Annotated in this window: 63 protein-coding genes, 1 tRNA gene and 1 other annotated feature (2 of these 65 cut by a window edge); of the genes, 5 read left to right on the forward strand and 59 right to left on the reverse strand. The window is 41.0% G+C overall.

Translation table 11 applies throughout. The features are described 5' to 3' along the window. From hslU to FD17_RS00345, 18 genes are all read right to left on the reverse strand, one after another. Positions 1-127, reverse strand: the 5' portion of a protein-coding gene (gene hslU / locus FD17_RS00260) for an ATP-dependent protease ATPase subunit HslU (protein ID WP_057822615.1). 1,286 nt of this gene lie to the left of the window's left edge; only the first 127 of its 1,413 coding nucleotides appear in the window; its start codon is at positions 125-127; its stop codon lies off the left edge, out of view. Positions 128-139: 12 nt separating this feature from the next. After that, complete coding sequence (gene hslV / locus FD17_RS00265) at positions 140-682, reverse strand: ATP-dependent protease subunit HslV (RefSeq protein ID WP_057822616.1); 543 nt, start codon at positions 680-682, stop codon at positions 140-142. A 14-nt stretch (positions 683-696) separates the two neighbouring features. Beyond that, on the reverse strand, positions 697-1,641 hold the full coding sequence (gene xerC, locus FD17_RS00270) for a tyrosine recombinase XerC (RefSeq protein WP_057822617.1): 945 nt from the start codon (positions 1,639-1,641) through the stop codon (positions 697-699). Positions 1,642-1,909: 268 nt separating this feature from the next. Then, positions 1,910-2,272, reverse strand: coding sequence for a 50S ribosomal protein L19 (rplS, locus tag FD17_RS00275; RefSeq protein WP_057822618.1), 363 nt, complete (start codon positions 2,270-2,272; stop codon positions 1,910-1,912). Positions 2,273-2,361: 89 nt separating this feature from the next. Then, on the reverse strand, positions 2,362-3,162 hold the full coding sequence (gene trmD / locus FD17_RS00280; protein WP_057822619.1) for a tRNA (guanosine(37)-N1)-methyltransferase TrmD: 801 nt from the start codon (positions 3,160-3,162) through the stop codon (positions 2,362-2,364). Further along, entirely contained in the window at positions 3,159-3,680 is a 522-nt protein-coding gene (gene rimM, locus FD17_RS00285) for a ribosome maturation factor RimM (protein ID WP_057822620.1), read from the reverse strand. The genes trmD and rimM overlap by 4 nt, the downstream gene beginning before the upstream one ends. 85 nt (positions 3,681-3,765) lie before the next feature. Continuing rightward, the gene (locus FD17_RS00290) at positions 3,766-4,014 is read right to left on the reverse strand and encodes a KH domain-containing protein (RefSeq protein ID WP_013727928.1); all 249 of its coding nucleotides are present in this window, start codon (positions 4,012-4,014) and stop codon (positions 3,766-3,768) included. A gap of 17 nt (positions 4,015-4,031) precedes the next feature. Further along, complete coding sequence (rpsP, locus tag FD17_RS00295) at positions 4,032-4,307, reverse strand: 30S ribosomal protein S16 (RefSeq protein ID WP_013727929.1); 276 nt, start codon at positions 4,305-4,307, stop codon at positions 4,032-4,034. A gap of 160 nt (positions 4,308-4,467) precedes the next feature. After that, positions 4,468-5,904: a signal recognition particle protein gene (gene ffh / locus FD17_RS00300; protein ID WP_057822621.1), complete on the reverse strand. Its 1,437-nt coding sequence runs from the start codon at positions 5,902-5,904 to the stop codon at positions 4,468-4,470. Between the two features lie 12 nt (positions 5,905-5,916). Beyond that, a complete protein-coding gene (locus FD17_RS00305) occupies positions 5,917-6,258 on the reverse strand; it encodes a putative DNA-binding protein (protein WP_057822622.1) in 342 nt (113 codons plus the stop codon). 78 nt (positions 6,259-6,336) lie between these two features. Continuing rightward, a complete protein-coding gene (gene ftsY / locus FD17_RS00310) occupies positions 6,337-7,692 on the reverse strand; it encodes a signal recognition particle-docking protein FtsY (protein ID WP_057822623.1) in 1,356 nt (451 codons plus the stop codon). Next, positions 7,693-11,244: a chromosome segregation protein SMC gene (smc, locus tag FD17_RS00315; protein ID WP_057822624.1), complete on the reverse strand. Its 3,552-nt coding sequence runs from the start codon at positions 11,242-11,244 to the stop codon at positions 7,693-7,695. Positions 11,245-11,258: 14 nt separating this feature from the next. Then, positions 11,259-11,969 carry a ribonuclease III gene (gene rnc, locus FD17_RS00320; RefSeq protein ID WP_057822625.1) on the reverse strand — a complete coding sequence of 237 codons (711 nt, stop codon included), beginning with the start codon at positions 11,967-11,969 and terminating at the stop codon, positions 11,259-11,261. Between the two features lie 87 nt (positions 11,970-12,056). Then, entirely contained in the window at positions 12,057-12,299 is a 243-nt protein-coding gene (gene acpP / locus FD17_RS00325) for an acyl carrier protein (RefSeq protein WP_057822626.1), read from the reverse strand. 52 nt (positions 12,300-12,351) lie between these two features. Then, positions 12,352-13,395 (reverse strand): phosphate acyltransferase PlsX, encoded by a 1,044-nt coding sequence (plsX, locus tag FD17_RS00330; RefSeq protein WP_057822627.1) that lies wholly within the window; start codon positions 13,393-13,395, stop codon positions 12,352-12,354. A gap of 13 nt (positions 13,396-13,408) precedes the next feature. After that, on the reverse strand, positions 13,409-15,439 hold the full coding sequence (recG, locus tag FD17_RS13160) for an ATP-dependent DNA helicase RecG (protein WP_057822628.1): 2,031 nt from the start codon (positions 15,437-15,439) through the stop codon (positions 13,409-13,411). 69 nt (positions 15,440-15,508) lie between these two features. Further along, positions 15,509-17,218: a DAK2 domain-containing protein gene (locus FD17_RS13165; RefSeq protein ID WP_057822629.1), complete on the reverse strand. Its 1,710-nt coding sequence runs from the start codon at positions 17,216-17,218 to the stop codon at positions 15,509-15,511. Positions 17,219-17,247: 29 nt separating this feature from the next. After that, positions 17,248-17,610 carry an Asp23/Gls24 family envelope stress response protein gene (locus FD17_RS00345; RefSeq protein WP_057822630.1) on the reverse strand — a complete coding sequence of 121 codons (363 nt, stop codon included), beginning with the start codon at positions 17,608-17,610 and terminating at the stop codon, positions 17,248-17,250. A gap of 220 nt (positions 17,611-17,830) precedes the next feature. Here FD17_RS00345 and rpmB point away from each other — a divergent pair, with 220 nt between their 5' ends. Next, the gene (gene rpmB, locus FD17_RS00350; protein WP_008856832.1) at positions 17,831-18,016 is read left to right on the forward strand and encodes a 50S ribosomal protein L28; all 186 of its coding nucleotides are present in this window, start codon (positions 17,831-17,833) and stop codon (positions 18,014-18,016) included. A gap of 103 nt (positions 18,017-18,119) precedes the next feature. Here the strand turns inward: rpmB and FD17_RS00355 are convergent, their stop codons facing one another. The 11 genes from FD17_RS00355 to gmk form a co-directional block, all read right to left on the reverse strand. Then, positions 18,120-18,782, reverse strand: a complete 663-nt coding sequence (locus FD17_RS00355; RefSeq protein WP_057822631.1) for a thiamine diphosphokinase — start codon at positions 18,780-18,782, stop codon at positions 18,120-18,122. After that, positions 18,783-19,436, reverse strand: a complete 654-nt coding sequence (gene rpe, locus FD17_RS00360) for a ribulose-phosphate 3-epimerase (RefSeq protein ID WP_057822632.1) — start codon at positions 19,434-19,436, stop codon at positions 18,783-18,785. It abuts the gene before it with no gap. 11 nt (positions 19,437-19,447) lie between these two features. Continuing rightward, positions 19,448-20,338 (reverse strand): ribosome small subunit-dependent GTPase A, encoded by an 891-nt coding sequence (rsgA, locus tag FD17_RS00365; RefSeq protein WP_057822633.1) that lies wholly within the window; start codon positions 20,336-20,338, stop codon positions 19,448-19,450. Between the two features lie 69 nt (positions 20,339-20,407). After that, the gene (gene pknB, locus FD17_RS00370) at positions 20,408-22,453 is read right to left on the reverse strand and encodes a Stk1 family PASTA domain-containing Ser/Thr kinase (protein WP_057822634.1); all 2,046 of its coding nucleotides are present in this window, start codon (positions 22,451-22,453) and stop codon (positions 20,408-20,410) included. Beyond that, positions 22,446-23,195 carry a Stp1/IreP family PP2C-type Ser/Thr phosphatase gene (locus FD17_RS00375; RefSeq protein ID WP_057822635.1) on the reverse strand — a complete coding sequence of 250 codons (750 nt, stop codon included), beginning with the start codon at positions 23,193-23,195 and terminating at the stop codon, positions 22,446-22,448. The genes pknB and FD17_RS00375 overlap by 8 nt, the downstream gene beginning before the upstream one ends. Before the next feature lie 14 nt (positions 23,196-23,209). After that, positions 23,210-24,541 (reverse strand): 16S rRNA (cytosine(967)-C(5))-methyltransferase RsmB, encoded by a 1,332-nt coding sequence (gene rsmB / locus FD17_RS00380; RefSeq protein WP_057822636.1) that lies wholly within the window; start codon positions 24,539-24,541, stop codon positions 23,210-23,212. Next, complete coding sequence (gene fmt, locus FD17_RS00385; RefSeq protein ID WP_057822637.1) at positions 24,542-25,486, reverse strand: methionyl-tRNA formyltransferase; 945 nt, start codon at positions 25,484-25,486, stop codon at positions 24,542-24,544. A gap of 28 nt (positions 25,487-25,514) precedes the next feature. Next, the gene (gene priA / locus FD17_RS00390; protein ID WP_057822638.1) at positions 25,515-27,914 is read right to left on the reverse strand and encodes a primosomal protein N'; all 2,400 of its coding nucleotides are present in this window, start codon (positions 27,912-27,914) and stop codon (positions 25,515-25,517) included. A gap of 18 nt (positions 27,915-27,932) precedes the next feature. Then, entirely contained in the window at positions 27,933-29,141 is a 1,209-nt protein-coding gene (coaBC, locus tag FD17_RS00395; RefSeq protein WP_057822639.1) for a bifunctional phosphopantothenoylcysteine decarboxylase/phosphopantothenate--cysteine ligase CoaBC, read from the reverse strand. Between the two features lie 174 nt (positions 29,142-29,315). Further along, entirely contained in the window at positions 29,316-29,528 is a 213-nt protein-coding gene (rpoZ, locus tag FD17_RS00400; protein ID WP_057822640.1) for a DNA-directed RNA polymerase subunit omega, read from the reverse strand. Position 29,529: 1 nt separating this feature from the next. After that, positions 29,530-30,144 carry a guanylate kinase gene (gene gmk, locus FD17_RS00405; protein WP_057822642.1) on the reverse strand — a complete coding sequence of 205 codons (615 nt, stop codon included), beginning with the start codon at positions 30,142-30,144 and terminating at the stop codon, positions 29,530-29,532. Between the two features lie 162 nt (positions 30,145-30,306). Here gmk and FD17_RS00410 point away from each other — a divergent pair, with 162 nt between their 5' ends. Continuing rightward, a complete protein-coding gene (locus FD17_RS00410; RefSeq protein WP_235803149.1) occupies positions 30,307-30,612 on the forward strand; it encodes a hypothetical protein in 306 nt (101 codons plus the stop codon). 52 nt (positions 30,613-30,664) lie between these two features. Here FD17_RS00410 and recN read toward each other — a convergent pair whose 3' ends face one another. The 13 genes from recN to rplU all read right to left on the reverse strand — a co-directional run bounded on the left by recN (position 30,665) and on the right by rplU (position 39,701). Then, entirely contained in the window at positions 30,665-32,365 is a 1,701-nt protein-coding gene (recN, locus tag FD17_RS00415) for a DNA repair protein RecN (RefSeq protein WP_057822646.1), read from the reverse strand. A 22-nt stretch (positions 32,366-32,387) separates the two neighbouring features. Beyond that, entirely contained in the window at positions 32,388-32,846 is a 459-nt protein-coding gene (locus FD17_RS00420; protein ID WP_057822648.1) for an arginine repressor, read from the reverse strand. A gap of 38 nt (positions 32,847-32,884) precedes the next feature. Next, positions 32,885-33,700 carry a TlyA family RNA methyltransferase gene (locus FD17_RS00425; RefSeq protein WP_057822649.1) on the reverse strand — a complete coding sequence of 272 codons (816 nt, stop codon included), beginning with the start codon at positions 33,698-33,700 and terminating at the stop codon, positions 32,885-32,887. A 1-nt stretch (position 33,701) separates the two neighbouring features. Further along, positions 33,702-34,595 (reverse strand): polyprenyl synthetase family protein, encoded by an 894-nt coding sequence (locus FD17_RS00430; RefSeq protein ID WP_082617094.1) that lies wholly within the window; start codon positions 34,593-34,595, stop codon positions 33,702-33,704. Then, entirely contained in the window at positions 34,576-34,842 is a 267-nt protein-coding gene (locus FD17_RS00435; protein ID WP_057822653.1) for an exodeoxyribonuclease VII small subunit, read from the reverse strand. Before FD17_RS00435 ends, FD17_RS00430 begins: the two co-directional genes overlap by 20 nt. 1 nt (position 34,843) lies before the next feature. Further along, complete coding sequence (gene xseA, locus FD17_RS00440) at positions 34,844-36,187, reverse strand: exodeoxyribonuclease VII large subunit (RefSeq protein WP_057822654.1); 1,344 nt, start codon at positions 36,185-36,187, stop codon at positions 34,844-34,846. Then, complete coding sequence (locus FD17_RS00445) at positions 36,177-37,043, reverse strand: bifunctional 5,10-methylenetetrahydrofolate dehydrogenase/5,10-methenyltetrahydrofolate cyclohydrolase (RefSeq protein WP_057822656.1); 867 nt, start codon at positions 37,041-37,043, stop codon at positions 36,177-36,179. Before FD17_RS00445 ends, xseA begins: the two co-directional genes overlap by 11 nt. Before the next feature lie 76 nt (positions 37,044-37,119). Beyond that, positions 37,120-37,533, reverse strand: coding sequence for a transcription antitermination factor NusB (gene nusB, locus FD17_RS00450; RefSeq protein WP_057822658.1), 414 nt, complete (start codon positions 37,531-37,533; stop codon positions 37,120-37,122). Then, positions 37,533-37,970: an Asp23/Gls24 family envelope stress response protein gene (locus tag FD17_RS00455; RefSeq protein ID WP_057822661.1), complete on the reverse strand. Its 438-nt coding sequence runs from the start codon at positions 37,968-37,970 to the stop codon at positions 37,533-37,535. Before FD17_RS00455 ends, nusB begins: the two co-directional genes overlap by 1 nt. Before the next feature lie 31 nt (positions 37,971-38,001). After that, on the reverse strand, positions 38,002-38,562 hold the full coding sequence (gene efp, locus FD17_RS00460) for an elongation factor P (RefSeq protein WP_020280194.1): 561 nt from the start codon (positions 38,560-38,562) through the stop codon (positions 38,002-38,004). Between the two features lie 155 nt (positions 38,563-38,717). Then, entirely contained in the window at positions 38,718-39,011 is a 294-nt protein-coding gene (rpmA, locus tag FD17_RS00465) for a 50S ribosomal protein L27 (RefSeq protein ID WP_014940013.1), read from the reverse strand. A 25-nt stretch (positions 39,012-39,036) separates the two neighbouring features. Beyond that, complete coding sequence (locus FD17_RS00470; RefSeq protein WP_057822663.1) at positions 39,037-39,372, reverse strand: ribosomal-processing cysteine protease Prp; 336 nt, start codon at positions 39,370-39,372, stop codon at positions 39,037-39,039. Between the two features lie 20 nt (positions 39,373-39,392). After that, complete coding sequence (rplU, locus tag FD17_RS00475; protein WP_057822665.1) at positions 39,393-39,701, reverse strand: 50S ribosomal protein L21; 309 nt, start codon at positions 39,699-39,701, stop codon at positions 39,393-39,395. Between the two features lie 19 nt (positions 39,702-39,720). Then, positions 39,721-39,803, reverse strand: a sequence feature (ribosomal protein L21 leader region). Positions 39,804-40,238: 435 nt separating this feature from the next. Between rplU and FD17_RS00480 the strand changes: the two genes are divergently transcribed. Then, positions 40,239-40,312: transfer RNA gene (locus FD17_RS00480), tRNA-Arg, on the forward strand. Between the two features lie 143 nt (positions 40,313-40,455). Here the strand turns inward: FD17_RS00480 and FD17_RS00485 are convergent. The 8 genes from FD17_RS00485 to FD17_RS00520 form a co-directional block, all read right to left on the reverse strand. Beyond that, on the reverse strand, positions 40,456-40,995 hold the full coding sequence (locus FD17_RS00485; RefSeq protein WP_057822668.1) for a dUTPase: 540 nt from the start codon (positions 40,993-40,995) through the stop codon (positions 40,456-40,458). Positions 40,996-41,004: 9 nt separating this feature from the next. Continuing rightward, positions 41,005-41,946: a hypothetical protein gene (locus tag FD17_RS00490; protein ID WP_057822670.1), complete on the reverse strand. Its 942-nt coding sequence runs from the start codon at positions 41,944-41,946 to the stop codon at positions 41,005-41,007. After that, positions 41,939-42,820 (reverse strand): hypothetical protein, encoded by an 882-nt coding sequence (locus tag FD17_RS00495; RefSeq protein ID WP_057822672.1) that lies wholly within the window; start codon positions 42,818-42,820, stop codon positions 41,939-41,941. Before FD17_RS00495 ends, FD17_RS00490 begins: the two co-directional genes overlap by 8 nt. A gap of 196 nt (positions 42,821-43,016) precedes the next feature. Then, on the reverse strand, positions 43,017-44,657 hold the full coding sequence (locus FD17_RS00500; RefSeq protein ID WP_057822674.1) for a peptide ABC transporter substrate-binding protein: 1,641 nt from the start codon (positions 44,655-44,657) through the stop codon (positions 43,017-43,019). A 179-nt stretch (positions 44,658-44,836) separates the two neighbouring features. Further along, a complete protein-coding gene (gene glnA / locus FD17_RS00505) occupies positions 44,837-46,180 on the reverse strand; it encodes a type I glutamate--ammonia ligase (RefSeq protein ID WP_057822676.1) in 1,344 nt (447 codons plus the stop codon). 16 nt (positions 46,181-46,196) lie between these two features. Further along, positions 46,197-46,607 (reverse strand): MerR family transcriptional regulator, encoded by a 411-nt coding sequence (locus FD17_RS00510; protein WP_057822678.1) that lies wholly within the window; start codon positions 46,605-46,607, stop codon positions 46,197-46,199. A gap of 83 nt (positions 46,608-46,690) precedes the next feature. After that, positions 46,691-47,623 carry a tRNA (adenosine(37)-N6)-dimethylallyltransferase MiaA gene (miaA, locus tag FD17_RS00515; RefSeq protein ID WP_057822680.1) on the reverse strand — a complete coding sequence of 311 codons (933 nt, stop codon included), beginning with the start codon at positions 47,621-47,623 and terminating at the stop codon, positions 46,691-46,693. Next, a complete protein-coding gene (locus FD17_RS00520) occupies positions 47,620-48,366 on the reverse strand; it encodes a glycerophosphodiester phosphodiesterase (protein WP_057822682.1) in 747 nt (248 codons plus the stop codon). The genes miaA and FD17_RS00520 overlap by 4 nt, the downstream gene beginning before the upstream one ends. A 100-nt stretch (positions 48,367-48,466) precedes the next feature. Between FD17_RS00520 and FD17_RS12980 the strand changes: the two genes are divergently transcribed. Beyond that, the gene (locus FD17_RS12980) at positions 48,467-48,643 is read left to right on the forward strand and encodes a DUF3042 family protein (protein WP_070367998.1); all 177 of its coding nucleotides are present in this window, start codon (positions 48,467-48,469) and stop codon (positions 48,641-48,643) included. Between the two features lie 83 nt (positions 48,644-48,726). Here the strand turns inward: FD17_RS12980 and FD17_RS00525 are convergent, their stop codons facing one another. The 7 genes from FD17_RS00525 to FD17_RS00550 form a co-directional block, all read right to left on the reverse strand. After that, the gene (locus FD17_RS00525) at positions 48,727-49,107 is read right to left on the reverse strand and encodes a rhodanese-like domain-containing protein (RefSeq protein ID WP_057823155.1); all 381 of its coding nucleotides are present in this window, start codon (positions 49,105-49,107) and stop codon (positions 48,727-48,729) included. Positions 49,108-49,174: 67 nt separating this feature from the next. Continuing rightward, positions 49,175-50,161 (reverse strand): ROK family glucokinase, encoded by a 987-nt coding sequence (locus tag FD17_RS00530; protein ID WP_057822683.1) that lies wholly within the window; start codon positions 50,159-50,161, stop codon positions 49,175-49,177. Further along, positions 50,136-50,375: a YqgQ family protein gene (locus FD17_RS00535; protein ID WP_057822685.1), complete on the reverse strand. Its 240-nt coding sequence runs from the start codon at positions 50,373-50,375 to the stop codon at positions 50,136-50,138. Before FD17_RS00535 ends, FD17_RS00530 begins: the two co-directional genes overlap by 26 nt. 42 nt (positions 50,376-50,417) lie before the next feature. Beyond that, on the reverse strand, positions 50,418-51,080 hold the full coding sequence (locus tag FD17_RS00540; RefSeq protein WP_057822687.1) for a rhomboid family intramembrane serine protease: 663 nt from the start codon (positions 51,078-51,080) through the stop codon (positions 50,418-50,420). Positions 51,081-51,099: 19 nt separating this feature from the next. Then, positions 51,100-51,654, reverse strand: coding sequence for a 5-formyltetrahydrofolate cyclo-ligase (locus FD17_RS00545; protein WP_057822688.1), 555 nt, complete (start codon positions 51,652-51,654; stop codon positions 51,100-51,102). A gap of 78 nt (positions 51,655-51,732) precedes the next feature. After that, positions 51,733-51,882 carry a 50S ribosomal protein L33 gene (rpmG, locus tag FD17_RS12985; protein ID WP_013727979.1) on the reverse strand — a complete coding sequence of 50 codons (150 nt, stop codon included), beginning with the start codon at positions 51,880-51,882 and terminating at the stop codon, positions 51,733-51,735. A gap of 116 nt (positions 51,883-51,998) precedes the next feature. Further along, entirely contained in the window at positions 51,999-54,050 is a 2,052-nt protein-coding gene (locus FD17_RS00550; protein ID WP_057822690.1) for a peptidoglycan D,D-transpeptidase FtsI family protein, read from the reverse strand. A 128-nt stretch (positions 54,051-54,178) separates the two neighbouring features. On the opposite strand from FD17_RS00550, the gene FD17_RS00555 reads away from it, so the two are divergent. Then, positions 54,179-56,857: a YfhO family protein gene (locus FD17_RS00555; protein ID WP_057822692.1), complete on the forward strand. Its 2,679-nt coding sequence runs from the start codon at positions 54,179-54,181 to the stop codon at positions 56,855-56,857. Positions 56,858-56,919: 62 nt separating this feature from the next. Here the strand turns inward: FD17_RS00555 and FD17_RS00560 are convergent, their stop codons facing one another. Together FD17_RS00560 and greA are read right to left on the reverse strand one after the other, a co-directional pair. Further along, positions 56,920-57,237, reverse strand: coding sequence for a HesB/YadR/YfhF family protein (locus FD17_RS00560; RefSeq protein ID WP_057822694.1), 318 nt, complete (start codon positions 57,235-57,237; stop codon positions 56,920-56,922). 231 nt (positions 57,238-57,468) lie between these two features. Further along, a protein-coding gene (gene greA / locus FD17_RS00565; RefSeq protein WP_057822695.1) for a transcription elongation factor GreA crosses the window boundary here: on the reverse strand, positions 57,469-57,671 show its 3' end. The gene runs 271 nt beyond the window's last position; the window shows 203 of its 474 coding nt (coding positions 272-474); its start codon lies beyond the right edge, outside the window; its stop codon occupies positions 57,469-57,471.

Genomic DNA, 57,671 nt, shown 5'->3' on the forward strand with positions numbered 1-57,671 from the left:
AAAGCTGCATCCGGCGGTAACGGTTTCGCAAAGCAACCGCCACAGCTTTTTTCGCTTCGTTTTGACCAACAATATACTGGTCCAAAACTTCAACGATCTCTTTTGGTGTTTGAGTTGACTCAGTCAATTTTAGTTCCTCCTATAATTCTTCAGAAATGACGTTTTGATTTGTGAAAATATCAATGTTACCAGCAATGTGGATCGCTGCTTCGGCAATTTCTCGAGCACTCATCGTTTGGGCATGGTGCTTCATCGCAGTTGCGGCTGCCAGTGCAAAGTTGCCGCCGGAACCGATTGCCAAAATGTCATCATCGGGTTCAATCACTTCACCTTGGCCAGATACTAATAATAAGTCCTTATCATTCATGACAATCAAAAGTGCTTCAAGCTTTTGCAGCTGCTGATCGCCACGCCACTCCTGGGCGAGTTCAACAGCAGATCGTTTAAGATCGCCGTCAAATTGATTCAGTTTCTTTTCAAATCGTTCTTCCAGATTAAATGCATCAGCAACACTGCCGGCAAAACCGACAACCACTTTATTGTCATAGATGCGACGAACTTTGTGGGCGGTTCCTTTCATAATGACTTTTTCACCCATAGTGACTTGGCCGTCCCCAGCCATTGCTAAGTGACCGTTGTGACGAACGGCAACGATGGTAGTTGCTTCAAATTTGATTGGCATAATATACCCCTTTTTTATTTTGATTTTAATGAATCATTGTTTCGTGGAAAGTACTTCTTATAATCATCCATTAAATGTGATTTGGTAACGTGTGTGTAAATTTGAGTTGTCGACAGGCTGCTGTGCCCCAACAACTCCTGAACCGACCGCATATCGGCACCATTATTGAGCATCTCGGTTGCAAAAGTATGTCGCAGCATGTGGGGATGAATCTTAGTGGTCAGACTGCTCTGTTTCACAATCTCATCCATAATGTATTCGATTCCCCGGGCAGTTATCGGCCCACCATAGTGATTCACGAACAAAAACTGATGACTTTGATGATAACGGGCCATGATGGGGGCTCTGGCGTCGCTGAGATAGGTTTCAATTGCATCTTGGGCATATTCCCCAAATGGAACGTATCTTTGCTTGTTGCCCTTCCCAGTCACCAAAATTGTCCGATTATCCAAATCAATGTCATTTAACCTGATTCCGGCACATTCGCTTACCCGGATCCCAGTCGCATACAGTGTTTCCAAAACGGCGGAGTTTCTCAGGCCAAGTGTATGATTTGGATTTTGCTTGGCTCCCTGAAAGAGTGCCCGCATTTCATTTTGGTAAAGAAATCTCGGCAGCCGACGATTATTCGTTTTGAGGTGGACATATTCAAACGGATTATTGGCGATAACCTCGTTTTTGACCAGAAATGCATAGAGTGACTTCAATGCCGAAACCTTTTGAGCAATCGAATTTCTGGCATATTGCTTTTCATACAAATCAGTTAAAAATGATTCAACGTCAAAGGCGTCAACCTTCGTCAGTGGCTTTTTGTCAGCAGGAACCTCATCAATAAAGCCACAAAATTCGGTGATTGCCTGCTGGTATGCCTGAACAGTGTCTTTGGAATAATTTCGGTCACTGCGCAGATATTTTAAGAACCATTGAATATTTTTTTGATCATTATCTGATTCAGTCATCAGCCACCATCCTCAACGATGTAATCGCGTTCAAGTACTAATATCTATGATAGCAAATAAACGCCGGTTGTGCCCGGTTTGAACCTAAATTGTCCAAAACAAAATTCAACCATCTGATTGAATTTAATCGTCATTTTACATACTTAAGTAAAAGTTTGCATGCCATAAGAAGAGACTTAAACTGAACTTAACTTTTATCAAAAACTCGAGATTAAAAATTGGTACAAAAAAACTGAATCGAATTTTCGATTCAGTCAAAATTGCATCATTATGCACGTGAACGAAGTGAAGCTCGAATACGAGCAGCCTTACCTTGTAAGTCACGCAGGTAGTAAAGCTTAGCACGACGTACGTGTCCTTGTCTTACTACTTCGATTTTATCAACTCGTGGTGAATGAAGTGGGAAAATTCGTTCAACACCAACACCGTTACTTACTTTACGAACAGTGTAAGTTGCTTGAATTCCTGAACCCTTGCGTTTGATAACAACACCTTCGAACAACTGGATACGTTCTCTGGTACCTTCAACAACCTTAACGTAAATCTTCACAGTATCTCCGGCACGGAAATCTGGAATATCATTACGTAGTTGTTTTTCGTTGATCTTGTCAATCAATTGATTTTGTCGCATAAACAAATCTTCCTTTCACTAACATTCATTATCTTGTTTGACAGCGGAATGTTGTTTTGCGGCTTGCGCCAAAAATTAGTGTACCACAATCATGACTTGTCTGTAAAGGTGTTTTTCTTGTCAGCATCTTTTGCTGCCTGCTTTTCCTCTTCTTCAATGCGGACATCGGCAAACAGCTTTTTTTGGATACTAGTCAGATTTTGATGGTTAATTAAATCTGGTCGACGCAAATAGGTTCTTCTCAAGGCCTCTTTTTGATTCCAAAGAGCAATCTTTTTGTGATCACCATTCATGAGTACCTCTGGAACTTTCATGCCTCGAAATTCAGCTGGCCGAGTATATTGGGGTTCCTCCAGCAAGCCCGTAGAAAATGATTCTTCAACACTTGATTGATTATTGCCCAATACCCCGGGAATTAATCGGGTAATCGCATCTATCATAACCATTGCCGGCAATTCACCCCCAGTTAAAATAAAGTCACCAAGTGAGTATTCATCGGTCACGATTGATCGGATCCGTTCGTCGTAGCCTTCATAATGTCCACAAATAAACGTCAGATGGTCGTCATGGGAAAGCATCTCGGCATCGTGCTGCTTAAACTGTTTTCCGGCAGGATCCATTAGAATGACTCTGCCTTGAGGGTAACCAGCCGCTTCCGCCGCTTTTTTTGTATGGTCATAAGCATCCAAGATTGGTTGAGCCTGCAGAAGCATGCCTGCGCCGCCACCAAATGGATAGTCATCGACGTGACGGTGTTTATCAGTTGTAAATTCACGGAAATTGGTAACGTCAAGATCGATGATTTTATTCTCGATTGCCTTGCCAATAATTGAATCATGCATTGGCACAGAAAACATTTCCGGAAAGAGACTTAAAACATCAATTCTCATTCGTCCAATCCCTCCGGAACATCTACTGTTATTCGGCCGTGGTCGAGATCGACATTGGTAACAACAGAATCAATTTTAGGCAGTAACAAATCTTTTTGATCAACACGTTCGACTACCCAAACATCGTTGGCCCCAGGAGATAAAATTTCTTTAACTTTACCAATTGGATTACCTTGCGGATCAACTACCTGCAAGCCAATAATCTGATGATAGTAATATTCGCCTGGCTTCAAATCATCGCTGGAGAGGCTTCCTTCATCAATCATGAGCTCAGAAGGCTTTAAGTACTCAACATCGTTGATTGAGGGGTGGTCCTTGAAGTGCAACAGAATAAATCCTTTATGCTTGCGGACACCGTCAATTGTCAATGTGATCAAATCGTGTTTGTTTAAAGGTTTCGCAAAAACCGTATGACCGATTTTAAACCGTTTCTCCGGAAAGTCGGTGATCGAAACCACTCTGACTTCGCCTTTCAAGCCTTGGGTATTGACAATTTTGCCGACATTATAATAATTCATCAAATAATTCCTCCAGCTTAGTTGAATTCAAATTTTGAGTAAGAAAAAAAGGGCTTAAACAAAACAAATGTTTCGCTTAAGAACCCTATTGTTTCCCATCGTCTACGATCAAACGAGCTTTCTTTTGACCCTCAACCGGAACACTATAAACAATTGTCCTGATTGTTTGGATCACATGGCCATGCTTTCCAATGATTCTGCCAATATCTTCCTCGTTTAACTTCAGATGATATTCCATAAATCGATCGGATTCATTATGCGAAATCTCAATATCTTTAGGATAATCTACCAACGGTGAGATAATCTTATTAATTAAACCATCAATACTTGTCATGATGATAATCACTCACTTTACTTTTTTGAGTATTTAGCTTCGTGATATTTCTTCATAATGCCGGCATCTGATAAGATGTTACGAACAGTATCAGATGGTTGGGCACCATTGTTTAACCAGTTCATGATTGATTCTTCTTCAAGAGTAATCTTGGCTGGTTGGGTTAATGGGCTATAAGTACCAACGTTTTCGATGAAACGGCCATCACGAGGACTACGTGAATCGGCAACAACGATACGGTAATATGGACGCTTTTTGGAACCCATGCGCTTTAAACGAATCTTAACTGACATGCTTTTACCTCCTGTAATGTTTTAACGATTAATAATATACCAGTAATTTGAATGGTTGTAAAGGTTTTTTTCTTTACACCATCAAAATGGCTTGTTTATTGACTGAATCCAGTATATTTTCAATAAATAACTGTCTATCCATTAAATGGAATTATCCGATTTAACGACGCTTTTTGTTCTTCTTCATCCGGCGTTTTTTGTTCTTCTTCATCTTCCGGCTAAACTGTTTCATGGCCAACTTGGACATTTTACCGCCCATACCGGTGTTGTTCATCATGTTTTCCATTCCGGACATATTGCCCTTGGAAACCTTATTCATCATGGTCTTCATCTGAGTGAACTGCTTGATCATTCGATTGACTTCTTGGACCGGGCAACCGGATCCGCGGGCAATTCGTCGTCGCCTTGATGGGTTCAAGACATCAGGGTCGGTTCGTTCCTGATCGGTCATTGAATAAACGATCGCTTTTAAGTGATCCATGTCTTTTGGATCCATTTTTGCGTTCTTGAGTTGGGGATTATTGGCCATTCCTGGAATCATCTTCATGATTTCGTCTAATGGACCCATCTTTTGAATCTGATTCAACTGGTCAACAAAATCATTGAAATCAAAGGTGTTCTCTTTGATTTTGTCTGTCAGTTCCTGAGCCTGCTTTTCGTCATATTCCTTTTGAGTCTTTTCAATGAGTGAAAGCATATCACCCATCCCAAGGATTCGAGAGGCCATCCGATCCGGATAGAAGACATCCAGATCAGACATCTTTTCACCTTGTCCAACGAACTTAATCGGCTTTTGAGTGACGGCCCGAATTGAAAGTGCAGCACCACCACGTGTGTCACCATCCAACTTGGTCAGGACAACACCGGTAACATCCAGTGTTTTATTAAATCCTTCAGCGGTCGCCACGGCATTTTGACCAGTCATTGCATCAATAACCAACAGGATTTCATCCGGGTGAACGGCATCTTTGATGTTACTTAACTCACCCATCAGCTTTTCGTCGATTTGAAGACGTCCAGCGGTATCGATAATGACATAATCATTATGATCTTCTTTGGCCTTTTCGAGTCCGCGTTTGGCGATTTCAACAGGATCGACATCGGTTCCGAGTTGGAATACCGGAACATCGATTTGCTGGCCAACGGTCTCTAATTGGTCGATAGCGGCAGGACGGTAAATATCATCGGCAATTAGTAAAGGCCGGGCATTCTGCTCATTCTTTAATTTTAAAGCCAACTTACCGGCAGTTGTCGTTTTACCAGCACCTTGAAGTCCCGACATCATAATGATAGTTGGGATTTTCTCGGATTTATTCAGAGGGACAGCTTCTTCCCCCATCGTCTTGGTCAATTCCTCATCAACAATTTTGACAATTTGTTGAGATGGATTTAAGCCTTCAAGTACCTTGGCACCGTTGGCACGTTCTTCCACCGTCTTGACAAAGTTACGGACGACTTGGAAGTTAACATCGGCTTCTAGTAAAGCAAGCCTGATTTCCCGCATTGTGGCACGGAGGTCCGATTGAGAGACCTTTCCTTTACCACGTAAAGTTTTCATGGCGTTTTGCAAACGTTCTGTTAATCCTTCAAAAGCCAATTAGTTCACCCCTTATTGTTCTTCAGTTGTTTCCAAATTTTTGATCATTTCATTTAGTTTTGCATCGTGTGGATATTTGTCACCGACATACTTTTGAATCTTATCGAGCTTATCATTACGATCGACAAAGCTGTGATATAAATTCAGTTTGTCTTCATATTGCTGCAGAATTTTTTCTGAGCGTCTGATGTTATCATAGACGGCCTGTCGACTAACATTATATTCACCAGCAATTTCACCCAGTGAATAGTCATCGGCATAATACAATTCAATATAATTAGCCTGTTTTTTGGTTAATAACGGTTCATAAAATTCAAACAAAGAATTAATGTAGTTATTTTTTTCCAGTTCCATGCTGAAACTCCTTTGATGACCGATACGTCATACAGACTACCGATTTATGCGGCGTCAGTCAACGGTAAAATGGGGAAGTTATTCTGAAATCAAGCCTTTAAATAATCCATAAACAAAATCATTTGGATCAAATGGCTTCAAATCGGTTACCTTCTCACCTAGTCCAACATATTTGACCGGCAAATGCAATTCACTTCGAATAGCCAAAACAATGCCACCGCGGGCAGTCCCATCCAGTTTCGTTAAAACAATGCCGGTTACATCGGTTGCTTCTTTAAACGTTTTAGCTTGAGTCATGGCGTTTTGACCGGTTGTGGCATCAAGAACCAACAGGACCTCGTGTGGCGCTGCCGGAATTTCTCTGGTAAGGATCTTCTTCATTTTGCTCAATTCGTTCATCAAATTAACTTTGTTTTGAAGACGACCGGCCGTATCAACCATCAACACATCGTAGTTTTCATCCCGGGCTTTTTGGACAGCATCATAAACAACCGAAGCCGGATCACTTTTCGCTTTTCCTTTAACGATGTCAACACCATCCCGCTCAGCCCAGACATTCAATTGTTCGATAGCACCGGCTCGGAAAGTGTCGGCAGCTGCCAATACAACTTTTTTGCCCTGGTCTTTGTACATTTTGGCCATTTTACCGATGGTTGTTGTCTTTCCAACACCGTTAACACCGACAAACAAAATAACGGTTGGGCCGGATGCTGCCATGTTAATTGAAGAATTTTCACCGTTGCCGGCCTTATCGTACATATCAATTAATTTTTTAACGATGACATTTTGAACATCTTTAGGCTTTTTAGCGTTTTGGAGCTTGACTTCATCCCGAAGTTCGTCTGTAATTCGCATAGAAGTTTCAAAACCAACATCAGACTCAATCAGCATATCTTCCAAATCATCAAAGAATGATTCGTCAACATGGCGGAAGTTGGCTAACAGAGCATTTAATTTTTCGCCAAACGATGAACGGGATTTTTCCAAGCCCTTCTCGTATTGTTCGGTTGTAGATTCTGTATCTGGTTCAACTGATTTTTGTGATTCTTCAGTTTTTTCGGCTGGCTGTTCTGCCGGCTCATCCTCAGTTGAAGGCGCTTGGCTGGATTGTGGTGTCTCTTGTTGAACAGTCTGCGAAGAAGTCACGGATTGATCGTTGGAACTTTTTTCAACGTCTTTCTGATCTTCACTTTCAGCTGGCGTGCTTGCTTCATTTGTGCTTTGCTCATGGGTGGACTCGACTGGTTCTTCATGTTTCACATCTGCTTGAGTAGGCTTTGCTGTTGTATCAACATCGTCAGTATGTTTGTTTTCTTTAGTTGACGCATTCTGACTGGTTGTTTTCGCATTATCATCGGTTTGTTCAACCGGCTTTTCTGGTTCCTTTTCATCATTTTTCTTGGAACGACGTTTAAAAATATCAAAAAGACCCAATCAACTCACCTCCGTTTTTAGATTATCCAAATTAACAGTTACAACTTTTGAAACTCCTGATTCCTGCATGGTCACTCCGTATAGCTGATCAGCATAAATCATCGTTTCTTTTCGATGCGTAATAACAACAAATTGGGTTTCATTTCCGAATCGCTTGAGATACTTGGCAAATCTATCCGCATTGAACGGATCAAGCGCGGCCTCTGCTTCATCAAGAATACAGAAGGGAACGGGTCGAACCTTGATAATTGCAAATAGTAATGTGATGGCAGTTAATGCTTTTTCGCCACCAGACAACAAACTCAAGCTACGGTAATTCTTGCCAGGCGGCTTGACAATAATCTCAATTCCGGTATTCAATAAATCATCCGGATCGGTTAGTACCAACTTGGCTTCACCACCGCCGAACATATCCACAAAGACCTTGGCAAATGCTTTGCTGACTTTGTGGAATGCATCAGAAAACCGTGTTGTAATAGTCGAGTCCATTTCACGCATGGTAGATGTCAGGTGGTTCTTAGCATCAATCAAATCCTGTTTTTGCTTGGTAAGAAAGTCAAATCGTTTTGAAACGTCTTTGAATTCTTGGATTGCGCCAATATTAACCGGCCCGATTTCATCAATTCCGGTTCTAAGTATCTTGATCTGACCAGCAACCTCTTTTGCGTCCCAATTCCAATCCGGGTTAGCCAGGTCAGCTTTTTCAATTTGATAGCTCTCACGAAGACCAGCTAAATTGGCATCAACATCATGTCGGTTTTTGGCAGCTTTTTGTTCGACGCTTGTAAGCTCGTATTTGGCATTGTTTAAATTAATCTGCTCGTCTTGAACTGTTTGGTTCAAATTATCCAGATGATCCTGGTCGGTTCCAACAGAAGACTTTAACTTATCCAAACGGTCACTGAGTGAGGACTGCTGCTTGCCAGCCGTCTCAATTTGGTTATTCAGATCGGCAGAATCAATTTGATGAGTGAGTTCCAGCTGTAACTTTTTCTGTTGCTCGATCAAATGAAGTCGGTTTTGTTGGTGGTCGGCAATCTGTTTGTGGATTGCTGATTGATCAACTTTTAATTGATTTAACTTTTGTTGTTCAACCACTATTTCTTCATGTAAAGACTGCTTTTGATCAGCAAACTTTTTGGCTGACTGTTTCACATTAGCCAACTGAATGCGTTTTTCATCCAATTGATGATTGGTAGCTTCCAATTGTTTATCAATTGCCTGCTGCTGATTTGATAAGGATCCATCGTCTGTGCGTTGGTTTGCCTGCGCTGAATTTTTCATCGCCAGCTGAAGTGTCTGTAACTCCCGCTTCTTTTCTTTCAGAGACGTTCCCAATTCCTGACATTCATTGTTCAAGTTCTCAACTTGTTGCTTGAGTTGAAAGACCTGTTGTTGGCCACGCTCATGGGACGCCCCAATCTTGGCAAGGTCCGCTTTGGCGTTCTGCAGTTGAGTTTCGTTTTCTGCCAGCTTTTGATCCATTTGCGCAGTGGACTTGTTTAATGCTTCCAGTTCACTTTTTTGAACCAGCACACCTTGATTGTCATTCCGATTGGCCCCACCGGTCAATGAACCGCCGGCATTAACAACCTGGCCATCCAACGTGACAATGCGGGTTCGGTGGTTAATCTGCTTACTGATAATAATTGCATGATCCAGGGTGTCCGCAATGATCGTCGTTCCTAGGAGAAATGTTTTGATTTTACTCAAGTTATCAGGCATTGTAACGAGTTCAGAGGCAATCCCAACAAATCCATTTAAATGTTCAGCTTCTCGGACGATCGTTTGGTTTAAGTGGCGCTCATTGATTGTGCCAATTGGCAATAAGGTCACCCGCCCAAGCTTTTCATGGGTGAGCAGTCGAATTGCAGCAGATGCTGACTGATTATTTTCAACAATAACGTGTTGCGCTTGTGACCCCAATGCGGTTTGGATGGCCTTGACATATTTGCTGTCAATATCCAAGTAGTCTGAAACCGGGCCCCAAATTCCTTTTAGTTCGTTTTTATGTTTTAACAAGTTGGCAACACCACGATAAAAGCCACGGTAGGAATCATGAAGACTTTTCAATGATTCTGCTTTGGCTTTGGCCTGCTCAGAAATTTTTAAAGCGGCCAGCCAATTAGCCTGTGAACGGTCAACAGCCTGCTTATGGGTGTCCATCACTTTAGATAAATCTGAAAGTTTGCCAGAGACGGTCTTCAGCTGCGTGTTCGTCTGGCTTAAAGCATCGTGTTTGTCTTCAAGTTTTGTTTGGGTGTCATTTACATCATCAGTTGCTTTGGCAATTCGCTTCCGTTGTGATGCCAATCGCTCTTCCAACTGCTGATCATCATGACTCTTCATGGTAATTTGATTTTTAATATCAGTTTTTTGCTGGAGCAAGTCGACATAATGATTCCGAAGTTTATCAATTTCTCCTTCAATGACTGAAACGCTGTTGGCTTTTTCTTGAGCAGCAATTTGGTCAAACTGGGACTGTTTATCGGCAATTTTATCAGCAGATCGTTTGCTTGCATCTGTTGATTGATTCAGTTTTACCTGATAATCATCAATTTGTTTATCAGTTAATTTAATCTGCTCTGAAATCCGATTTAAGTCGGCATTTTTAAAAGATTTCTCTTGAGCAGACAGTTGATGCTTGCTCTTGAGGGATTGAATCTGTTCGCTAATTTCGAGAAGTTGATCATTTAATTGGTCAATCAGCGATCGATCGGAAGTTAACTTGGTCTTTAACTTATCTCTGGAATTTTCATCTTTACGAACCTGCGCATAAATTTTGTTAACCAAATCCGACTTAGCAGTAACCATCTGTTTGATATTATGAGACTCGGAAATAAGCTTTTTTGTGGATAAAATTAATTCCTGCTTTTCAAATTGATCAAGGCGCTTTTTTTGGTCCAGATAATCGGTTGCCAAACTACTCTGTTCTTCAAGTGGTGCCATTCGACTCTGCAATTCAGAAATGATGTCTTCAACCCGATTTAGATTATCGGTGGTTTCATCGATTTCTTTTTGAGCAGTATTTTTATGCTGTTTATATTTATAAACACCGGCAACATTTTCGATGATCGAGCGGCGATCTTCAGGTTTACTATTGAAAATTTGTTCAACATTTCCTTGAGAAATAATTGATAGTGATCCTTGGCCGATTCCGGTGTCCATGAAGAGATCTGTAATATCTTTTAGCCGACACTGCTTTTCGTTCAGATAATAGGAGCTATCGCCATTTCGAAACAATTTTCTTGAAAGCTTAAGTTCATCAAAAGGTGTTTTGATAAAGTGATCAGAGTTGTCCAGAGTTAATGTGACAGAGGCCATGCCTAAAGACCGTCGATCAGCGGATCCTGAAAAAATAACATCAGGCATCCGCGATCCACGGAGATTTTTAGCAGACTGTTCCCCCATCACCCAGCGAATCGATTCGGCAATATTACTTTTACCGCTACCGTTGGGTCCAACAATTCCGGTCATTCCACCGGGAAACTTAATTAGAGTTTTATCTGCAAATGATTTAAAACCGATAATTTCAATGGATTTAAGCTGCACATTCATTCTCCAATCTAAACGAGATTGTCTCCCTCGGTATCAAAGTGTTCAAGTGCCTGTTGAGCCGCTTTTTGTTCGGCACCTTTTTTTGAATGGCCGATGCCAACCCCGTAAACTTTTCCATCAATTGAAACATTAACTTTAAATGAACGATCATTGTCTGGCCCATATTCATCAACCAGTTCGTAATCGATAGCGACTGGGCCGTCAGCTTGGGCGAGCTCTTGGAGTTCGGTTTTATGATCAAAGAACTCGGCAAACATTCCTTCATCGAGTTTAGGAAAAATGACTTTGGTAACGAATCGAGTTACTTCAGCCTGACCCTGGTCCAAGTACAAACAACCGACAAACGATTCAAAAATATCACAAAGTAGTGAATCGCGGTCACGAGCGCCAGCCTTTTCTTCACCTTTGCCCAACCGAATATATTCATTAAAATGACATTCTCTGGCAAATGTGCTAAAGCTTTGTTCATTAACCATGGCTGCCCGCAAGCGGGTCAATCGCCCTTGAGGCATCTTAGGATAACGTTTAAAAATATAGTCGGAAACAATCAGCTGTAAAACTGCATCACCCAAAAATTCCAGCCGTTCGTAGAACTTCAATCCTTCGCCACGGTGTTCATTGACATATGAAGCTTGCGTAAATGCTTCATCCAATAAATCCTGATCATTAATGTGAATGTTAAAGTCCTGCTTTAACATCTCATTTAAGCCCTTTATCAATCTTTTACCTCCAAATAAGTTCCAGATAACAGTAAAAAATTGAAATTATATCAACGTTGAAATAATTTCAATTAATAATGACCGTTATTATTTTTGATGAGCCATGATGTAATCGACAGCTTCGTTAATTGTATTCAGCTTTTCAGCATCCTCATCGGAAATTTCAGCATTAAAAGTATCTTCCATGTCCAGTACAAATTCAACAAAATCAATAGAATCTGCATCAAGGTCATTTTTAAAATTCAGGTCCCCGGTAATTTTACTTCGGTCGACATCAAACTGATCAGCCACTAGATCGGCAATCTTTTTGAACACTTCGTTTTTATCCATTTTGATAAACACCTATTTCATAAAATTAATTTGCTAATTACTATTATATCAACTATTTACTGCTTTTGATACTATCTTTTATCTGTTGCATTTCATCAGCATGTTCGGTGATGTATTTATCCAAATCAGGGATCATGTTTGAAGAAATGATCTGCCGGATCTGGCCGATCGTATTTTTAACTGTGTCAGCTTTGCTGCTACCATGGGTCTTTACGACTGGCGCCTTAACACCCAGCAAAACCGCGCCACCGTATTGAGAATAATCCATGGAGCTGCCAATCTTATGGAAGGTGTCCTTCAACATCAATGCGCCAAATTTAGCCTTGGTACCATTGTCCATGATTGACGTTTTAATCAGCTTCATCATTGATAGCGCTGTCCCTTCAATACTCTTCAAAACAGCATTACCGGTAAATCCGTCAGTCACAACAACATCGGCAGCACCATTCAAGAGTTCTCGGGATTCAACGTTGCCGACAAAGTTAATGTCCTTATCCGCTGCCAGGAGGTCATGAACCTTACGGTGATTCATATCACCCTTATCAGCTTCGGTCCCATTATTCAACAGACCAATCCGAGGATTTTGAATTTGGTTGACGTTTTGAGCATAATACTTACCCATCAACGCATATTGATAAATATTTACAACCTTGGTATCTGCATTGGCACCGACATCAATCATCACAAACTTGTTCTGGCCTTTCCCAGCGATAACTGGCAAAGTTGTTGTTAATCCTGGTCGTTCAATCCCTTTAATCCGGCCAACGATGAACAAGCCGGCAGCCAAAATTGCACCAGTATTGCCAGCGGAGAAGAATGCATCGGCATTGCCCTCTTTAACTGCAGTTGCAGCCAGGACAATACTGGATTGCTTTTTGGTGCGAACTGCTTTAACGGGTTCGTCACCCATTTCAATGACTTCATCAGCTTGAACAATTTGAATTCGATCATCATTCTTTAAGTATTTTTGAATCTGGTCGGTTTTGCCAAATAATTGAAATTCTACGTCAGAATAAGCATCCCTTGCCAGTTCAATTCCTTCAACAACTTCTTTAGGGGCGTAATCGCCACCCATTGCGTCAACTGCAATTTTCATATTTAACTCCTATTTAGTCAGTTTTAATTGTTTCATTATATTTCAAATACTGTGATAATTGTACATTTTCTGGATTTTTTTGCCAATCCTTATGAACGGTTATACTTTGAGCTTCCTGATTGGCAACTTGAAGAATATTGAGGTCACCAACCGGATCGGCAACTTTAAAATCAGGCATTCCCGACTGCTTATTGCCGGTAATATCACCTTGGCCACGTAATTCCAAATCTTTTTGTGAAAGGAAAAATCCATCTGTGCTGCTGGCCACAGCCTGCATCCTTTTTTTGCCGATTTCATTTTTGGGGTCGGCAATTAAGATGCAGTAAGATTGGGTATCACCACGCCCAACTCGTCCTCTTAATTGATGCAACTGAGCTAATCCAAAATGGTCAGCGTCAAAAATCAGCATGGTATTAGCATTTGCAACATCTACGCCAACTTCGATGACCGTGGTGGCAACCAAAACCTGGAATTGATTATTTTTGAAATCTTGCATGGCGGCATCCTTTTCCTGATCGGACATGCGACCATGCAGGAGGCCAACGGTATATTGTGGTTCAAAAATGGCCTTGAACCGTTCAAAGATTGCCAAGGCATTCTTCATATCAACGGCTTCGGATTCTTCAATCAGCGGTGTGACCACATAAATCTGATTCCCCGAATCAAGCTGCTTTTTGACAAAACGGATAGCTGAATCAGTTTTGGCTGACGTTATCCATGTCGTTTTAATCGGTTTTCGACCTTTTGGAAGTTCATCGATTACGGAAACGTCCATATCCCCATACATGGTAATCGCCAAAGTCCGTGGGATCGGTGTCGCAGTCATTGCCAGCATATTGGTACTATGCCCCTTTAAACGCAAGGCTTGTCTTTGATTCACACCAAAGCGATGTTGTTCATCGATAACGGCTAAGCCTAAATCATGATAATCAACCTGGTCTTGAAACAATGCATGGGTTCCAACAATTAAATTGACTTCCCCATCTGCAATTCTTGGCAGCATGGCTTTTCGTGCTAATCCGGTTGTCGCACCGGTTAACAGTGCAATATTGACGTTGAAGCCGTCAAACATCTTGGCAAATGTATTGGCATGCTGTTCTGCAAGAATTTCAGTAGGCGCCATAATGGCAGCCTGCTTGTGCGCACTGATGGCTGCTAAGATTGCCATTGCTGCAACAACTGTCTTACCACTACCAACATCCCCTTGAAGGAGACGATTCATTTCCAATGGTTGCTTAAGGTCAGTCAGAATTTCATCGACCACTTTTTGCTGTGAATTGGTTAGTTTGAATTTTAAATGGTTAGTGAACTGCTGAATCAGTTCTGGATCATAGCCAATTTTTGCTGCAGGGTCGGGCTTTCGATGGCTTGCTTTTAGAATTTGAACTTTCATGGAAAACAAGAAAAATTCCATGAACTTTGCCGTTCGAAAGGCTTTTTGGGCTGCAACCGGCGATTCAGGAAAGTGAATGTTTTTGATGGTATCGTGAAAAGATTCCAGTCGATATTTTGAGCGGATTGACTCCGGTATGACATCAGTCAGTTGCTTTTCATATTCATCAAACCCAAGCTTTACCAGCTGTTTAATCGTATTTTGTTTAACTTCTTTGTTACTTGGATAAATGGAATCGTAGGTATCACTTTTATCACCGTTCAGGATTTTCATGCCCTGGATTTGATTGCGATTGCGATCAAATGTTCCAAAAATGATGACTGGTGCTTCCAATTCCAGCTGCTTTTTCAGCCAAGGCTGATTGAAAAACGTAACGTTATAAATTTCGTCATTGATTTTGAGATGAAACGATAGCCGACTCCTTCTTCTGCCAAAGAAATTGACAGTCGGCTCACTAATGACCGTCCCCTTAACAGTAACCTTTTGGCCGTCAACGGCCGTTCTCAAATCCTTTAAGGATAAATCATCATATCTGCGGGGATAATAAGTCAGAAGATCATTGATCGTATTGATGCCAAGCTTGTTCAAAGCAGTTAACCGTTTATCGCCAACACCTTTGAGCACACTTACCGAATCGCTTAAACTGGGCATATTATCCCTCCTTTGGTCATGATATAAATAAAAGTTTGGCCAACTGTGACCAAACTTTTACGAAGTAACTTATTCGACAGAAATCAAAAATGGATAAACGGGTTGATCACCTTCATGAACTTCAACCTCTAGCTCATCATCTAATTTCAAAATTCCATCTTGAACTTTGTCAGCTAATGCTTTATCAGCACCTTCGCCATAGATAATGGTAATCGCCTCGCTGTCTTCATCCAACATCTTAGCGACCATTTTAACAGAAGTATCTACCAGATCATCACCAACGGTGGCAATATCGCCGTCAACAATTCCCATAAATTGGTCTTTCTTGATATCCAAATCATCAATCTTAGTGTCACGGATAGCAGTTGTTACCTGACCGGATTTGACCGTTGGCAGATTATCCTCCATGGCTTTTTGATTGTCTTCAAGTGAATTTTCAGGGTTGAACCCAAGCATTGCCGTGATCCCTTGAGAAATTGTCTTCGAATGAACGATGACCGTTGGGATGTCGACCACTTTAGCTGCCTGCTCGGCGGCTAAAAAGATGTTCTTGTTATTAGGAAGCACAATTGCCTTTTTAGCTTTGGTATTATTAATGGCATTCACAATATCTTCAGTACTTGGATTCATTGTTTGACCGCCACTCACGATGTAATTCACACCGAGGCTTTCAAACAACTGGTTAAGACCTTTCCCTGATGAAACTGAAATGATTGCAGTATCGGAAACCGGTTGCTGTGTATTAATACTTTCAGCCTTTTGAATTGGGGATGCATCCTCAGAGTTGTCTTCATCTTCTTCAATAATTGTTTCCTGTTGAAGACGCATATTATCAACTTTAACGGTTGCCAAATCACCAAACTCCTGGCCCCAGGCAAGTACTTTCCCCGGATGCTCAGTATGAACGTGAACTTTGACAATATCGTCATCATTGATGACTAACAGTGAATCCCCCAGCTTTGCAAGGTAATCATAAAAGGTTTGGTAGTCGAATTTATGATCAACTTCACGGCCCTTTCCGATGCGGACCATAATTTGAGTACAGTATCCATAGACAATGTCTTCAGGATTTAATTTACTTTGGACACTTTGATCGGCCACTTTTATCATCTGATTCATTTCAGCGTCATTTGGCTGGTACTCACCGGATTCGGATTCGTTCCTGCCATTTAAAACATCGTCAAAAGCTTCAAGGACAAAAACCAATCCCTGACCGCCTGAATCAACTACGCCGACCTGTTTTAAAACCGGCAGCAGATCAGGTGTTTTTTCCAACGCTTTTTCGGAACCTTCGTAGATTGCATCCATCACGGCCACAACGTCGTTAGTCGTAGAAGCAGCCTTTTTACCTGCTGAAGCGGCCATTCTAACAACTGTCAGAATTGTGCCTTCAGTTGGCTTCATAACTGACTTATAAGCAATTTCTGTTCCAGCAATAAAAGCATCGGCAATATCTTGGGCACTTAATGTCTCTTTGCCCTCAGTAGATTTTGAGAATCCTCTGAAAATCTGCGATAAAATAACCCCTGAGTTACCGCGGGCACCCATTAAAAGGCCCTTTGCTAAAGCAGCGGTTAAATCGCCAACGTTAGTCTTAACGTCTTTATTCACATATTTGTATCCCGAAGCCATTGAAAGACTCATGTTGGTCCCGGTGTCACCATCAGGAACTGGAAATACATTTAATGAATTAATAAAATCGGAATTATTATTTAATTTAGTTGCGGCTGCTTGAACCATTGCCGTAAATTCGGTGTTGGTAATTTCTGTAACTTTCAACTACTTGTCCTCCTTGGTCACTTGCGTAATCAGTCGTTCATTACCTGAACGCCTTGAATGATTACATTGACCGAATTTGCAGATACCCCAAGCATGCTTTGCAGGTTATATTTAACCTTTGCTTGAACGTTTTTGGAAATTTCTGATATTTTATTGCCGTAAGCAACGATGATATAAACATTAATTTCAATTTCATTGTCGTGTTGTTTAACGACAACCCCTTTGAAGTAATTTTCACGATTCAGAATGGTGTTCACATTATCTCTTAGCTGGTTGCGACTTGCCATACCAACTACACCGTAATTGTCAGTAGCAGCACCGCCAACAACATTTGCGATAACATTGTTGTCGATGTCCACTGTTCCAAATCTTGTTTTGATTTTGACGGCCATGTGCAGCAGCCTCCTTAATTTTCTATTTACCTATTAACGATAGTTAATATTACCACAATAACGCTAAAAACCAAAGTAAACATCATGCTTTTCAAAGGACTGTCAAGTATAATTACTTGAAAGAAAAGTATTGCAATATCAATGTATCTATGATAAATTATTCTAGTGTAATGAAACAGACTTTAACACTAAAATCAAAGAGAAGGGAGATTTGTTACCCATGGCAAAGGATTTTATTAACGGTAAGCGTACCCACTTTGGTAACAAACGTTCACACGCTTTAAACTCAAGCCGTCGCAGCTGGAAGCCAAATTTGCAAAAAGTTCGGATTCTTGTTGATGGCAAACCTAAGAAGGTTTGGATTTCTGCTCGAACACTTAAATCAGGCAAAGTTACCCGTGTATAGTAATAACTTGGATCGATGATAGTCGATCTTTTTTATTACAATGAAACAGAGGCAATTACCAGTCATCGGACTGGTGGTTGCCTCTGTTTTTTGTATTTTGTTATTAATTGAAACGGTCAATATCCTTGCTCTGAATGACGCACATGACACCACTGCCGAATTTAAACTTGGCAGTGTTCCCAACAAACTCATTACTTGCCAATGACATTGGGTACTTAACATGATAATCATCAAGTTTGTACTTTTCGTCGTACAAGGTTAGATGTTCCATCGGAGTTAATGCGACAAATGCCAAATACTTTTTATCAGGTTCCTTGGTAATTTGATACTCACCGGGCAAAAAGAATGTGATAGTATTTTGTTTGTCAATCATTCTAATCTTCGGCGCAAATGGCGTAAAGCGCGGCTCTAAGACCATCCACAGATTTGCAAGGAAATGATCAAGCCGACCACCAGTTGCACCGTATATGTCCAAGCGGTCTGCATGGTGTTCCTGTAAGGCGACTTTCAGTCCAAGCTGGGTGTCAGTGTCATCTTTTTCTGGGATCGACTGGCGGATGTCTTTAATATGGCTGCGAACCAACTGCAGTTCTTCGGGCTTGAGTGAATCAAAATCACCGATGGCAACCAAAGGATCAATTCCTTTATCAATCAAATGGAGATTTCCTCTATCGATGCCGATCCAGTCACCCTTAACCTGCCCATTTTTCAATTTGTCAGGCCAGAGGTCGATCGGACCGCCAACCAATAGATTTAATATCTTCATTTATTTAGTAGCATCCTTTATAGCTTTGATTCGGCTGACTGGATCATCTGCGTCAAAAACGTATGATCCGGCCACAGCAACGGTAGCTCCGGCTTGATAGGCACCAACAACAGTGTGTTCGTTGACCCCACCGTCAATTTCGATATCGAAGTCCAATCCTTCAGACTTTTTGATTTCATTTAATTCAGCAATCTTCTTGACCGTTTCCGGCAGGAACTTTTGACCGCCAAATCCAGGATTAACGGTCATGACCAATACTTGGTCAACCATGTAAAGGACTGGTTGGATTGCGGAAACCGGGGTACCTGGGTTAATAACAACTTCAGCTTTGACACCCTTGTTTTTGATCATTTGAAGGGCTCTGTGAATATGTGGGGTTGCTTCGACGTGGACGCCAATAATATCGGCACCGGCATCGGCAAATTGGTCAACAAAACGCTCTGGCGAAGTCACCATCATATGAACATCAAGGGTCATATCGGTAATTGGGCGAATTGCTTTCACCCAGCCGGGACCATAGGATAATGCGGGTACAAATTGGCCATCCATGATATCAATATGAAGGACTTCTGCTCCACCCTTATCAACTTTTTCAATATCCTTTTGTAAATTAACATAATCGGCACTTAAAATTGAAGGCGCAACTTTAATCATAACTAACTTCCTCACTTTTTATAATTAGGTTTTCTGTTTTTGATATCGGTGTACAGCTGCAGATAATTTTCGTATCTGCTCTGCATAATTTCACCGTCGGCAACTTCTTTTTTAACTTCGCAATCCGGTTCGTTCACGTGAGCACATCCTCGAAAACGGCACTTAACAGATGCCCGTTTGAATTCAGGAAAGTAGGAACCAAGTTCCCGGTAATCGATCTCCAAGGTGTCATAAGACGAAAATCCCGGCGTATCGGCAATATACCCGTCATCAATCCGCAGCAGTGCGACTTTTCGAGTCGTATGTTTCCCACGATTCAATGCGGTGGAAATTTCCCCGGTTGCTAGTTTTAAATCAGGAGCCAAATGATTAAGCAGTGTCGACTTTCCAGCACCGGTCTGTCCCATTATCACATTTTCTTTACCTGAAAACAATTGGCGCAAATGATCCAACGAATTTTCATCAAACGCCTTTTCAGGGAGAATCACGTCATAGGGAATCTTTTGATAATCTGCTGCCAGTTTCTTGAAATAATCGGTTTGTTTATCGTTTAGTAAATCTGTTTTGGTAAAATAAATAATCGGTTTAATGCCACTGATTTCAAGCGCAATGAGTTGTCGATCAAGTAAATTGCTGGAAAACTCCGGCTGGGTTGTCGCGGTTGCGACGATCGCCTGATCAATATTGGCAATCGGCGGTCTGACCAACGAATTCTTCCTTGGCAGCATTTTCAGTATGTAACCTTTGTCCTCATCTTCGACTTGGAATTCAACATCATCCCCAACCAATGGCGTAATTTGGCGCTTGCGGAAATTCCCTCTGGCCCGTGTTCGATAAACTTTGCCGTCAGAATGCACATCGTAGAAACCGCTCAAAGATTGGAAAATCTTTCCTTTTTTCAATTGATCACCTCGATAAAAAAGTCACTTCCCTTTTATTATAAGAGAAGTGACTTTAATTTGCAGTAATTATTAATGCGAATCGTAAGTAACGTTATTGTCACGCATAATTGTTTTACCGTCACGGACAACTTTGTACTTACCGACCTCATTGTTAGAGAGCTTAAATGGCAGAAGAACCTGTGTATCTTGTGTGATCACCATCTGCTTATAAACAGTAGACAAATTATGATCATGATCCTTCAAATAAATCAAGACAACATTTTCGTTGGATCCACCGGAATTGGTATCTGATGACTCTTCCCCGGATTCATCGCTTTCATTCAGTGATGAACTGGATGCTGCCGTGGAAGTATCTTGCAGGTAAGGAATGGTAATCCGCATGTTGAAGCTCTTCAGCTCGTCAGAATTGTCCTTCTTGGTTCCACGCGAAATCCAGACAGCGACGTTTCCACCCTGTTGAATTGATTCATTCGCGTTTGGAGATTGACGAACAACTCGACCTTTCGGCTGGTCACTTGAATACGTGTAATCAAATGTTGGATTGATTTCAACCTTATTGGAATAAGCAACCACTTGTGATTTGGTCATCCCCGTTAAATCTTTGAGGGTAATTCTCTTTACCCCGGTGGAAACCACAAAGGTTAAGGTTTTAGTGCTTGGATTGAAACGTTTATCTGCCTGAAAATCTTGTTGGAGAATTCGACCGGATCTAAATGTTCCTGATGGCGCATTTCGTTTATGAACCGTGAAGCCCTCATCTTCAAGCTTTTGCTTAACGACATCATATTCCTGACCAACGTAATTGCCGACTCGAACCATACGAGGTCCTGAACTGACTATCAGATTGATCTTGGTCCCCTTTTTGACCTTTTTATCTTCTTTAGGGCTGGAACTGATGACCCGATGACGATCAATTTTATCACTGCTTTGATACTTGACTTTTCCAACGGTTAAATCCGCGTCTTGGATTTTTGTCTCCGCTTCAGTTTCCAAAGTTCCGGAAACGATTGGGACGGTTGTCTTGCCACTGGCAGAAGCAATCATAATAAACGCCAGAATAATCAATAGGATTCCCGCGATGCCGCCAATGATCAGCCATCGTCTGCGACGTTTCTTTTTCGGCGTTTTCTTCTTGTTGTTATTTTCTTGAGAAGTGGATTCCGGTTCCCGTGAAGCGGGCTTGGCATCCGCAGAAGGCGTCGTATCACCCAATGGCGCAAAAGGCATGACCCTCGTTGCTTCATTAGCAGTGTCTTCAGGTGGCTCAACCGCAAATCGCGGTTCGTTTGCCCGAGATTTATCCAAAGATGTATTCAAATCAGCAGCCATATCGTTAACTGTCTGATATCGATCATCGGGATTTTTTGCGGTTGCTTTCAAAACAACGTTTTCCATTGCCTGTGGAATCCGAGGATCAAAGTCCCTAACCGATGGCATTGGTGTTTGTGAATGCTTGATCGCAATTGAAACCGCCGTGTCGCCGTTAAATGGCACCTTACCGGTTAAAATTTCATATAAAATAATTCCCAACGAATAGATATCTGAACGGGCGGTCGCCATTTGACCTTTGATTTGCTCCGGTGACAAGTAGTGGATTGAGCCGATAATCGATCTGGTCTGAGTCATCGTATCCTCACTGCCCGCTCGAGAAATTCCAAAATCAGTAATTTTAATATAACCATTTTTGTCGACTAAAATATTTTGTGGCTTTAAATCGCGGTGAATAATATTGTGCCGGTGAGCTTCACTGACAGCAGAGCAAATCTGCTCCATAATGTTGACGACTTCGGCGTAAGGAATTGGAAAGTTATCTTTGATGTATTTCTTCAGGTCCTCGCCGTCAACGAATTCCATGACCAGATACTGCATCCCTTCAACCTCATCAACATCGTAGATGCCGACAATGTGGGGATTATCAAGTTGGGTAGCCGCCATGGCTTCATGTTGGAATCGTTTCTTAGCCTTGGGGTTGTCACGAAAATCAAGACGTAGCAGCTTGACTGCGACCTTGCGCTTCAAAATCAGATCTTCGGCTAAATAGACATCGGCCATTCCGCCTTCGCCTAAACGCCCAATAATTTCGTATCTGCCGTTTAATACATAGCCCTTATTCATCGGCGGTCACCTCCGAATTGTACTGGGCAAGTAGGACAGTAATATTGTCTAGGCCACCATTTTCGTTAGCGGTGGTAATCAGCATGTCGCACTTTGACTGTAATTCATCATCCATTGACAGAATCTTTTCAATATCTGAATCATCAACCATATTTGTCAATCCATCCGTGCAGAGCATGATTTGGTCGCCTGGCTGGGCTGTATATGGCTTAAAATCCGCAGCCGAATCACTGTTGATTCCCAAACTCTTGGTAATGATATTTTTATATGGATTGGTTTTTGCCTGATCAGGGGTAATATCCCCGTGCTTAACCAGCTCATTGACGTAGGAATGATCTTCAGTGATCTGAGTGAATTGACCATTCGAGTACACATAACCGCGGCTATCGCCGATATTGGCAATTAAGCTCCGTTTGCCATCAATCAGGGCTGCCACAATTGTCGTCCCCATACCATGGAGGCGACTATCGGTATTTGACTCGTCAATAATGGCCGTATTTTCTTTGGTAAGCTGATTTTCAAACCAGGTTTCAATTTTGTCCAAGCTTGAAATCGTGGTTGCTTCAAAAGCCTCGCCCATGTGAGTCACCACCATCTGAGAGGCAACCTCACCTGCATTATTGCCGCCGATCCCGTCCGTTATAAGTGCCAGAACCAAGCCGCTTTTATTTTTAAATGCTCCGACTGCGTCTTCGTTCTTATCACGAACTTTACCAGTCGAGGATTGATATGCAATTTGCAAATTAATCAACTCCGTTATGATTTCCGAATAAGGGAACAAACAAAGAATCCATCTGAGTCATAATCGTCGGGATAGATTTGAACCATATCACTATCGGGATTCAGATTCATATCGGTCTTCGTTTTGGCAATCTCAAAGTTTGGGTTCTCTTCAATAAATTTTGAGACCACTTCTTGGTTCTCCTGTTTAACGATTGTGCACGTACTATATGTAATAGTACCACCAGTTTTAACTTTGGAGGAAATAGCGTTTAAAATCTGTAATTGAATTTCACTCAACCGATTAACATCGGCAATGGTTTTGTCATAACGAATTTCCGGTTTCCTGCGTAGCAGTCCCAAACCAGAACATGGTGCATCAACCAAGATCGAGTCAAACATCCCATCTTCAAATTTTGAATCAACTTTTCTGGCATCCAACTCGAAAGTTTCAACCTTTTTATAGACACCTAAACGAGTTGCATTGCGTTGAACCGTCTTTAACTTGTTCTTATGAATATCGAGGGCAAAAACTTTTCCGTCGTCCAAGCGGCTGGCAATTTGAGTCGTTTTGCCACCGGGCGCACTGCAGGCATCCAAAACATTGTCTGAAGGTGAAGTTTTCATTGATTCGACTGGCAGCATCGCACTTTCATCTTGGATTGTCAGCAAGCCGTCGCTGAAGAAATCACTGTGAATGATTTGACCGTCATTAATGATAATTCCTTCACTGGAAACTTTGCTGGGTTCAGCGTCAAAGCCGTCTTTTTCAAGATCATTCAGTAAATCGGCCCGTGAAATCTTTGCAAGGTTGGCTCGAACTGACTGTTTGGGCGCTTTATTGAGGGATGCCAGAATTGATGCAGCCTTTGACTTGCCCAACTGTTCTTCAAGGGTACTGACCAACCAAGTCGGAACACTGTATTCAATTGATAACCGGGTTTTCTCATCTTGGATATCATCCAAATTGGGAGTTCCCTTACGGTCCATTTGATGCAAAATACCGGTCACAAACCGTCTTGTGCCATCATGGCCCATCACTTTGGCAATCTTGATTGTTTCATCAAAGATAGCCCGCTTTGGCACCCGGTCAAGGTATTCAAGCTGATACATTGCTGTGTAGAGTAATTCTTTGACCCAGGTTTCCGTTTTTTCCGGCTCCCGTAAAAATGGCTTTAATTTGTATTCCAAAGTCAAACGGTGTTGGATAACGCCGTAAACAATATTGGTGAACAGTGCTTTATCGGCATTGCCCATTGATGTAGATTGAATGACGGCGTTGATTTGAAGATTTGAATATGAGCCATTACTGGTTCTGACCAATGTCATGACGGCAAGTTGGCGTGGATTGTTTGTTGTATATTTCATTTATTTAATCACCTGTTGGCCAATTTTAAGTGATTGACCAATCCCATTTAAGTAGTCTGTTATTTGTTGCTTTGGTTTGCCGGCGGGTTGAATTTCCAGAATTGAAAGGACCGTTCCTTTTCCCGCAGACAATAATAATTGGTGCTTTGTTTTGTCGACAACCGATCCTGGCTGTAAATCAGTATGCTGATCAACAACGGCAGCCTTCCAGATTTTGGTCCGCTTATCATTGATGACTGTATAGGCTACCGGATCCGGACGCAGTGCCCGGATTTTCGCATTAACCATAAAGGCAGTTTTGTTGAAATCAAGTTCCTCTTCTTCCGGTTTGATATTTGGTGAGAAGACAACCTGATCTTCCTCTTGGGGAATTGGGGATACATCCCCGGAAATCACCTTGGGTAATGTATCGAGTAACAGGTCTCTGCCGACAAGGCTTAATTTGTCAAACATTGATTCAGTATCGTCATCGTCTTCAATTTTAACCGCTTTTTGTGCTAAAATATCGCCGGCGTCCATCTTTTTAACCATGTAGATCAGACTAATGCCGGTTTCCTTGTCCCCATTCATAATTGAATATTGAACGGGGGCCCCACCACGATATTTAGGTAAAAGTGAACCGTGAACATTAACCGCAGCCACTTTAACGGCATTCAACATTTTAGAAGGTAAAAACTGTCCATATGCCGCAGTGACAATCAAATCTGGGTGAAAGTCAATCACCCGCTGCATTTCCGGGCTGCCACTCAGCTTCTCAGGTTGAAATACCGGAATATTGTTTTTTTCTGCAGCCTGTTTCACCGGGCTTTGAGAGATTTTATGTTTACGGCCAACCGGACGGTCCGGCTGGGTAACAACGCACAAAATATCATATTTGTTATCAACTAATCCTTGTAGAATTGGGACGGCAAACTGCGGCGTTCCCATAAATGCAACTGTTGTCAATTTAATCGTTTCCTTTCGTGATTCAAAACTACATAAAGTCCAATGGTTCATTATCAATCGCAATCTGAAGGCCCTGCCGCTGCTTTTTTTGAGACTGAATTAAGATGTCATCGAGAGTTGGCTTGAGTTTGGGCTCTCTGCGATATTTAATAATGATTTGGTAGTAATAATGATTGTTAATTCTGGTAATGGTTTTTGGAGTGGGACCCAGAATAATTGCTTCTGGTGAAAGATTTTTCTTTAAGAAGTTCATAATCCCAAACATTTCGGAAGCCGTTTGATTCTCATTAGGCGAATTACCGGTCAGCTTAACTGTATAGTAGTATGGCGGATATTTACCTTCATGTCTAACCCGCATCTCAGTGGCATAAAATTTTTCATAATCTTGTGTTTGTGCCAATTTGATTGCATAGTGATCCGGATTAAAAGTTTGGATGATTACCTCACCAGTTTTATCTGCCCGACCCGATCTGCCAGAAACCTGGGTTAACAATTCAAATGTCCGCTCACTGGATCTGAAATCGGGGAACTGGAGCGCAGAATCGGCATTTAATACACCCACCAGGGTCACTTCGGGAAAATCAAGCCCCTTTGCGATCATTTGGGTTCCCAGCAAAATGTCTGCTTTGTGAGCACCAAACTTGTCAATGATCGCCTCGTGAGACCCTTTTTTTCGCGTGGTGTCCACATCCATTCTGAGAACTCGGGCAGTCGGAAACATGTTCCTAACCTGTTCTTCTAATTGCTGACTTCCGGTTCCATACCCCCGAATCCGCTTGCTGTGACACTTCGGGCAAACTCTTGGGATGGGCTCTGTATGACCGCAATAATGGCAATTCAGTGAATGGGTGTCTTTATGCATCGTTAATGAAATATCACAATTTGGGCATCGTGGAACGTAGCCACAATCACGACACATCAAAAATGACGAATAACCGCGTCGATTAAGCAACAAAATGATTTGTTCGTGTTTGTCCAAACGCACCTGAATTGCGTCTGCAAGTTTGTTGGACATCACACTTTGATGCTTTGTCATTTCCGTTTTCATATCAATAATGGAAACGTGTGGCAGTGCATGTCGGTTAATTCGATGTGGCAGGCTCAAAAGCGTATAAACACCCTTCATTGCCCGTGCACGGGATTCCAACGATGGGGTGGCACTTCCCAGAACAACCGGGCAATGATTGTATGCTGCCCGCCATTTGGCGACGTCTCTGGTTTGATAGCGGGGATTGTCAGCTTGCTTATAACTGCTGTCATGCTCCTCGTCCATAATAATTAATCCGATATTCTTCAATGGCGCAAATACTGCGGAACGAACACCCACGACGACTTTGGCTTTGCCGGTGTTAATCCGTTGCCACTCATCGTACCGTTCTCCATTCGACATAGCGCTGTGCAGCATCGCTACCTGGTCACCAAACCGACTGCGGATTCTACCGACAATTTGTGGGGTTAACGTAATCTCTGGAACCAGCATCAAAGCACTCCGCCCCATTTCAAGAGCGTGAGCAATCGATTGGAGGTAAACTTCAGTTTTACCGGATCCAGTAACGCCTTCGAGTAGAAAGACCTGATCTTTTTGAGTCGAAATGGCTTGATTAATTGAATCAACGGCATTTTTTTGATCAGGATGTAATTTGAAAGGTTTACTTGGATCAACCGGCCTTAAGAATGGGTTTCTAACATGTCGTTTTGACGTGGCGGAAACCCAGCCCTTCTTCTCCGCGTTTTTAAGCGTTGAGGCGGTGACTCCCATGGACTCCCATTTTGACAGCAAAAGATTATCAGTCGGTTGACCCTTTAAAATATTCAAAAGTTTGATTTGTCCAATTGCGTTTTTTCTGACTGATTTAAGGGCTTCATCAATTTGTTCAGAATTCAATACACCTTTATAAGCCCTCAACATGATGGGACGAGCATGATTGGTTAGGTCATATTCAACCTGAATCTCACCTGCTTTTTGCAGGTTAAGGATTTGGGCTAACGTTTTATTGTCAAAATTTCCGCGGTCGTATTCAATTTCATTTTGGCCATGAAAAATTGTTGGGTGTTGCTCGATCACATCTTGATTCTTAGCGATTAACTTTTTCTTGTTCTTAGTTCTCATGCCACCTGGGAGCATGGTTTGCAGACAGCTGATTTTAAACGAATAAGTTTGGTCAGCCAACCAATCAGCGAGGTTCAGTAGTTCTGGGTTAATGACTGGATATAAATCAATTAAATCACTGATCGGCTTGAGCTTGCCATCAAAGTTTGAGTTATCGCAAATATCCACAACAAAACCGGTAATTTTGCGATTACCAAACGGAACCTGAACTCGCATGCCAGGCTCGATCTGATTAGCTAAATTATCCGGGATAGAATAACTGAACGGATTATTTGTTTGGCGTGCCGGCACGTCAACAATCACTTGAGCAACCTGCAAGACAGATTCTCCTTTCGTTTATTTTTGAATTTCCTTTGAAATGATTTCAACCAGCTTGGCGGCCACCTGTTTCTTGCTTTCAACCGGTGTTTTATCTTTTCTGCCGTCAGCAAACAAAAATGTCACTTGGTTATCATCTGCGTTAAATCCGATGCCAGCCTGGGAAACGTCATTCGCCACGATCAAATCCAAGTTCTTGGATTTAATCTTTTTTTGCGCGTTGGAAATGAGATCATTAGTTTCCGCAGCAAAGCCCACGACCACCTGTCCTGGCTTCTTTATGGAAGAAATTTCCTTTAGAATATCAGGATTTCGAACTAATTTTAAAGTCATGGTTTCATTATCAGTTGTTTTCTTGATTTTTTTATCTGACACGGTTGCTGGTCGATAATCTGCTACTGCAGCCGCCATCACCAAAATATCAGCATGGACGAACTGTGCCTCAACGGCTTTAAGTAATTCATTTGCAGTTTCGATATTGATGACATGGACGCCATTTGGAGCCGAAATAAATGGATTAGCTGCAATTAAGGTCACATCGGCGCCGGCTTGTTTGGCGGCGGCCGCCACAGCAAATCCCATTTTTCCTGATGAATGATTGGTCAAATATCGAACCGGATCCAATGGTTCCCGTGTTCCACCGGCAGTCACGATAACTTTTTTGCCTGATAAGGATCCATGAATGGGCTCAAGACTCTGATCAACCCAGTTCAGAATATCTTCAGGTTCGGGCATTCTGCCCTTCCCTGAATAACCCTCTGCAAGAAAGCCCTCTGCTGAGTCCATCACATGAACACCGGCGTTTTTTAACTGATTAATATTTCGTTGGGTTGCAAAATTGCTCAGCATATGGGTATTCATTGCCGGGATGACAAAAACTGGTACTGCCATTGTGAGCAGCGTTGAACTCACAACGTTGTCCGCAATCCCGTTGGCCATCTTGGCAATCGTGTTTGCGGATGCCGGTGCGACAATTGCTAAATCGGCAGAATCAGCAGTGTGAACGTGGGGAATAACTGATGGATCACTGCTGGAAAAATCGTTAGTCAAAACATGATTCTTGCTGACAGTTTGAAATGTCAGTGGCGTGACGAACTTTTGAGCCGCTTCACTCATGATCACATGAACCTGATTATGGTTTTTAACAAGCTGCCGGACCAATGTTAGTGATTTGTAAACAGCAATACTACCAGTTACAAAAACGGCAACGTTTTTATTTTGAAACATTTTTCCACCCCGTTTCAGATTTCATCTTTTATTGTACCAAATCTTGCAAGGATAAAAATAAGAAGGGCCCTAAAAATTGATCTGGCACATCGGTAATCGGACAAATATGACCAACGTGAAAAAAGGACTGAAGACAAAACGCTTGTTTTGCCCCAGTCCTTTCAAATTCAACTATTATTCAAAATCTTTTGCTTTGGGATCAATCTTTAAAACACCGGCAGCAACTTCTTCTAAAGCTTTGCCGACAGACTTTTCAGATTTGTAGCTATCCAATAATGGCTTGGCACCTGCGTCCAATTCGTGGGCACGTTTGCTTGCCAATGCAATTAATGAATAACGGGAATCAATTTTATCTAACAGTTTATCAACGGATGGGTATAGTAACATTTTATTTATCTCCTAACATTGATTCATAATCGGGCATCACCCGAGCAACTTTTAATCGTTCGCTTCTAATAATTGACTTGATTCGGTCAACAGCCAAAGGAACCTTGTCGTTCAACACAGCGTAATCATAATTCCGCATCATGCTGATTTCGCCGACCGCTTTCTTAATGCGTTTGTTAATGACATCCATTTTATCGGTTCCCCGACCAACCAATCGGTGTTTAAGTTCCATGAGATCTGGTGGAGTCAGGAAAACAAAAACAGCATCCGGAACGTTTGCACGAACCTGCATTGCACCATTAACTTCAATTTCAAGAAAAACGTCTTTGCCGGATTCCAATGTTTCATTAACATATTTTAAGGGCGTTCCATAGTAATTGTCAACATACTTGGCGTATTCAAGCATTTCGCCATTTTGAATATTTTCTTCGAACTGCTCTTTAGAAACAAAATAATAATCGACACCATTTTTTTCACCAGGGCGCGGCTTTCTAGTCGTCATTGAAGTGGAATATTCAAAATCAACATCCGGTTCCTCAAATAACGCTTTACGCACCGTTCCTTTACCAACTCCGGACGGTCCTGACAAAACAATCAACATTCCTCTTTTAGCCATCGAAAAAATCCCTTCAATTATTTGTAGTTCCCATTATTATCGCCCTTTTTGGACGATTTGACAAGCTTTAGCTGTCCAATTAAGAAAAATGATATTTAGGGTTGCACTTTAGAACGAATGTTCGTATAATAAAAGCACAAACAAATGTTCGGGGTGAACAAAATGCAAAACAAACAATCTTACTTATCAGAAATTACAAGAACCTTCAAAGACAACTATGACCGTTTCTTTGAAATCGTTCGGAATACTCGACAAATCAAGCAGATGCCTACTTTCCAAATCAACTATTTCATTAAACAAACTTTGGAGAACAACTTTCCAATTACAATCGAATTTATTGATCAGGATGAAGAACAATCCGGTTATTTGTCCAAAATTTCGGCTGATCGATACCTACTCACTTCCGATGACAATCGGTTCAGCAGAATCATTAATCTACCCGAAATTAAAGCAATTAAAAAATATTAATATTTCCATCGAATTAAGGGAACCAGCACGTTTTAGTGTTGATTCCCTTTTATTATGCTCTAATCTTTTGCTTTTCTTCATCAGCCAGTTTTATTAACTCACTGGCATGCTCCTTGGTTAACTTGGTAATGGTTGTCCCTGAAAGCATTCTGGATATTTCTGCGACGCTTTGAGGAGCCGTCAATTCAATAATGGTGGTTGTTGTTCGATTATCCGCGATTTGTTTTTCAATAAAGTAATGATGATCACTCATTGCAGCAACTTGAGGCAAGTGAGTAATACACAACACTTGTGATTTTTGTGAAATGGTATAGATTTTATTTCCAATTGCTTGTGCCACTCTGCCGGAAACACCAGTATCTACTTCATCAAAAATAATGGAAGTAACCCCTGCCGCTTTGGCAAACATTGTTTTTAGCGCCAACATGATCCGGGAAAGTTCACCACCTGAAGCTGACTTGACCAATGGCAGCATTTTTTCGCCGGGATTGGTCTGGATGTAGAATTCAACCCGATCAGCTCCAAGACGGTTCAGTGCCCGATTTTGCTGGATGTTAACTTCAAATACGGCCTTGTCCATATATAAATCCGACAACTGCTGATGAACGGCTTTCTGAAGTTTGTGCGCCCAATTCTTGCGAATGCCGGTAATTTTTGTCGCAGCTTTTATCAAGTCGGATTTAATCCCGGCAAGCTGATTATCGAGGTCATCATTTGCTTCTGCATCCCCCGACATTTGCTTGAGTTCTTTCTTAATTTTTGCAAGATATTCCAAAATCTGAGCGACAGAATCACCATATTTGTGTTTCAACTGATAAATTGTATTCAGCCGTTGCTCCACTTGATCCAAACGGTCTTGATCAAACTCCAAATTACTTAGTTGATCGGAAATTTGACTCGCAACATCCTGGAGTGCAAAAAATGCGCCTGAAAGGTTATCAGAAATTTGTTTATATTCCGGGTCAAGGTCTTCGATGTCCTGCATTGAGCTCATTGCCGATCCAATTGAGTCAATTGAACCTGTCGCATCCTCATCACCATTGATTCCTTCATAGCTTGCTAATAATGCATCGTGAATTTTCTGAAAGTTATTGAGCCGTTCTCTTTCGGCAACTAAGTCAGTATCTTCATTTGCGTGAAGATCAGCCGCCTCAATTTCCTTAATCTGAAACTTGAGCATATCGACTCTTTGCGCCCACTCTTTCTCATTTTGATGCTTTTTTTCATTGAGATTTCGCAGCCTGATGAACTGATCGTACTGTTGTTGATACGATTTTAAAATTGGTGTCAGTTCATCCTCGGCAAAATCATCAAGTAATTGAATGTGACGTTCCGGCCGCATCAATTCCTGATGGTCGTTTTGTCCTTGAATGTCGACAATTGTTTCACCAATCCGCTTCAATGTTGCGATGTTGACCATAATGCCATTGACCCGGCAGCTATTTCTGCCATTTGCAAAGATTACCCGTTCAATAATGACATTACTATCGCTGTGATCAATTCCAAGATCGTCCAAAACACTATATGTAGGATTATCTTCATGAAGAATAAAGCTTCCTTGAATCACGGCTTTTGAAGCACCGGTACGAATGAGGTCATGAGAGCCCCTTCCACCAACGAGCAGTCCTACTGCGTCAATGATAATAGATTTCCCGGCGCCGGTTTCACCGGTTAAAACGGTCATTCCTGCCTGAAAATCAATATCCAAATGTTCAATTATTGCAAAATCGGTAATTGATAATTCAAGTAACATAAATTAAACCTCTCAATGATCTTTAATCAGTTCCCAACATGCTGTTAATCTGATTGCGAACGTTTATCGCATCTTCATCGGTTTTTCCAATAATTAAGACGGTATTGTCATCACCAAGGGTGCCAAAAATGCCACTGTAATTCATCTGGTACAGTAAGCTGGAAATCACCGGCCCGCTTCCTGGCAGAACTTTCATAAACACTAATTTGTCTTGCGAATCAACGGACACAAAAGAATCTCGAATGGTTTGAACAAGTTTCTTTTCGGTATCAATATTTTTCTGAGTTGGCAGACTGTAACGGTAGCCACCTGTAACTGATGGTACTTTAACAAGCTGCATATCTTTGATATCTCTGGAAACCGTTGCCTGAGTAACTTTGATTCCCTGCTTATCCAGAAGTGAGACGAAATCTTCCTGTCTTTGAATATTATTACTCGTAAGCAACTGTTTAATTAGTCTTTGGCGTTCTTTTTTGCGCATGAATACACCCCCAACAGTATATTGAATAAAAATACAGATTATGATCCTTTTAATTCAGAATAAGCGTTCTCAATGACTTTTTCAATCGAAACATTTGGTGACATCACCGGTTCGTCGACTGATTCGAGTTCAACCAGGAATTCAATATTTCCTGCACCGCCCTTAATCGGTGAAAAATCAAGGTTTTGAACCGAATAACCATTAGCAACTGCGAAGTTCAGAATCTTTTCAAGAACCATTTTATGCACTGCAGGATCTTTAACAATCCCATGCTTGCCAACATTTGATTTTCCGGCCTCAAACTGAGGCTTGATCAATGCAACAACATGACCGTTCTTCTTAATGATATTTTTTAATGGCGGTAAAATTAATTCCAATGAAATAAATGAAACATCAATTGAGGCAAACTCTGGTTGTCCATGAGTAAAATCTGCAAGTTTACTATATCTGAAATTAGTATGCTCCATTACAACGACTCGAGGATCCTCGCGAAGCTTCCAAACCAGCTGGTTGCTGCCGACATCGAGTGCATAACTTAATTTGGCACCACTTTGGAGCATCACGTCTGTAAATCCACCAGTTGAAGAGCCAATATCTAAAACTGTTAAGCCTGTAACATCCAAGTTAAACACTTTTAATGCCTTTTCGAGTTTCAAACCGCCACGACTCACATAAGGCATTGGTTTGCCCTTCAAGTGAAGATCGGTATCAACCGGGATTTTAGTCCCTGGCTTATCCAAACGTTCCTCGTTATCACCCAGAATTTCACCGGCCATCACTGCCCGTTTGGCTTTTTCTCGAGTATCAAACAATCCCTGGGTGACCAATAACACATCAACTCGTTGCTTTTCCATATTACTTTTCGTCCTTATTTTTAAAATAACTAGTAAAATCATTTAGCAGACTGGTGTCAATCATCAAATCCTGTCCAGCTTGGGCCAGTGCTTTTTGAGCATCCTTGACTGTCTGATGAAGCATTCCATACGACTTATCCAAGCCTAATAAATTTGGATAAGTGTTTTTACCGGCATCCTGATGAACCGGCTTGCCAATCTCTGCTTCAGTTCCGACAACGTCAAGGATGTCATCATAAATTTGGTAAGCTTCGCCAAATTTTTCAGCAAATGTTAACAACGACCCGCGTTTTTCGGGAATAATCCTGCCAAGGATCAGCCCAGCTTCAACCGCATACCGGATTAATGCACCCGTCTTGTTCCGATCCAATTTTTTTAAACCATCAAGTGATAGACGAGTCCCTTCAAACTCAATATCGTCGGCTTGGCCTGAAACCATCCCATGTGGGCCAGCTGCTTTGGCAAGCGCTAAAGTTAATTCAGCCTGCGTTTCACTGTCTAAATCATTATCAACCAGCCATTGGAAAGCAAGTGGTTGCAGTCCGTCACCGGCCAAAGTTGCCATACCTGCTCCAAACTTAACATGATTGGTAGGTTTGCCCCGGCGGAGGTCATCATTGTCCATCGCTGGTAAGTCATCGTGAACCAAGGAATAAGAGTGCATTAATTCAAGTGCACAACTGGCCTTCAACAGGGTGTGATCAATTTTGTCACCCAGACTTGAGAGTACGGCCAAGGTTAAAAGCGGCCGCAACCGTTTTCCGCCTGCGTTGACTGAATAAGTCATTGCCTCGGTTAAAGTCTTTTGGTCAGTATCTTTGCCAATTTCAGTCTCCAAAATATGATTGATTTTTGGGATCCATAGGCTTTCAAATTCAGTCAGCTTTGTTGGCATCATGATCATCCTTTTCGTCTTTTGACGCTTCAAATTCAACCTCGTTACCATCTTTATCCATCATCTTAGCCATCGTATGTTCGGCCTTGGTCAAAGTATCCTGAAGCTGTTCACTCAATTGAATACCGGTTTTGAATTTGTCCATTGATTCTTCCAGCGAAACATTTCCCTGTTCGAGTTGATTAACGATTGTTTCCAACTCGTTCATCTTTTGTTCGAACGTTTTGTTTTCTTGCTTGTCAGCCATCTTATTTCTCCTTCTTTGGGTTGATTTTATTGACAGAAGCATTCACCGTGCCATCACTAAAATGTACGTCAATTGTCTTCGATTCAATGTCTGCAACCCGCTTTACAAATTTCCCCTGCTCATCGGTTGTATACGTGTAGCCTCGGCTGAGAATCTTCAATGGGCTCAAATGATCCAAAGACCCAACCAGCATTTGATAATGCTGTTTTACATTCTTTAAATTTTGAACTGTCGCGCGGTCAAGCCGCCCCTGAAGCGTGGTTAATTTTTGCTGTTGTCCTTTGATCGTGTATGTTGGTGCAACTAACCGGAGCCGCATTTTCAGATCACTAAACCGTTCCTTGCGTTTACCGGTAATCTTGTCAGACTGGTTGTACAATCGTTGAGCCAACAAATCCAGTCGCTGGGAAAACGTCTCATATATCCGTTGAGGTGAGGTGAAAACAGTTGACTGCTGCAATCGTTTCAATCGTAGCTTGTCTTCTTGGATAACTTGATAAGCTGCATTGATAATTCGGTTTTGGGTAGTCTTTAAATCTACCAGGACCTGATCCAAACGTGGAACTGCCAATTCAGCCGCAGCTGTTGGGGTCGCAGCACGTACATCAGCGACCAGATCAGCAATTGTCGTATCGGTTTCGTGGCCAACAGAAGAGATAACCGGAATCTTGCTGGCCACAATCGCTCTGGCAACGTTTTCTTCGTTGAACGGCCACAAATCTTCAATTGAACCTCCGCCACGGCCAACAATTAATGTATCAAAACTGCCATTTTGATTAACCTGTTCAATTTGTCTGACAATATCCGCGCTGGCTTCGGTTCCTTGAACCAGTGCCGGAAACAGAACAATTTGAGCAATTGGATATCTTCTTCTAACCGTTGTGATAATATCCCTAATCACGGCCCCGCTTGGCGAAGTGACCACGGCAATTCGTTTAGGAAACTGTTTTAAAGGCTTCTTCGGCAAGTTAAATAAACCTTCCTCGGAAAGCTTTTTCTTAAGTTGTTCGTATGCCTGATAAAGTTGGCCAACACCGTCTGGTTCCATTTGTTCAACGTAAATCTGATAACTTCCGCTAGGCTCATAGACTGATATGTGGCCAACAACTAAGACTTTCATTCCTTCCTCGGGAGTGAATTTGATCCGATTAAACGCTGATTTAAACATGATTGCACTGATTTTAGCATTGTCATCTTTAAGACTAAAGTACTGATGGGCATTGGGGCGCAATCTGAAGTTGGAAATCTCCCCAGTGAGGTATACCTTAGTTAAATACGGATCAACGTCGAATTTTCTTTTTATATATTTTGTTAAGGCGCTAACGGTTAAATAATCATTCGCCACGTTCAAGGCTCCATTCCGCTAAATCGACTGTCTGCTGCATCAAGGTAGCGATTGTCATTGGACCAACACCACCTGGCACAGGCGTAATATATGATACTTTATCAAATAGATCTGCATAATCGGTATCACCCACCAAATGGCCGTCTTCATTGATATTTTGACCAACATCAATGACCACAGCACCGGGTTTGACATCGTTTTTCGTAACTGTGTGGAGGCTACCGGTCGCTGATACGATGACGTCGGCATTCTTTGTATATTCGGTAATGTCCTTGGTGAGTAAATGTAAAATCGAAACGCTGGCGCCGGCATTCAGCATCAAAGCTGCCATTGGCTTACCAACAATTGCACTGCGACCAATCATGACTGCATTCTTACCTTTAAGTTGAATCCCGTATTCCTTAAACATTGTCATGACACCCTTAGGCGTGCACGCCACCGGATAGTTTGTCGAATCATCCAAATAAAGCTTACCGACGTTGACAGGATGAAAACCATCAACATCTTTTTCAGGCAGAATTGAACGGGTGATTTCTTTTTCATTAATTTGCTTTGGTAATGGGTCTTGGACTAAAATACCGGTTACTTTTGGATTTTGATTATACTCTTCCACAACCTTAAGCAATTCGGCTTGTGAAATTGTATCCGGAAGTTCTCTAACGATTGAGTAAATTCCCAGTCTCTTAGCTGTCCGGTGCTTATTTCTAACATATCGTTGACTTGCCGGGTCTGTGCCAACAATGATAACGACTAAACCAGGAGTGATTCCCTTATCTTTTTGAAGCTGCTTAACCCGCTGACTTGTTTGCGCATTCAGCTTTTTTGCCAGTGCTTTACCATCAATAATCGTTGCCATTCTAGAAACCGCTCCTTCGTATTTTCATTTTCAAGAAAACATATGTACAAAAAAATAGATTTACACATGTGTAAATCTATTTTACCAGTTCTTCTAAAGCATGTGACAAAATCCCGTTAACAAATTTTCGTGAACGGTCATCACTAAACTTTTTTGCAAGCTCAATTGCTTCATTAATTGATACTTTGGCAGGCATGTCATCTACATAAACCATTTCATAGATGGCAATCTCCAAGATAATCAAATCAGTTCTGGCAATTCGCTCCAATGACCAACTGGAAGCTAAATACTTTTCAATTGTTTTATCGATTTCAGACTTGTGTTCCAAAACACCTGAAATTAGTTGATGCAGATATTCAGGGTAATCATCGCCGTACTTACCGCTTGTCAAAACCTGGAAGAAATCCTTCCAGTCGGTTTGATCGTTGGTATTTAAAGCGAAAAGTGTTTGAAACGCAATTTCTCTTATTTGGTGTCGTGTTAATTCCACTAGTCCTCACCATTTTCCTGTTCATCGGCAAACGGGTTATTCGGATCAACTGTACTGGTGGTTTTTTCCGGAATAACTCCTTGAACGTGCACATTAACTTCCGTGACCTTCAGTCCGGTCATGAAAAGCAACTGCTGTTCAACTTGACTTTGAATTTCAAGCGCAACTTTGGGTACAGAAACGCCATAATTCAGATATACATAGACGTCAACGGTTAATTCTTCGTTGGCATACGTCAAATTAACGCCTTTGCCATGCTCTTTTCTTCGTCCCAACAGTTCATTAACGCTAGTGGAAAACGAACCGCGCATCCGATTAACGCCGTCAATTTGTGAGGTTGCAACACCCGCAATAATTTCGAGAACGTTGGGCGCAATTTCAATTTTGCCAAGTTTCGGATCATTTGAATGAAGAATGATATTAGTGTCTTCAGCCATATTAAAGCCTCCGTTTCAAATCAATCGGATACTATGCTCGTGAAATGTAAGTTCCATCAGTCGTGTTGATAGTCAACTTATCGCCTTGGTTAACAAAGAATGGTACCTGCAATGTTAAACCGGTCGTCATAGTTGCTGGCTTTGAACCGCCAGAAGCAGTATCACCTTTGATACCTGGTTCAGTTGATGCAACTTCCAGTGTAACGGTATTTGGCAATTCAATTCCCAAAGTTTCATTACCATACTGAATAACTTGGACCTCCATGTTTTCTTGGAGGTAATTCAATTCGCTCTTAATCTGTTCAGCAGGAATTGAAATCTGGTCATAGGTGTCCATGTCCATGAAGACGTGTTGATCACCATCAGCATAAAGATATTGCATCTTACGGGTATCAATTTGTGCTTGTTCCATCTTGGCACCTGAACGGAATGTCTTTTCTTGAACGGCACCGGTACGAAGATTCTTTAACTTAGAACGGACAAATGCGCCACCCTTACCAGGCTTAACATGTTGGAAACTCAAAATTCTCCAGATTGCGTGATCAACCTCGATGGTTAATCCATTTTTAAAATCAGCAGTTGAAATTGCCATTATTGTTCCTCCTAAATGTAATGTAACATACATTGATTATATAATACTTTAAGCCAAAATAGCCAGTTTAAATGGTATCCTGGTCTCAGACAATTAAAAAGCTGGGATGCAAAACACGAGTTTTGTCCCAGCCTCTATAATTCAAATATTGTGCCTTATTTGGCAGCTTCAGCAACTGGATAAACTGAAACCTGACGCTTGTCGCGTCCTTTTCTTTCGAAACGAACAACTCCATCAACGACTGCAAACAATGTATCATCGTTACCACGCTTAACATTGTTTCCTGGGTAAATATGAGTTCCACGTTGACGATAGATGATTGAGCCACTGTGAACAGATGATCCGTCGGCAGCCTTCGTACCTAAACGACGACCAGCTGAGTTACGACCGTTGGCAGTTGATCCACCACCTTTATGGTGAGAGAAGAATTGTAAATTCATTGCTAACATAGGTTTACACCTCCAGATTAATTGATTATTTTACTGTATTTAACTTAATATACTTACTATAACTATTTGCTATATCAGCCATTCCGTTTGCAAAGGTATTCAAAACTGCATCAGCTTGAATACTTTTCTTTGAATCGGTAACAACTGGCACATCGACTGACAGATAACCGCCATTGTCATCATCACTATCAACATCAACATCCAGCCCAACAACCTCTTGAAGGCCATTGACTGTTGTGATGCTTAACACTGAAACGGCTGAACAGACAATATCTTGTCCATACTCACCGGCATCGGCATGTCCGGTAATGGTAAACCCGCTAACATGACCGCGATAACGCTTAATGGAAGCTTTAATCATATCAGTCACCTCAAAGTAAATTATGCCTTGATTGAATCAATAACAACCTTGGTATATGGTTGACGATGGCCCTTCTTTGAACGTGAGCCCTTCTTTGGTTTGTAACGGAAGATTGTAATCTTCTTTTGACGACCCTGCTTTTCAACAGTTCCAGTTACTGATGCGCCATCAACTAATGGTGTACCAACTTTAACTGAATCGCCACCAACCATAACAACTTGATCAAAAGTAACTTTTGAGCCTTCGTCTGCGCTTAACTTTTCAACGTAGATTGCGTCGCCTTCAGAAACTTTGTATTGCTTACCGCCTGTAGTAATAACTGCGTACATATCTTGTGCACCTCCTTATAAATTTGCTTAGACTCGCCGAAAGCAAGCGCTCTGACCTGTATCAGAGACTTATCAGCTTGAATCGAGCGGTTGTAGCTGTGGAAGCCACAATTACAACGTTACTAGTATACATAATCGCCAACCGTTCGTCAATAGAAACCTGTAAGCCGTAAAAAAACAACCGCTACCCACGGCTGTTCTTTTATTTTCGTTGAGCTAAATGCTTGCCATTCTCGCGCATGGTCGTTGAAGAATTGGTAAAATACTGGATAATTCCACAGACAATGAAAATAAATACAATAAAGATTACAAATCCCACAACTTCCACCTCCTATTGACGTGGCAGCTTTTCACTGCACAATTTTATTATCATGCTTTCTGTGGATTGCTTCAAATTATTAGTTTAAAATGGGTGAATATTTAATAAAAATGCAACATATTTAAGGAAATCATAATGTTTTTGACTGATTGAGCCAATTATGCTGAATAAACATTGACTACCATGTGAATATTTCATATAATTGTTATTGTTGATTTGTCGCAATAGCTCAGCTGGATAGAGCAACGGTCTTCTAAACCGTAGGTCGAGAGTCCGAATCTCTCTTGCGACATAACATCGGGATCAGTCCCGTTAGCCTTGGAACTAAAGGCTAACGGGACTTTTTTTGCATTATAAATACAAACTCTTCATCATCTAGTGACAATGCAGGAGAGTCAATCGGTTAGGATTTAACGCTCCTGCATTGTTTAATCATTAATAATTTTCATCTTGGCGATCTTCGTTAATTTGGTTCTTTTCATTAAATGCATTTTCGATCTCTTCTTCAGTATAGCCAAAGTCAACTAACCCAAACTTTAGAAAAAGTCGCCAAGAATGGTTGAAACTGTCACCACTATGGTTGAAATAAGCGTCAAACAGCATTCTCTTCAATACCAAATACTGTTTATCCAGGTTGTCTTCTTTTTTGAACTTCTTGATTTTAGCTAAATCATCCTGAGAATTCAAAACAAAGTGGTTCCAATTTTTTAGGTTCGAAATCAATAAGTAAAAGTCCATTGCATCAACATACTCATAAAGCAGTGTCTGGCGTGGCGTTTTGTCGGGATCACTCTTGCCCCGATGCACTTTCCAAACTTTAAACCACTCAGACGTGTTGGCCATCTCGGCAAGTTCGACATCCAGTGCAACAAAAGCGTTCTTAACACGACCGTCGTTTGACCAGTGAAGCTGCTTTTTAGATTCAATTTGGCGGTTCAGATAAACTGATGAAGCAATCAAAGCTTGTAAATCCATGAATAACTCCTATCCAAAAATAATCTTGTTTGAGAGAATTTCCAACTGCTTTTTATTATCCAAATACCAATCTTTGATGAATGGGTAGTCTAATAACAGGTTCAGCCAACTTTCTTTTTGATCGTTATCATGGATATCAGCACCCCACTTTGGTCGATCTTCATTACCAGCGTTGAACACTGTCAACTTAGTATCGTTGTCCAAGGTTAAAGCAGCCCCACCATTTTCACCAGACATTAAAATATATTGATTGTCAGCTGATTTGACGAATAGTTCATCTAAAATTGGTTCTGGAATCTTGCCGGCAGCAAATTCATAAAATTCACCATTAACACCATCAAGAACATTGAAGTCAATCTTGAAGCCAAAGTTTTCTTTCAGGACTTCAGCAGCTTGAATCATGACTTGCAATGCCTGCTTAATTGCAGAAACTTCCAGCCCTTCCAAATCGACAACGAAATAGTCAATCAAAGAAGAACCGTGGAACATTAGTTCCTTATTCTTAAGGTTGAGATAGAACAAGGGCCGGTTGTGGGCAGTTGGTCCAAAGAAGAAACCAGCCGGATTTTTGGTCGACTTGGTGAAGGTAAATGTATTATCACCCAGTGATCCAAATTTGCACAGGAGTTTTTGAACATGCTCAGCATTTGAAATACCAAATCCGTTGGCGTTATTTGACAACTTCAATAAACGTTCAAAGAAAACCAACTGAACATCTTCATCTGAAAACTGATGTGGAAATTCTACAAAGTCAGTGTTGAGTTGATAATTGGTCAGCTGAACGGCCGCAGTCAATAAATCTGGCAATTCCGTGGTCTGATTCAAGCTCTCAAATGCCTTGACATACTTGGTACCATTATCCAGTCCAGCTTGGATTGAGCCAGTGTAATTGTTCAAAAGCTCCGTTGTAGTTAAAACTTTCTTTTCTGTTTCATTATTTTCATTACTCACCGTCAGTCACCTGCGTTTCTTTGCTCAAGCTCTGCAAGTATTTGGCGTACAAGTTGTTATTGTTATCAATAAATGCTTCAAAACTGCCAAACGAAGCCCGAATATTTTGTTTTTCCAAATTATAAATTGTCTCTTCTTTTGATAAAGCCAAAATTTGATTTTCGTTTTTCTTGATTTCTGCTCGGCCATCAGAAGCTTGTTCATCAATGTTGGTCAATTCCAATAAAGCGTTTTGAAGTTGCTGATGCTCTTCCTTCACTTTTCCTGCTTCCCAAGGCATTGGTGATTTCTCTTCATTTTCTTTGATCTGTTTTCGAATTTCTTCTTTGCGCTGATCACGTTTATTTTGATCTTCAATTAGTTGGGTTAATTTTTCGTTCTTTTGACCCAATTCACGCATCTGGTCGTCATTGACCCGTTTGTTTTGAGCTTCGAGTTCAAATGATTTTGATAGCGTATTATATTCGTCTTCGGCAAAATTGAACTGGACGTTAATGGCGTCCAATTCACCGAACATTCGATGATCCCACCAATTACCGAAGTAGATATTAAACTTACCCAAATCATATTCGTGGTAGTAGAAGAATGGATATGTAGTGCCTAAATAGTCAATGAGTTTATTACTCAAATGATGACTCAACTGAGTCTTTAGATCGGCAGCCAAGCCAAAAAAGTTAGCTTTTGGCTGGTCAGGCTGTTCACCCTTCACTTCAGTTGCAAAACGGTTTGGATCCATTAATTCATAGACTTTTAAATCATTGCCATCTTTGATCGAATCATTCAGGTCGGACAAATATTTCACTTTTTCGCTAAGGGCGGAAGATAAAATAGTGTCATTTTGGCTGAATGGATCGTTTTCAATTTTGTTATCCATAATATTGCCTCGTATTCCCCTTATTTATACATTTAATGTTATCTGAAAAACGTACATAAATAAAGGGTTAATCGCATTATTTATGAAAGATTTTCAAAAAACATTAGAAACTTATCCGTTATGTCCAAATAAACAACAAAATCATATCAAAAAAGATCGGACAATAGAATTATCCGATCTTTGAGAACTGAGAAAATTATTTGACGACGTAAACATTCTTGTAGTTATAAGTGGCACCAGCTGTGTTATAAATGATTCCCTTTACCTTACTGCTGAGTAAGTTTTTACTTGCTGATTGATAAAGCGGTGTAACACCCTGATTTTCTAGCAGAATATTTTGAGCTTTGGTGAGGTCGTCAAATCGCTTGTCAGGATTTCCGGCGTCAGTTGTTGATGATGCCTTGATTAATTTGTCATACTGTTTGTTGGACCACTGTGGGACATTGCTTGGGTTTCCTGATGTCAGGATGTTCAGGAAAGTAATTGGATCGGCAAAGTCGGCATACCAGTCGCCCATAGTGACTTCGTAATTATGGGATTTTTGTCGTGAAAGCAATGTTTGGAACGGAATATTACTCAAACTCACTTTAAGACCAGGCAAATTCTTTTCAAGTTGTGACTGAAGATATTCGCTGACCTGTTTTTGTGCGAATTCGTCTGAACTTAACAATGTGAAACTCATTTTTGTAATGCCAAGTTCTTTAAGCCCTTCCTGCCAAAGTGCCTTTGCCTTGGTTGGATTATATTTTAACGAATCTGGTTTGGCAGTTGTAGCAGTGAAATCTTTACCAGTTTTGGGGTTAATTGAAAGGCCTTTTGAAACAAAACTTTGAGAATTAAATGAGCCATCACCCAAAATTTTCTTAGTCAACTGGCCGCGATCAATTGCCATTGAAATTGCTTCTCTGATCTTGAGATTCTTAAACAATTTCTTTTTTTGGTTAAAGGCCAGATAGTAACAACTTGATGTTTCTCTTGTTACCATATCTTTATTATTTTTCAGATTCTTTGCCAATACCCCGGACAAGCCAACATACTGCAGCTTATCCGTCTTGAATTGATTGTAGCCCGTCGATGGATCCTTTGTAACTTGATAATGAAGCTTGTCGAGCTTAACCTTCTTGCTGTCCCAATACTTTTCATTCTTAGCCAGCGTCCAAGTCATCCCAGTCCCATTCCACTTGGTTAACTTGAACGGACCGTTGTAAACCATATCGGAACTCTTGGTACCATAATTCTCACCATATTTCTCAACGACCTTTTGGTTTTGTGGGAAAAACAGTGGGAATCCCATTAACAGCTTGAAGTAAGGAATTTTCTTTTCCAGCGTTACAACCAGCTTATACTTACCATCTGCCTTAATTCCTAAGGTTTTGTAAGATTTTTTGTTAGCCTGAATTGCGTCAGCGTTCTTAATCCCAGAGAATAAATAACCATATTGTGATGCTGTTTTTGGATTAACGGTCCTTTGCCATGAATAGACAAAATCGGCTGCAGTGACCGGATCACCGTTACTCCATTTTGTTCCCTTTCGAAGATTAAATGTGTATTGCAAGCCATCTTTCGAGATCTTTGTTTTGGTTGCCAATGCATTTTCGATCTTACTGTTTTTTCCCAATCGATAAAGCCCTTCATCAACATTATTCAACACTTCAAACGTTTGGACCGAAGTAGTTTTGGAAAGATCCACCGTGGAAAGTTCCGAACTGACAGCTGTCGTAAATTCCTGCTTGGCGGCCAGCTTTCCCGAACCGCTTTTTTGAGACGAACAACCGCCTAATAACAGTGCAAATGAAATAACCAGCCCAACTTTTAAACTTTGGTAATTGCTTGACATAAAATAACACCCCTTAATAGGAAATTAGAAGCCAACAAATATTGTTACATCTTAATTATATTTCAATGAGAGAACCTTTGTATACAAAAAGCTCACAACAGTACACTTATCGTGCACCACTGTGAGCTTTCAAAAAACAGTTACGCTCTTAATCAAGTGCGGGTAATTTAATTTTCAGCTTAATACTTTTCGAGATATTGATCACGTTCCCAGCCTGAAACTTGAGTGCGGTATGAATCGTATTCAAGATTCTTAGCTTCGATAAAGCTGTTGTACAAATGCTCACCCAGTGCCTTCTTCATTGTCTCGTCTGCTGACAAGTCTTTCAAAGCATTGTGAAGCGTATCAGGTAAGTTGGTAATATGACTCTTTTGACGTTCCTCAGCATCCATACGATAGATGTTACGATCAATGCTGTGTTCAGGTTCAATCTTGTTGCGTAAACCATCGAGACCCGCTTCCAAAACACATGCAATTGCAAGATATGGGTTAGCAGTAGGGTCTACAGAACGTAATTCCAAACGAGTTGAATTGCCACGGGCACTTGGTATACGAATTAATGGTGAACGGTTTGAGCCGGACCATGCAACATAAACAGGGGCTTCGTAACCTGGAACAAGACGTTTGTATGAGTTAACGATTGGGTTACATACAGCAGTAAATGAACGAGCATGCTTCAGCAAACCACCAAGGAAGTAATAAGCTTCTTGAGAAATTTGAAGTTCACCATTTTCATCATAGAATGTATTGCCTTTGTCGTTGAATAATGACATGTTCAAATGCATTCCTGAACCGTTGATCCCACTGAGTGGTTTTGGCATGAAGGTTGCGTACAAACCATACTTGCGGGCAACAGTCTTAACAACCAGCTTGAATGTTTGGATATTATCAGCAGCTGCCAAAGCATCAGCATATTTGAAGTCAATTTCATGTTGGCCTGGAGCAACTTCATGATGGGCAGCTTCAACATCAAAGCCCATTTCTTCAAGTGTCAAGACAATTTCACGACGACAATTTTCACCTAAATCCATTGGTGCCATGTCGAAGTAACTTCCCTTATCATTCAAATGTAAGGTTGGTTCACCGTTTTCATTCATCTTGAACAGGAAGAATTCTGGTTCAGGACCGATGTTAAATGAGGTAAAGCCGGCCTTCTTCATATCACCAAGGACACGGATGAGGTTGTTACGAGGATCAGCTGCATATGGTTCACCGTTTGGACGATATACCTGACAAATAACTCGGGCGATCTTGCCGCGGTCAGTACTCCATGGGAAGATCATCCATGTCGATAAATCAGGGTACAAGTACATATCACTTTCTTCAATTCGAACAAAACCTTCGATTGAGGAACCGTCAAACATCAATTTATTGTCAAGTAATTTATCAAGCTGAGTTATTGGAACTTCAACGTTTTTGATTGTTCCAAATAAATCAGTAAACATTAAACGTAAGAACTTAACATCCTCGTCCTTTACCATGCTGCGAATATCATCTTTTGAATAATTATGCTTTGTAGCCATCTGTCCATCGCTCCTATCAGTGATTTAATTTATTTAAATTGTTCAAATTATTCGGATCTTCAAATGACGAAGAAGGCGGCTTCAGTCCGCCAATGTTGAGAAACTCATCTTGAAGAATTTTCCTGACATCACTATCAGTGAGACCCTTCTCGAGGTTGTGCTTCCGTTCATTTTCCAACTGAGATTGCTTTTTGTACACCTCACGAATTCCGGAAATATTGAGACCATCATCTAAATAATCTTTAATTTCCAAAAGCCGATCGACATCATTCAACGAATACATTCGTCGGTTTCCTTCGTTTCGAAGGGGCTTGATCAATTCCTGCTGTTCATAATATCTGATTTGTCGTGCAGTCAAGTCAGTCAGCTTCATAACGGTTCCGATCGGCAAAACTGACATTGAACGCCGTAATTCCTTCTCTCGCATTGTTCACCTCCTAAATTCTTGTATTCATAATACCATTCACAAAATCAAAGTCAAGGGCAAATGTTACATTTTATGACATGTGCTTATTTTTTCGCGCTGGCTAGCCATTCAGTGACATCGTTTTTGATATTTTCCAACGTATTTGGGTACTCAACCAGGTTATACCAATTCGGTTTGGGCTGAGTTTTGTTTCTAAACCAGGTTAACTGTCGTTTTGCGTAGTGTCTGGAGTCTTTTTTGATGAGATCTACAGCATCATCCAGGGCCATCCGCTGTTCAAAATAAGGAAACAGCTCTCGGTAGCCGATTCCCTTTCCAGATTGGAATTCCTGCCCACCCTCATCATACAAGTGTTGGGCTTCATTCAATAAACCAGCCTTTACCATTTGATCGACACGTTCATTGATTCGTTGATAAAGCAGGGAACGATCAGTCGTCAGCCCAATTACAAATGCATCGTATTGATTCTTGGCATTTTGCTGGTCAGAGAATCGATGACCGGTTTTTATGTAAACTTCCAGTGCCCGAATGACGCGCCGAACGTTGTTAACAGGAATCCCTGCAGCAGCATCCGGATCGACTCTATTCAATCTTTGATGGAGGATTTCATTCCCATCCGTCTGGGCTTCATTTAGCAGCTGCTTTCTAAGATGATCGTCTTGGTATTCATCGCCGCCAAGTTCCAGTCCTGACAATAATGCTTGGAGATAAAATCCGGTACCGCCGACAATGATTGGCAATCGACCTTCTGCTGTGATTGTCTGGATGAGTTTTGAGGCTGCATCGACAAAATCAGCAACTGAAAATCGTTCATCAATCTGTCGAATATCAATCAGATGGTGTTTGACCCCATCCATCTCAGTCTTTGTAACCTTCGCAGTCCCAATATCAAGTCCCTGATACACCTGCATTGAATCTCCTGAGATAATTTCACCATTAAATTCGTGAGCAAGTTTGATTGACAGAGCTGTCTTACCTACAGCTGTGGGTCCAACAATTGCTAATACTTTTATCATTCGATCCCCTCCCTCATTTCTGTGCGGACTTGAACCGCCCTTGCAGGAAAGTCCGTAATGATTGCCGCCATGTTGCGTTCAAAACAGTACTGCATATCTTCGGTGGAATTGACAGTCCACGGACGGAGGTTTTGAGCGGGAGCAAAAAATGGATGGCGTTTGATCCAGCGAATATCAGGATGGAAGTCACTGATTAGATGATCTTTTTTCAATGATTTAGCTTCCTTTGCAGCAGTTTTGAACAGTTTTGCCCCAGCAGCTTGTGGATCAAGTCGGTTAAGGATTTCCAAAGAATGGGCATTGAAACTCGAATAGATTAACTGAAATGGGTAATTAATTGAAGCAAAGTAATCAAAAACGGCCTTTTCAATTCCCGGATATTGAATCTTGTTTGTTTTTAATTCCAGATTAAAGATTCCGGAAAAATGATCACGAATGAGTAATTCAACAACTTCTTGAAGCGTTGGCACAGTTGTTCCCTTGAACTCTGGACTAAAACGAATGCCGGCATCAAGATGTTTAATTTCCGCGAGATTTTTATCGACAATTAGCCCTGATCCGTTTGTAGTTCGATCAACGGTTTCGTCATGCATGATGATGAGATGGTTGTCTTTGGAAAAATGCACATCGGTTTCAATCCCATCGGCACCATCATCCAGTGCAGTTTGAAATGAAATCAATGTGTTTTCAGGCCGAGTGCCTTTACTGCCTCTGTGAGCAATAATTTTTGTGTCTATTTTCACGATAAACTCCTTTAAATACGATTATTTAGTCAATTAACTAGATATTCAGAAAAAAATAAAGCATAATGAATGTATAAACGAGTATTGGAGGGTTTAGAATATGAAACATTTTACTAATGGACTCATCGTTGGTGTTCTTGGAACTGTTGCCGCCGGAGTTGGTGCCCTTCTGACATTCAAAAAGTCAGTTGTTGACCCAATCGAAGATGAAGAGCAAAAGTTTGAAGATAACCGTAGAAAGGCAATGCGTAAAAGTCGTGCTGCCCACCATGGATAATCAGGTATCCATCTAATTAATTGAAATTTAATTTAAAAATAGGACTATGAACAAAACATCGTTTTGTTCATAGTCCTATTTTATCAATAATTGCTCTTTTTTTCTTTACCATTCCAGCCTTGATAACCACTTTTTAAGATATAAAGGTCTTTATAGCCTTGTTTACTTAAGAAAAGGGCTGCTCGCTTGCTGATCGTTTTGCCTTGATCATACATGTAAACTGGCAAATCCGGCCGGAGCTGAGTGTAAAAGTTCTTAATGGTTGAATAAGGCATGCTTCGGGCACCTAAAATATGGCCGTCTTTAAAATTCTTTTGTTCACGTAAGTCAATGACTTGGGCTTTTCTCATTCCCTGTTGAAATTCGTCATTCTTCAAATATTTTGCGGCTTGTTTAACCCGCATATTTTGAAAGATCGTATAACATCCCCACGCGATCAGAATCAGAACCAAAATGACGGTCATGACCGTATTTGCGTTTATTGCGCCAATTATCAACTAAAACATCCTTCTTTCTCTCTCTTAATACGAATTAATTTGTTGCAAATGGTTGGTTATTTCTAAATTGGAGTGCCAGCGATGCAGCCCCGATGACACCGGCATCATTTCCAAGCTGAGCCAACTTCAGTCGAGTAGAGTCACGAACTGATGGAAAGGCATTTTCTTGGAAGTATCTGGTTGTTGGTTGGAGTAACGTATTGCCGGCATTTGAAACACCACCACCGATAATAATATTTTCCGGATTAAGAGTATTCCCAATGTGTGAAAGCGCCAAACCAAGATATGAACAAACCCGATCAACAATCTGGTTTGCCAAAATATCACCATTATCAGCTAAGAAGAAGACCATCTTTGATGACAAGTCCTCATCTCCATCGATTAATTCTTTGATCCGAGAATGACCTGTAAAGGTTTTAGCCATATCTTTAGCAATATGGACAACTCCGGTGGCAGAAGCATATTGCTCTAAGCAACCTCGCTTACCGCAAGTACACTGATAGCCGTTTGGAACAACGGTAATATGGCCAACTTCACCAGCCCCGCCATTAATTCCATGAACAAGTTTTCCGTTGGCAATAACACCTCCACCAACACCGGTTCCCAAGGTAATAAAGACAACATCTTTAGCTTTGTCGCCAGCACCTTTCCAGTATTCGCCAAGTGCAGCACTGTTCGCATCGTTATCAATAATAATTGGTAGATTAAGGTTGGCAGAAATCGTTGCACCAACCGGTTGCACGATATCCCATCCAAGATTATACGCACCAACGACTGTCCCTTTTTCACGATCAACTGCGCCTGGAGTTCCCATCCCAATACCATAGAAATCTTGGGCGTTGTAATCTTCTTTTCTCATTTGGTCACTAATTGATTTGATCATATTTGGAACGATGTGGCTACCGTGTTCACTAATATCGGTTGGGATCCGCCATTTAGCGAGAATGTTTCCCTTTGTATCAATAAATGCAAACTTGGTCGTGGTTCCACCCAGATCAATTCCGATTAATTTCTTTGCCAATGTAATTCCCCCTACCTTCTTGTTTTTCTTCAATCCGATGTTCTCGGGTCAAAATTAATTTTGCATGAATAAATTCGTCATGACTGATCAGCTTGGCTTCATGGAGATGGTCCAACTCCAACGCCATGACTTCAATGTCCCAAAGTCGTTTACCGACATATACATAAATATCGAATTTTTTCAGCAGTTGTTGAACGTCATACAGCGTTTTCATTATCTCACATCCTTAATCAAATTTGTAACGAATTTACAAAATTTAGAATTTTGCCTGCATACCTATTGTAAACAAAACGAAAGCGATTACAACCAGCATGATTGCAGAGATTATTCGTTTTGTTAAGCTGGTCTTCGAAAAACCGACCCCGGTAACATACGCAATAAGGAATCCGCCCACCAAGCCACCGAGATGTCCGGCAATATCAATTCCTGAAACAAATATGTCCGTTGCAATATTCAACACAATAAACAATAAGAAAGTTTTAGCCATCGAAACAATTGCTGGATTCTTGGAAAAACTTTCCCCAAGCATCATAAATGCGCCAAATAGGCCAAAAATTGCGGTACTGGCACCGGCTGATAAACTGGGTGTAAAAGCAAAACTACCCAGATTTCCCAGGATCCCGGACACAAAGAAAATAACTGCAAAACGCCAGTGACCAAACAATTCTTCCACATACTGACCAATGAAATACAATGTAATCCCGTTCATTAATATGTGAGTGAACCCAATGTGAATGAACATTGGGGTGATTAAACGCCAATATTGACCAGCCCGAATGAGTGGATTATACTTCGCTCCAAATTCTACCAGTGTCACTGGATTTTCTGTGCCGCCCATCAAAGACATGACTGCAAAAACCAGCACCATGACTCCAAGGAGTAGGTATGTGATATAAGGCTTATCCCGTAAACTACTCATAACCCCTCCTGATTATTTATTAATAGATTATTTTATTCACTTTAACATCAAAATCTTCGACATTCCAGATAGGCTCATCAAAGATTTGAACAGATGTTGCCAGGGCGATGCTCGCACCTGTGAACCCCTTCAAAAAGCGATCGTAAAATCCGCCACCGTATCCAATTCGATAATGATCCTTGGAAAAGGCCAAACCAGGCACAAGCAAAGTGTCCAGTTGATTCTTAGCTAACACATTTCCACCAACCGGTTCAATCGTTCCAAACTTTGTCTGTGACAATTTGGTATCATCGGTTAGCTGCACAAACTCCATCTGTCGATGAGGCAATGTTCGGGGAACAGCCACCTGGATATGATGGGTCAATGCCCACTGAATGATTGGCTGGGTATCCAACTCATCATCCATACTCAACGTAATTCCCAACGTCTTACTTCTTGCAAACTGAGGATTGGTAAACAGACTCTCATACAAGCGAGTTATCTCTACTTGGTTATCCGGATCCTCCAAAAAATCATGGAGCCGGGCAATTTGCTGTTGGCGAATTACGGATTTTGTCTTATTGATTTCAGTCATTCATATCACCTGATTAATGAACCCCATGAGTAAAGAGCTCTTTTGTATATAAAAAAGGTTTGGGTAATTACCCAAGCCTTATTTGGTTTCTCGATGTAATGTTACTTTACGCTCGCGTGGGCAATACTTTTTAAGCTCCAAACGGTCGGGATTGTTTCGACGGTTCTTGCTAGATAAGTAAGTACGTTCGTGGCATTCAGTACATTCCATTGTAATGTGTACTCGCATGGAATACTACCTCCAAACTTTTTTATAAAATAGCTAGTCTAATAGCCTCAACTTAAAATATTTTATCATCAATTCTGCCAAATTACTAGGAGAAATTGGATAAATGTTAAGTGTTTTTACTTAACAGTTGAAGTGGATTCGACAGTCTTCCAATATGCAGAATAAATTTGTTTAGCAAGCTGCATGTTGTTGCTTTCGGCATTTACGCCCAAATTAGGCATTGCCAACGCAACAACGACTTGCGGATGACTCGAAGGAGCATATGAAGCCAAACTCAAGGTAACTGTCTCATTGCCATTATAGAAAGTCTGAGCAGTACCGGTTTTAGCAGAAATCTCGGGCTTGATCGTATCCAACTCGCCACCGGTTTTATAAGTGTTAGTCCCGTGAACAACCCGGTACAATCCAGTTTTAACAACATTCCGTTCGGCTTTTGTCATATCAATATGGTTAAGGACTGTTGGCATGACAGTTGCTTTAACTGTTCCCAACTTACCGTCCTTACTGGTTCCCCGAATGGCCTGAACAACGTGTGGCTCAATTCGATAACCACCATTGGCAATTGTAGACATGTACTGGGCGACCTGCATAGTTGTATAGGCATCATAGTTTCCAAATGAAAGATCCAGTGCACTACCGATGTGACTATATCCACTCTTTCCTTGAAGACCGGTTGACTCACCAGGAATATCAATGCCGGTCTTCACACCCAATCCAAACTGATTAAAGTAGCCACGCATTGTATTAAAGACGCCCGGTTTCATTGTTAAGGCGCCACCTTCAACATAGTTAAAGTGGCCTTCTTTCATCGCCAACTGCATCATGTATGAGTTTGATGAAACTTGAAGTGCATCACTGGCATCAACTGAAATATTTGCATGACCATTATGGTTAAACCAGGATGACTTCTTAACCCCACCAGTGGTAATTGGCTGATCAGTTAAAGTACTGTTTGTTGGTGTAATAACATGATCCATCAAGGCTCCGGAAACCATCGCACCTTTAACAACAGATCCCATAACAATTGAACTATTGATAGTCCCTAAAATGTTGTCGGTAATTTTAGAGGTCTTAGGATTTCGGTCAACCCCGGCCATTCCGATAATTGCACCATTGTTTGGGTTCATGACGACAGCATAAGTTCCTGTCGAATTACCACCCGCACCAGATTCAGCTGAGTGGACCAATGACTGCAGCTGTTTCTGGAATTTGGCATTAATCGTCAATTGGAGATTATCCCCTTTTTGACCACCATACTTTTTAATTTCTTTCTTGATTTGATTATCACTATTTAAAACAATTTGCGTTTGAGATTTTGTTCCACGAAGCACAGGTTCATATTGGCGTTCCAAATAACTTTGACCAACGCTGTCATTTCGAGAATAACCTTCTGCCAGTAATTCATTCACGCGATCGCTTGGAAGCCCAGTCTTTTCATTAGAAACGGTCCCGGTAATTCCTTGAATTGCCCGACCGTTTGGATAGTTTCGACTCCAACTGGTTCCAACGTTAACCCCAGGCATGTCAGCCAAGTGTTCACCAACCATGGCAACTTCCTTGGTTGAAACATGGTCATCTTTTATGTTGACTGTTGAGAGTTGATAAGCGCCGCTCATTTTGGCAAAAATTGTAGCAGCATTCTTAGTTGCAGCCGAAAATGAAGAAGCAGGATATTTTTCGACTTTGTCCACGGCTTTATTGTACTTTGCATCTAATGAATAATTGCTGATACCAGGAATGGATTTTTCAACTTTGGCCAGATTACTCTGATCTGATAAATAATAATCGGCGAGCTGTCGATGAGTCAGACTGCCGGTGGAAACCGTCACGTATTGTGCCAGCTTATTGGCTGTTTTGTACATATCAGACGTTAAAACATTGACACCTTTGGTATAAATAATTGCTTGATGCGCAGAATTTCCAACCAATACATGTCCGGTGGAATCAAAAAGCATTCCTCGCTGAACGTTTCCGTTTACAACTGATGTATCTGACCGATTAACTTCAGCTTTGAATTTCGATCCATACATGACCTGTAAATATGCTAATTGAGTCAGAAGTGCAACAAATAAAATTCCGACAACGATGAAGATGATGTTGATTCGAAAAGGTAATGAGGCAGCCTTTCCTTTGTTCGTTTTCTTGTTTCGTTTTTTAAAAATTTTCACAATATTAACTCCTTGCCATGGAACTTATTCTATCAAATTTTTCAAACAAAAACTAGAACCGGTAGTCAATCTTTAACTTATTATGATATTCTATAGGTTGTTAATCACTATTAAAAAGGATGTAGATTATGAAATCAAAGAAGATTACCAAAATTTCCATATTAGTTCTGTGCTTCTTAGTACCAGTCCTAATTTCTACAAGTTACTTTATTTTCCGTCACTTCGCACCATTTGGAAACTCGTCGGTAATGACCGTGGATCTCGGCCAGCAATACATTGATTTCTATACGAGCTTCCATGACACCTTATTACATAGTCCAAGCGGCTTCTTGTTTTCGTTCTCCAAGGCGCTTGGTGGTGACATGATGGGAACTTGGGCATATTATTTAATGAGCCCGCTTAACCTGATAATGTTGCTGTTCCCGCTTTCCAAACTTCCAAGTATTTTGGGAATCATCACGATTCTGAAGTATGGTTTGGCTGGATTAAGCTTCGGTTACTTCCTTATGAAGGTCACCAAGCATGCCAGCTGGGCAGTCATCGGCTTTGCTGCTTCATATTCCATGATGGGCTGGATGGTTGCCAATCAGTTCAATATGCTCTGGACCGATGTCCTGTTCGTTCTGCCGTTAATTTTCCTTGGCTTGTTCAAAATATTAAAAAACCAATCAAGTGCCCTATATATTGTGAGTTTAACTGCAATGTTGATCATGAATTACTATATGTCATACATGGTCGCAATTTTCCTCACCCTGTTCATGTTTATTTATTGGGCGGCTAAGGCACTTCCCGTAGAAAATCAAACATCGGCAAAAGCTGTTTTAAAATGGCTTAAGGCATCAATTCTGAGTGGTATTTTGGCTGCCTGGTTGTTGGTTCCAACTTTCTTCTCGCTTCTTGGAAGCAAAACCCAATATTCCAAGGGCCAATACAAAATCAAATTTGAATATAATCCTCTGGATATGTTGGGTAAGTTCTTCAATGGTTCGGTAAACTTCAACGAACTACCGGCCGGAACAGCCAACGTATTTGTTGCCAGTGTTGTTCTGATATTGTTTGTCTATTACTTCTTTATACCAACGATTAAAAGAAACGTGAAAATAGCCAATTTATCACTGACAGCATTCATGATTCTCTCCATGTGTTTCCAGCCGTTGGACTTGTTCTGGCATGGGATGCAGTTGCCAGTCTGGTATACTTTCCGGTTCTCTTATCTATTCTCATTCTGGATGATTCTCACTGCTTTTCAAGCCTTCCTCCACATTTTGGATGAAGGGATCAACTGGAAAGGATATCTGATAACCGCCGGAATTATGGCACTGGGCGTTCTCTACGTGGAACTTAGATGGAAACATCTTGAATACATGCGTCATTTTGACTTCCTTTGGGGATGTGTTTATCTGGTTGTTTCACTTGGAATTATTGTTTTTCTCGGACTTTATCGAAAGAACATCGTCTTGGCAATGACTCTGGCTGTGTTGATGAGTGGCGAAATGGCGCTGAATATGGTTACGTCGCTTAATCATTTGGATTATTTGAAAACAAGTAACTACACCGCCTTTGAACGGGTCCTCAGAAACCATGTCGACAAAATTAAACAAAAAGACAAAGGATTCTATCGGATTGGATCTACCTTCTCCCGTACCAAAAACGATGCATTTACCGGTAACTACAACGGCGGCTCAATCTTCTCGTCAACACTTGAATCAGATACTTCACAATTCTTCAAAAATATTGGTCAGCCAAATGGTGATTCATTTGTACTTTATTCAAACGGAACAATGTTCACCGACTCACTGCTGAACATGAAATACTATATGAGTCATCAAATTCCTGAAACCAATCCAAATAAGAAGCCTAAGAAACAGTTGTTGACAACGATGACCAGAAAACCCGATTACAACAACTATAATCTATTATCACAGGATGCATTGATTGGAACTTATCGTAACCCTTATGCAGTGCCAATTGGCTTCTTGACACCAGAGGCAGGAATGAAGCAAAATTCAATTTCTAAGAGCCCAATCACTTACCAGAACAAGATTGCCCATCGATTAGATCCAAGTATCCACAATCTGTTTGAACCGGCTAAATATACTGATATTCGATACAACAATATCCAACCAATTTCTCAACTGAATAATGCAGTATTAAAAAAGAAAAATCTGCTTGAAATGTCTTATATTATCTTCACGGTTCCAATTGAAAAGAACACTTCTTATTACATGACTTTAGGAACTGAAATCAACAAAGGCAATATCTCTATTTCCGTTGATGGTCAGTCACAAACGCAATTTACGCCATCTGAAAAGACGATTATCGCTAACATTGCAACTGGAACAACCATTAACACGACTGCCAATGTTCAGATTTTTGTTAACAAGAATAATGCGCTCCTCCAGGATGTTAAGCTCTATAAAGTTCATAACTCTAAGATCGCCAAGTTCTCGAAAGACTTGAACTCACGACCATATAAAGTTACAAAATGGAATAACCATCAGTTGACCGGTACGGTTGATGTAAAGGCCAACAATCAATCATTAACAACCACCATTCCATTTGAAAATGGCTGGACTGCCAAGGTTGACGGCAAGTCAGTTCAGCCTAAACGATGGGCTAAGATGTTCACGTATATTCCAATCAGCAAAGGTCATCACAAGGTTGTATTTACCTACTGGCCTGAAGGAATTAAGACTGGTATTTTAATTACCGTCTTTGGCTTGGCATTCATTGGAACAGAATTTGTCCTAAAACGTCGAAAAAAGCATCAATCGTCAAAGTCAGATAATGTCTCTAACGATAAATAACTCGTTACATTAAAGGACTGGAAATCAAATTGATTTCCAGCCCTTTTTTCTAATGATCTGATTTATTTATCAAGTTCACCATTTGGTGTATACGTGTAAACGACATTCTCCGGATCTTTATCAGGCACAAAGTCCACTGTTAAGTCAAACCCGATAAAGAACCAACGGTCATCCTCATCAACGAAATAAGTAATGCCGTCTTTTTCAGTTTTGGTATAAGTTTCACCGGGAGTATCGTCACGTGTTAGCGCTAAAGAAAATCCCTCATGCACAGGAGTCTTTCCATAAACTTTTCCGTAGAATCGAACACCATTTCCTTCACCCAATCCCATTTCTGATTGGAACCATTTGCTTGCAGAATCAGTAACTTCAATTTTCATTATTATGCCACACTCCTAAAGTCTGTGTTTGTATTCGCTTACAATCGATTATAACATCATTGTTGTATTTCACAAACAATATGGTAAGCCCCGAAAAACCTGTCCCTGACAGAAAGCTCTCAAATGGGAATATAGCCACGTTATCGGTAATTTACTTCACAAAAAAGCAGCCACCAAAATAATTTTGATGGCTGCTTTTCACATATTGCTGATAATTAAATTTAGTGCGTGCTATTCAACTTTTGTTATTTTAACTTTCATCGTTCCTGCTGGAATTGGAATATTAACTTCTTCATTCAAGCGGTGACCAATGAGCCCTTTAGCAATTGGTGAATCATTGGAAATTTTACCAGACAATGGATCTGCTTCTGCAGCCCCAACAATTTGATAAGTTTCCGGATCTTCATCAGGCAATTCTTTAAAGGTTACTTTCT

Source organism: Lentilactobacillus sunkii DSM 19904 (assembly GCF_001435575.1).
GTDB classification, from domain to species: domain Bacteria; phylum Bacillota; class Bacilli; order Lactobacillales; family Lactobacillaceae; genus Lentilactobacillus; species Lentilactobacillus sunkii.

What these genes read in the sequence shown, in the direction of transcription:
- miaA (WP_057822680.1), bottom strand. Translation starts at nt 47,623, where the DNA reads ATGATAAAAGTATTAGCAATTGTTGGACCCACAGCTGTAGGTAAGACA.
- FD17_RS00290 (WP_013727928.1), bottom strand. Translation starts at nt 4,014, where the DNA reads ATGACAAGTATTGATGGTTTAATTAATAAGATTATCTCACCGTTGGTA.
- FD17_RS00485 (WP_057822668.1), bottom strand. Translation starts at nt 40,995, where the DNA reads ATGGATTTACAAGCTTTGATTGCTTCATCAGTTTATCTGAACCGCCAA.
- glnA (WP_057822676.1), bottom strand. Translation starts at nt 46,180, where the DNA reads ATGGCTACAAAGCATAATTATTCAAAAGATGATATTCGCAGCATGGTA.
- rimM (WP_057822620.1), bottom strand. Translation starts at nt 3,680, where the DNA reads ATGAATTATTATAATGTCGGCAAAATTGTCAATACCCAAGGCTTGAAA.
- FD17_RS00410 (WP_235803149.1), top strand. Translation starts at nt 30,307, where the DNA reads ATGCAAAACAAACAATCTTACTTATCAGAAATTACAAGAACCTTCAAA.
- rsmB (WP_057822636.1), bottom strand. Translation starts at nt 24,541, where the DNA reads ATGAAATATACAACAAACAATCCACGCCAACTTGCCGTCATGACATTG.
- FD17_RS00525 (WP_057823155.1), bottom strand. Translation starts at nt 49,107, where the DNA reads ATGACCGTCATTTTGGTTCTGATTCTGATCGCGTGGGGATGTTATACG.
- acpP (WP_057822626.1), bottom strand. Translation starts at nt 12,299, where the DNA reads ATGGATAAAAACGAAGTGTTCAAAAAGATTGCCGATCTAGTGGCTGAT.
- coaBC (WP_057822639.1), bottom strand. Translation starts at nt 29,141, where the DNA reads ATGTTTCAAAATAAAAACGTTGCCGTTTTTGTAACTGGTAGTATTGCT.
- FD17_RS00430 (WP_082617094.1), bottom strand. Translation starts at nt 34,595, where the DNA reads ATGCCAACAAAGCTGACTGAATTTGAAAGCCTATGGATCCCAAAAATC.
- FD17_RS00470 (WP_057822663.1), bottom strand. Translation starts at nt 39,372, where the DNA reads ATGATTAAAGCTTCCATTAAGCGTTATCGCGGTCATGTTAGCGGGTTT.
- rpe (WP_057822632.1), bottom strand. Translation starts at nt 19,436, where the DNA reads ATGATTAAAGTTGCGCCTTCAATTTTAAGTGCCGATTATGTTAATTTA.
- rplS (WP_057822618.1), bottom strand. Translation starts at nt 2,272, where the DNA reads ATGCGACAAAATCAATTGATTGACAAGATCAACGAAAAACAACTACGT.
- gmk (WP_057822642.1), bottom strand. Translation starts at nt 30,144, where the DNA reads ATGGCTAAAAGAGGAATGTTGATTGTTTTGTCAGGACCGTCCGGAGTT.
- FD17_RS00495 (WP_057822672.1), bottom strand. Translation starts at nt 42,820, where the DNA reads ATGGATAACAAAATTGAAAACGATCCATTCAGCCAAAATGACACTATT.
- FD17_RS00555 (WP_057822692.1), top strand. Translation starts at nt 54,179, where the DNA reads ATGAAATCAAAGAAGATTACCAAAATTTCCATATTAGTTCTGTGCTTC.
- FD17_RS00455 (WP_057822661.1), bottom strand. Translation starts at nt 37,970, where the DNA reads ATGGCTGAAGACACTAATATCATTCTTCATTCAAATGATCCGAAACTT.
- rpsP (WP_013727929.1), bottom strand. Translation starts at nt 4,307, where the DNA reads ATGTCAGTTAAGATTCGTTTAAAGCGCATGGGTTCCAAAAAGCGTCCA.
- FD17_RS00305 (WP_057822622.1), bottom strand. Translation starts at nt 6,258, where the DNA reads ATGGAACTGGAAAAAAATAACTACATTAATTCTTTGTTTGAATTTTAT.
- rpoZ (WP_057822640.1), bottom strand. Translation starts at nt 29,528, where the DNA reads ATGTTACTATACCCATCCGTTGATAAACTGTTAGATAAAATTGATTCC.
- FD17_RS12980 (WP_070367998.1), top strand. Translation starts at nt 48,467, where the DNA reads ATGAAACATTTTACTAATGGACTCATCGTTGGTGTTCTTGGAACTGTT.
- rplU (WP_057822665.1), bottom strand. Translation starts at nt 39,701, where the DNA reads ATGTACGCAGTTATTACTACAGGCGGTAAGCAATACAAAGTTTCTGAA.
- FD17_RS00435 (WP_057822653.1), bottom strand. Translation starts at nt 34,842, where the DNA reads ATGGCTGACAAGCAAGAAAACAAAACGTTCGAACAAAAGATGAACGAG.
- FD17_RS00540 (WP_057822687.1), bottom strand. Translation starts at nt 51,080, where the DNA reads ATGAGTAGTTTACGGGATAAGCCTTATATCACATACCTACTCCTTGGA.
- FD17_RS00500 (WP_057822674.1), bottom strand. Translation starts at nt 44,657, where the DNA reads ATGTCAAGCAATTACCAAAGTTTAAAAGTTGGGCTGGTTATTTCATTT.
- FD17_RS00355 (WP_057822631.1), bottom strand. Translation starts at nt 18,782, where the DNA reads ATGAAGATATTAAATCTATTGGTTGGCGGTCCGATCGACCTCTGGCCT.
- hslV (WP_057822616.1), bottom strand. Translation starts at nt 682, where the DNA reads ATGCCAATCAAATTTGAAGCAACTACCATCGTTGCCGTTCGTCACAAC.
- plsX (WP_057822627.1), bottom strand. Translation starts at nt 13,395, where the DNA reads ATGAAAATTGCAGTTGACGCAATGGGTGGCGATTACGCCCCTAAAGAA.
- rpmB (WP_008856832.1), top strand. Translation starts at nt 17,831, where the DNA reads ATGGCAAAGGATTTTATTAACGGTAAGCGTACCCACTTTGGTAACAAA.
- FD17_RS00535 (WP_057822685.1), bottom strand. Translation starts at nt 50,375, where the DNA reads ATGAAAACGCTGTATGACGTTCAACAACTGCTGAAAAAATTCGATATT.
- FD17_RS00445 (WP_057822656.1), bottom strand. Translation starts at nt 37,043, where the DNA reads ATGGCAACGATTATTGATGGTAAAGCACTGGCAAAAAAGCTGAATGCG.
- rpmG (WP_013727979.1), bottom strand. Translation starts at nt 51,882, where the DNA reads ATGCGAGTACACATTACAATGGAATGTACTGAATGCCACGAACGTACT.
- xerC (WP_057822617.1), bottom strand. Translation starts at nt 1,641, where the DNA reads ATGACTGAATCAGATAATGATCAAAAAAATATTCAATGGTTCTTAAAA.
- FD17_RS00510 (WP_057822678.1), bottom strand. Translation starts at nt 46,607, where the DNA reads ATGCGAGAGAAGGAATTACGGCGTTCAATGTCAGTTTTGCCGATCGGA.
- efp (WP_020280194.1), bottom strand. Translation starts at nt 38,562, where the DNA reads ATGGCAATTTCAACTGCTGATTTTAAAAATGGATTAACCATCGAGGTT.
- FD17_RS00425 (WP_057822649.1), bottom strand. Translation starts at nt 33,700, where the DNA reads ATGGAAAAGCAACGAGTTGATGTGTTATTGGTCACCCAGGGATTGTTT.
- pknB (WP_057822634.1), bottom strand. Translation starts at nt 22,453, where the DNA reads ATGAATAAGGGCTATGTATTAAACGGCAGATACGAAATTATTGGGCGT.
- FD17_RS00420 (WP_057822648.1), bottom strand. Translation starts at nt 32,846, where the DNA reads ATGCGCAAAAAAGAACGCCAAAGACTAATTAAACAGTTGCTTACGAGT.
- FD17_RS00560 (WP_057822694.1), bottom strand. Translation starts at nt 57,237, where the DNA reads ATGAAAATTGAAGTTACTGATTCTGCAAGCAAATGGTTCCAATCAGAA.
- trmD (WP_057822619.1), bottom strand. Translation starts at nt 3,162, where the DNA reads ATGAGAATTGATGTTTTAAGTCTCTTTCCGGAAATGTTTTCTGTGCCA.
- FD17_RS00545 (WP_057822688.1), bottom strand. Translation starts at nt 51,654, where the DNA reads ATGACTGAAATCAATAAGACAAAATCCGTAATTCGCCAACAGCAAATT.
- recN (WP_057822646.1), bottom strand. Translation starts at nt 32,365, where the DNA reads ATGTTACTTGAATTATCAATTACCGATTTTGCAATAATTGAACATTTG.
- rpmA (WP_014940013.1), bottom strand. Translation starts at nt 39,011, where the DNA reads ATGTTAGCAATGAATTTACAATTCTTCTCTCACCATAAAGGTGGTGGA.
- FD17_RS00345 (WP_057822630.1), bottom strand. Translation starts at nt 17,610, where the DNA reads ATGGCCGTCAAAATCAAAACAAGATTTGGAACAGTGGACATCGACAAC.
- recG (WP_057822628.1), bottom strand. Translation starts at nt 15,439, where the DNA reads ATGCCCAGTTTAAGCGATTCGGTAAGTGTGCTCAAAGGTGTTGGCGAT.